The sequence below is a fragment of the Leclercia sp. UBA7405 genome, from assembly GCF_037152215.1.
In the GTDB taxonomy this organism is placed as follows: domain Bacteria; phylum Pseudomonadota; class Gammaproteobacteria; order Enterobacterales; family Enterobacteriaceae; genus Enterobacter; species Enterobacter pneumoniae.
The window spans coordinates 286,020-342,582 of the sequence record NZ_JBBCMR010000003.1; the positions used below are offsets into that span (position 1 = coordinate 286,020).

At 56.9% G+C, this 56,563-nt stretch carries 57 protein-coding genes and 1 riboswitch (2 of these 58 only partly in view); of the genes, 32 read left to right on the top strand and 25 right to left on the bottom strand.

Annotated features, from left to right (window positions below):
- A protein-coding gene (exbD, locus tag WFN75_RS16630) for a TonB system transport protein ExbD (protein WP_040074017.1) crosses the window boundary here: on the bottom strand, positions 1-143 show its 5' end (the start). It extends 283 nt beyond the left edge of the window; the window shows 143 of its 426 coding nt (coding positions 1-143); it begins with the start codon at positions 141-143; its stop codon lies beyond the left edge, outside the window.
- A 4-nt stretch (positions 144-147) separates the two neighbouring features.
- A complete protein-coding gene (gene exbB, locus WFN75_RS16635) occupies positions 148-879 on the bottom strand; it encodes a tol-pal system-associated acyl-CoA thioesterase (RefSeq protein ID WP_040074016.1) in 732 nt (243 codons plus the stop codon).
- A 249-nt stretch (positions 880-1,128) separates the two neighbouring features.
- Here exbB and metC point away from each other — a divergent pair, with 249 nt between their 5' ends.
- The gene (gene metC / locus WFN75_RS16640; RefSeq protein ID WP_336996527.1) at positions 1,129-2,316 is read left to right on the top strand and encodes a cystathionine beta-lyase; all 1,188 of its coding nucleotides are present in this window, start codon (positions 1,129-1,131) and stop codon (positions 2,314-2,316) included.
- 141 nt (positions 2,317-2,457) lie between these two features.
- Positions 2,458-3,117, top strand: a complete 660-nt coding sequence (gene yghB / locus WFN75_RS16645; protein ID WP_286808803.1) for a DedA family general envelope maintenance protein YghB — start codon at positions 2,458-2,460, stop codon at positions 3,115-3,117.
- Between the two features lie 27 nt (positions 3,118-3,144).
- Here yghB and WFN75_RS16650 read toward each other — a convergent pair whose 3' ends face one another.
- On the bottom strand, positions 3,145-4,044 hold the full coding sequence (locus WFN75_RS16650; protein ID WP_336996528.1) for an AraC family transcriptional regulator: 900 nt from the start codon (positions 4,042-4,044) through the stop codon (positions 3,145-3,147).
- A gap of 194 nt (positions 4,045-4,238) precedes the next feature.
- Here WFN75_RS16650 and yqhD point away from each other — a divergent pair, with 194 nt between their 5' ends.
- From yqhD to WFN75_RS16665, 3 genes are all read left to right on the top strand, one after another.
- The gene (gene yqhD, locus WFN75_RS16655) at positions 4,239-5,402 is read left to right on the top strand and encodes an alcohol dehydrogenase (protein WP_212476601.1); all 1,164 of its coding nucleotides are present in this window, start codon (positions 4,239-4,241) and stop codon (positions 5,400-5,402) included.
- 107 nt (positions 5,403-5,509) lie between these two features.
- Positions 5,510-6,337, top strand: a complete 828-nt coding sequence (gene dkgA, locus WFN75_RS16660) for a 2,5-didehydrogluconate reductase DkgA (protein WP_040074011.1) — start codon at positions 5,510-5,512, stop codon at positions 6,335-6,337.
- 110 nt (positions 6,338-6,447) lie between these two features.
- The gene (locus WFN75_RS16665) at positions 6,448-6,921 is read left to right on the top strand and encodes a DUF3828 domain-containing protein (RefSeq protein WP_207292408.1); all 474 of its coding nucleotides are present in this window, start codon (positions 6,448-6,450) and stop codon (positions 6,919-6,921) included.
- Between the two features lie 7 nt (positions 6,922-6,928).
- On the opposite strand, the gene WFN75_RS16670 is transcribed toward WFN75_RS16665, so the two are convergent.
- From WFN75_RS16670 to WFN75_RS16690, 5 genes are all read right to left on the bottom strand, one after another.
- Positions 6,929-9,106 carry a YgiQ family radical SAM protein gene (locus WFN75_RS16670; protein WP_040074009.1) on the bottom strand — a complete coding sequence of 726 codons (2,178 nt, stop codon included), beginning with the start codon at positions 9,104-9,106 and terminating at the stop codon, positions 6,929-6,931.
- Between the two features lie 341 nt (positions 9,107-9,447).
- Positions 9,448-10,860 (bottom strand): cell division protein FtsP, encoded by a 1,413-nt coding sequence (gene ftsP, locus WFN75_RS16675; RefSeq protein ID WP_046885858.1) that lies wholly within the window; start codon positions 10,858-10,860, stop codon positions 9,448-9,450.
- Between the two features lie 57 nt (positions 10,861-10,917).
- Complete coding sequence (gene plsC / locus WFN75_RS16680) at positions 10,918-11,655, bottom strand: 1-acylglycerol-3-phosphate O-acyltransferase (RefSeq protein WP_040074007.1); 738 nt, start codon at positions 11,653-11,655, stop codon at positions 10,918-10,920.
- A gap of 169 nt (positions 11,656-11,824) precedes the next feature.
- Positions 11,825-14,083, bottom strand: a complete 2,259-nt coding sequence (gene parC / locus WFN75_RS16685) for a DNA topoisomerase IV subunit A (RefSeq protein WP_336996529.1) — start codon at positions 14,081-14,083, stop codon at positions 11,825-11,827.
- A 119-nt stretch (positions 14,084-14,202) separates the two neighbouring features.
- Positions 14,203-14,610 carry a YgiW/YdeI family stress tolerance OB fold protein gene (locus tag WFN75_RS16690; protein ID WP_040074005.1) on the bottom strand — a complete coding sequence of 136 codons (408 nt, stop codon included), beginning with the start codon at positions 14,608-14,610 and terminating at the stop codon, positions 14,203-14,205.
- 138 nt (positions 14,611-14,748) lie between these two features.
- On the opposite strand from WFN75_RS16690, the gene qseB reads away from it, so the two are divergent.
- The 6 genes from qseB (at position 14,749) to WFN75_RS16720 (ending at position 18,893) form a co-directional block, all read left to right on the top strand.
- Positions 14,749-15,408, top strand: a complete 660-nt coding sequence (qseB, locus tag WFN75_RS16695) for a quorum sensing response regulator transcription factor QseB (RefSeq protein ID WP_336996530.1) — start codon at positions 14,749-14,751, stop codon at positions 15,406-15,408.
- A complete protein-coding gene (gene qseC / locus WFN75_RS16700; protein ID WP_336996531.1) occupies positions 15,405-16,754 on the top strand; it encodes a quorum sensing histidine kinase QseC in 1,350 nt (449 codons plus the stop codon). Before qseB ends, qseC begins: the two co-directional genes overlap by 4 nt.
- 105 nt (positions 16,755-16,859) lie before the next feature.
- Positions 16,860-17,441 (top strand): NAD(P)H-dependent oxidoreductase, encoded by a 582-nt coding sequence (locus WFN75_RS16705; protein ID WP_040074002.1) that lies wholly within the window; start codon positions 16,860-16,862, stop codon positions 17,439-17,441.
- Between the two features lie 29 nt (positions 17,442-17,470).
- Positions 17,471-17,785 (top strand): putative quinol monooxygenase, encoded by a 315-nt coding sequence (locus WFN75_RS16710; RefSeq protein WP_040074001.1) that lies wholly within the window; start codon positions 17,471-17,473, stop codon positions 17,783-17,785.
- 100 nt (positions 17,786-17,885) lie between these two features.
- Positions 17,886-18,326: a peptidoglycan-binding protein LysM gene (gene lysM / locus WFN75_RS16715; protein WP_040074000.1), complete on the top strand. Its 441-nt coding sequence runs from the start codon at positions 17,886-17,888 to the stop codon at positions 18,324-18,326.
- 39 nt (positions 18,327-18,365) lie between these two features.
- Entirely contained in the window at positions 18,366-18,893 is a 528-nt protein-coding gene (locus WFN75_RS16720; RefSeq protein WP_207292412.1) for a hypothetical protein, read from the top strand.
- A 12-nt stretch (positions 18,894-18,905) separates the two neighbouring features.
- On the opposite strand, the gene WFN75_RS16725 is transcribed toward WFN75_RS16720, so the two are convergent.
- Genes WFN75_RS16725 through WFN75_RS16735 form a run of 3 tightly spaced genes read right to left on the bottom strand, consistent with a single transcriptional unit; the run spans position 18,906 to position 23,223 of the window.
- Positions 18,906-20,093 (bottom strand): glycoside hydrolase family 88 protein, encoded by a 1,188-nt coding sequence (locus WFN75_RS16725; protein WP_212476614.1) that lies wholly within the window; start codon positions 20,091-20,093, stop codon positions 18,906-18,908.
- Positions 20,094-20,120: 27 nt separating this feature from the next.
- Complete coding sequence (locus WFN75_RS16730; protein ID WP_040073997.1) at positions 20,121-21,374, bottom strand: oligosaccharide MFS transporter; 1,254 nt, start codon at positions 21,372-21,374, stop codon at positions 20,121-20,123.
- A gap of 31 nt (positions 21,375-21,405) precedes the next feature.
- Positions 21,406-23,223: a DUF2264 domain-containing protein gene (locus WFN75_RS16735; protein ID WP_336996532.1), complete on the bottom strand. Its 1,818-nt coding sequence runs from the start codon at positions 23,221-23,223 to the stop codon at positions 21,406-21,408.
- A gap of 166 nt (positions 23,224-23,389) precedes the next feature.
- Here WFN75_RS16735 and WFN75_RS16740 point away from each other — a divergent pair, with 166 nt between their 5' ends.
- A complete protein-coding gene (locus WFN75_RS16740) occupies positions 23,390-24,229 on the top strand; it encodes an AraC family transcriptional regulator (RefSeq protein ID WP_212476617.1) in 840 nt (279 codons plus the stop codon).
- A 41-nt stretch (positions 24,230-24,270) separates the two neighbouring features.
- On the opposite strand, the gene parE is transcribed toward WFN75_RS16740, so the two are convergent.
- The 5 genes from parE to nudF are packed head-to-tail and all read right to left on the bottom strand — an operon-like array spanning position 24,271 to position 28,681.
- Entirely contained in the window at positions 24,271-26,163 is a 1,893-nt protein-coding gene (gene parE, locus WFN75_RS16745) for a DNA topoisomerase IV subunit B (RefSeq protein WP_040073994.1), read from the bottom strand.
- A 28-nt stretch (positions 26,164-26,191) separates the two neighbouring features.
- Positions 26,192-26,773 carry an esterase YqiA gene (gene yqiA, locus WFN75_RS16750; RefSeq protein ID WP_040073993.1) on the bottom strand — a complete coding sequence of 194 codons (582 nt, stop codon included), beginning with the start codon at positions 26,771-26,773 and terminating at the stop codon, positions 26,192-26,194.
- Complete coding sequence (cpdA, locus tag WFN75_RS16755; protein ID WP_040073992.1) at positions 26,773-27,600, bottom strand: 3',5'-cyclic-AMP phosphodiesterase; 828 nt, start codon at positions 27,598-27,600, stop codon at positions 26,773-26,775. Before cpdA ends, yqiA begins: the two co-directional genes overlap by 1 nt.
- 28 nt (positions 27,601-27,628) lie before the next feature.
- Positions 27,629-28,051: a DUF1249 family protein gene (locus WFN75_RS16760; RefSeq protein ID WP_040073991.1), complete on the bottom strand. Its 423-nt coding sequence runs from the start codon at positions 28,049-28,051 to the stop codon at positions 27,629-27,631.
- Entirely contained in the window at positions 28,052-28,681 is a 630-nt protein-coding gene (nudF, locus tag WFN75_RS16765) for an ADP-ribose diphosphatase (RefSeq protein ID WP_046885849.1), read from the bottom strand.
- 202 nt (positions 28,682-28,883) lie between these two features.
- Between nudF and tolC the strand changes: the two genes are divergently transcribed.
- From tolC to WFN75_RS16780, 3 genes are all read left to right on the top strand, one after another.
- A complete protein-coding gene (gene tolC, locus WFN75_RS16770; RefSeq protein WP_040073989.1) occupies positions 28,884-30,323 on the top strand; it encodes an outer membrane channel protein TolC in 1,440 nt (479 codons plus the stop codon).
- A gap of 238 nt (positions 30,324-30,561) precedes the next feature.
- Positions 30,562-31,233 (top strand): DUF1190 family protein, encoded by a 672-nt coding sequence (locus WFN75_RS16775; RefSeq protein WP_040073988.1) that lies wholly within the window; start codon positions 30,562-30,564, stop codon positions 31,231-31,233.
- Positions 31,234-31,235: 2 nt separating this feature from the next.
- Positions 31,236-32,396, top strand: coding sequence for a glutathionylspermidine synthase family protein (locus tag WFN75_RS16780; RefSeq protein WP_336996533.1), 1,161 nt, complete (start codon positions 31,236-31,238; stop codon positions 32,394-32,396).
- Between the two features lie 34 nt (positions 32,397-32,430).
- Here the strand turns inward: WFN75_RS16780 and ygiD are convergent, their stop codons facing one another.
- Complete coding sequence (ygiD, locus tag WFN75_RS16785) at positions 32,431-33,219, bottom strand: 4,5-DOPA dioxygenase extradiol (protein ID WP_046885848.1); 789 nt, start codon at positions 33,217-33,219, stop codon at positions 32,431-32,433.
- Positions 33,220-33,415: 196 nt separating this feature from the next.
- Between ygiD and zupT the strand changes: the two genes are divergently transcribed.
- Positions 33,416-34,189 carry a zinc transporter ZupT gene (gene zupT / locus WFN75_RS16790; RefSeq protein WP_046885847.1) on the top strand — a complete coding sequence of 258 codons (774 nt, stop codon included), beginning with the start codon at positions 33,416-33,418 and terminating at the stop codon, positions 34,187-34,189.
- 36 nt (positions 34,190-34,225) lie between these two features.
- On the opposite strand, the gene ribB is transcribed toward zupT, so the two are convergent.
- On the bottom strand, positions 34,226-34,879 hold the full coding sequence (gene ribB, locus WFN75_RS16795; RefSeq protein WP_046885846.1) for a 3,4-dihydroxy-2-butanone-4-phosphate synthase: 654 nt from the start codon (positions 34,877-34,879) through the stop codon (positions 34,226-34,228).
- 104 nt (positions 34,880-34,983) lie between these two features.
- A riboswitch (FMN riboswitch) is annotated at positions 34,984-35,134 on the bottom strand.
- 121 nt (positions 35,135-35,255) lie between these two features.
- Here ribB and ubiK point away from each other — a divergent pair.
- Complete coding sequence (gene ubiK, locus WFN75_RS16800; RefSeq protein WP_040073983.1) at positions 35,256-35,552, top strand: ubiquinone biosynthesis accessory factor UbiK; 297 nt, start codon at positions 35,256-35,258, stop codon at positions 35,550-35,552.
- A 26-nt stretch (positions 35,553-35,578) separates the two neighbouring features.
- Here the strand turns inward: ubiK and hldE are convergent, their stop codons facing one another.
- Genes hldE through WFN75_RS16815 form a run of 3 tightly spaced genes read right to left on the bottom strand, consistent with a single transcriptional unit; the run spans position 35,579 to position 41,228 of the window.
- Positions 35,579-37,009 carry a bifunctional D-glycero-beta-D-manno-heptose-7-phosphate kinase/D-glycero-beta-D-manno-heptose 1-phosphate adenylyltransferase HldE gene (gene hldE, locus WFN75_RS16805; protein WP_046885845.1) on the bottom strand — a complete coding sequence of 477 codons (1,431 nt, stop codon included), beginning with the start codon at positions 37,007-37,009 and terminating at the stop codon, positions 35,579-35,581.
- A 40-nt stretch (positions 37,010-37,049) separates the two neighbouring features.
- On the bottom strand, positions 37,050-39,908 hold the full coding sequence (glnE, locus tag WFN75_RS16810) for a bifunctional [glutamate--ammonia ligase]-adenylyl-L-tyrosine phosphorylase/[glutamate--ammonia-ligase] adenylyltransferase (protein ID WP_154298864.1): 2,859 nt from the start codon (positions 39,906-39,908) through the stop codon (positions 37,050-37,052).
- 18 nt (positions 39,909-39,926) lie between these two features.
- Positions 39,927-41,228 (bottom strand): CYTH domain-containing protein, encoded by a 1,302-nt coding sequence (locus tag WFN75_RS16815; protein ID WP_336996534.1) that lies wholly within the window; start codon positions 41,226-41,228, stop codon positions 39,927-39,929.
- A 238-nt stretch (positions 41,229-41,466) separates the two neighbouring features.
- Between WFN75_RS16815 and WFN75_RS16820 the strand changes: the two genes are divergently transcribed.
- Both WFN75_RS16820 and WFN75_RS16825 read left to right on the top strand, forming a co-directional pair.
- Positions 41,467-42,087: a TIGR04211 family SH3 domain-containing protein gene (locus WFN75_RS16820; protein ID WP_046885842.1), complete on the top strand. Its 621-nt coding sequence runs from the start codon at positions 41,467-41,469 to the stop codon at positions 42,085-42,087.
- Positions 42,088-42,148: 61 nt separating this feature from the next.
- A complete protein-coding gene (locus WFN75_RS16825) occupies positions 42,149-43,390 on the top strand; it encodes a multifunctional CCA addition/repair protein (protein WP_046885841.1) in 1,242 nt (413 codons plus the stop codon).
- 13 nt (positions 43,391-43,403) lie between these two features.
- Here the strand turns inward: WFN75_RS16825 and bacA are convergent, their stop codons facing one another.
- Together bacA and folB are read right to left on the bottom strand one after the other, a co-directional pair.
- Positions 43,404-44,225, bottom strand: coding sequence for an undecaprenyl-diphosphate phosphatase (gene bacA / locus WFN75_RS16830; RefSeq protein ID WP_046885840.1), 822 nt, complete (start codon positions 44,223-44,225; stop codon positions 43,404-43,406).
- 107 nt (positions 44,226-44,332) lie between these two features.
- Positions 44,333-44,701 (bottom strand): bifunctional dihydroneopterin aldolase/7,8-dihydroneopterin epimerase, encoded by a 369-nt coding sequence (gene folB / locus WFN75_RS16835; protein ID WP_040073976.1) that lies wholly within the window; start codon positions 44,699-44,701, stop codon positions 44,333-44,335.
- A gap of 107 nt (positions 44,702-44,808) precedes the next feature.
- Here folB and plsY point away from each other — a divergent pair, with 107 nt between their 5' ends.
- Positions 44,809-45,423: a glycerol-3-phosphate 1-O-acyltransferase PlsY gene (gene plsY / locus WFN75_RS16840; RefSeq protein ID WP_040073975.1), complete on the top strand. Its 615-nt coding sequence runs from the start codon at positions 44,809-44,811 to the stop codon at positions 45,421-45,423.
- 154 nt (positions 45,424-45,577) lie between these two features.
- Positions 45,578-47,044 (top strand): MFS transporter, encoded by a 1,467-nt coding sequence (locus tag WFN75_RS16845; RefSeq protein WP_336996535.1) that lies wholly within the window; start codon positions 45,578-45,580, stop codon positions 47,042-47,044.
- Between the two features lie 43 nt (positions 47,045-47,087).
- Here WFN75_RS16845 and WFN75_RS16850 read toward each other — a convergent pair whose 3' ends face one another.
- Positions 47,088-47,510 (bottom strand): MarR family winged helix-turn-helix transcriptional regulator, encoded by a 423-nt coding sequence (locus WFN75_RS16850; protein WP_046885838.1) that lies wholly within the window; start codon positions 47,508-47,510, stop codon positions 47,088-47,090.
- Between the two features lie 150 nt (positions 47,511-47,660).
- Between WFN75_RS16850 and WFN75_RS16855 the strand changes: the two genes are divergently transcribed.
- The 9 genes from WFN75_RS16855 to ureG all read left to right on the top strand — a co-directional run bounded on the left by WFN75_RS16855 (position 47,661) and on the right by ureG (position 54,304).
- Positions 47,661-48,674, top strand: coding sequence for an alpha/beta hydrolase (locus tag WFN75_RS16855; RefSeq protein WP_233800556.1), 1,014 nt, complete (start codon positions 47,661-47,663; stop codon positions 48,672-48,674).
- A 144-nt stretch (positions 48,675-48,818) separates the two neighbouring features.
- Positions 48,819-49,646, top strand: coding sequence for an urease accessory protein UreD (locus WFN75_RS16860; RefSeq protein WP_336996536.1), 828 nt, complete (start codon positions 48,819-48,821; stop codon positions 49,644-49,646).
- A 10-nt stretch (positions 49,647-49,656) separates the two neighbouring features.
- Positions 49,657-49,959, top strand: coding sequence for an urease subunit gamma (locus tag WFN75_RS16865; RefSeq protein WP_040073970.1), 303 nt, complete (start codon positions 49,657-49,659; stop codon positions 49,957-49,959).
- Positions 49,960-49,969: 10 nt separating this feature from the next.
- Positions 49,970-50,284: an urease subunit beta gene (locus tag WFN75_RS16870; RefSeq protein ID WP_046885835.1), complete on the top strand. Its 315-nt coding sequence runs from the start codon at positions 49,970-49,972 to the stop codon at positions 50,282-50,284.
- A complete protein-coding gene (gene ureC, locus WFN75_RS16875) occupies positions 50,277-51,980 on the top strand; it encodes an urease subunit alpha (RefSeq protein WP_336996537.1) in 1,704 nt (567 codons plus the stop codon). Before WFN75_RS16870 ends, ureC begins: the two co-directional genes overlap by 8 nt.
- Positions 51,981-51,989: 9 nt before the next feature.
- Entirely contained in the window at positions 51,990-52,454 is a 465-nt protein-coding gene (ureE, locus tag WFN75_RS16880) for an urease accessory protein UreE (RefSeq protein ID WP_040073967.1), read from the top strand.
- Positions 52,455-52,463: 9 nt separating this feature from the next.
- Complete coding sequence (locus WFN75_RS16885; protein ID WP_336996538.1) at positions 52,464-53,003, top strand: HupE/UreJ family protein; 540 nt, start codon at positions 52,464-52,466, stop codon at positions 53,001-53,003.
- Positions 53,003-53,677: an urease accessory protein UreF gene (locus tag WFN75_RS16890; protein WP_046885832.1), complete on the top strand. Its 675-nt coding sequence runs from the start codon at positions 53,003-53,005 to the stop codon at positions 53,675-53,677. Before WFN75_RS16885 ends, WFN75_RS16890 begins: the two co-directional genes overlap by 1 nt.
- A gap of 9 nt (positions 53,678-53,686) precedes the next feature.
- Complete coding sequence (ureG, locus tag WFN75_RS16895; RefSeq protein WP_040073964.1) at positions 53,687-54,304, top strand: urease accessory protein UreG; 618 nt, start codon at positions 53,687-53,689, stop codon at positions 54,302-54,304.
- A 50-nt stretch (positions 54,305-54,354) separates the two neighbouring features.
- On the opposite strand, the gene tsaD is transcribed toward ureG, so the two are convergent.
- Entirely contained in the window at positions 54,355-55,368 is a 1,014-nt protein-coding gene (gene tsaD, locus WFN75_RS16900) for a tRNA (adenosine(37)-N6)-threonylcarbamoyltransferase complex transferase subunit TsaD (RefSeq protein ID WP_040073963.1), read from the bottom strand.
- Positions 55,369-55,605: 237 nt separating this feature from the next.
- Between tsaD and rpsU the strand changes: the two genes are divergently transcribed.
- A complete protein-coding gene (rpsU, locus tag WFN75_RS16905) occupies positions 55,606-55,821 on the top strand; it encodes a 30S ribosomal protein S21 (protein ID WP_001144069.1) in 216 nt (71 codons plus the stop codon).
- Positions 55,822-55,937: 116 nt separating this feature from the next.
- Positions 55,938-56,563: the start of a DNA primase gene (dnaG, locus tag WFN75_RS16910; protein ID WP_046885829.1), read on the top strand. Its footprint extends 1,120 nt past the window's final position; the window shows 626 of its 1,746 coding nt (coding positions 1-626); its start codon is at positions 55,938-55,940; its stop codon lies off the right edge, out of view.

Below are 56,563 nucleotides of genomic sequence, written 5' to 3' on the forward strand. Positions count from 1 at the left end.
TTCACCTTCACGTCTACCGTCGCCAGCGGCGCAGCAACCATGAAGATAATCAGCAGAACCAGCATAACGTCGATGAACGGCGTTACGTTGATTTCATGCATTTCACCGTTATCGTCCAGATTTTCATTAAGACGCATTGCCATACAATCAACCTACACGCAGTTTCGACGAGGAATGCACCGGCTTAACATTGCTGGCGTTGAGGTCCAGGTCACGGCTTTGCAGCAGCAGAACCTGTGCGGCGACATCGCCCAGCGTGGCTTTGTAGCTGCCAATCATGCGGGCAAAGACGTTATAGATAACCACGGCCGGGATTGCCGCAACCAGACCAATAGCCGTAGCCAGCAGCGCTTCTGCGATACCCGGTGCTACCACCGCCAGGTTAGTGGTCTGGGTTTGAGCGATACCGATAAAGCTGTTCATGATGCCCCAGACGGTACCGAACAGACCTACGAAAGGCGAAATCGCCCCGATGGTCGCCAGATAGCCGTTACCGCGACCCATATGACGGCCCACGGCAGCAACGCGACGTTCCAGGCGGAAACCTGTACGCTCTTTAATACCTTCGTTATCTTCACTGCCTGCAGAGAGTTCCAGCTCGTTCTGAGCTTCATTAACCAGAAGGCTGGTCAGGCTTTTCGCGTGGAAGGCGGAGGTCATGTCGCTGGCCTGATCCAGAGAGCGGGCTTCAGCCAGCTGCTGCTGTTCGCGCTTAAGGCGACGCTTCTGGCTGATGAGCTCCACGCTCTTGCTGAAGAAGATGGCCCAGGTGACAACGGACGCCAGAATCAGGCCGATCATCACAATCTTAACCACGATGTCAGCATGATGGTACATGCCCCAGACGGAGAGGTCCGTCTGCATCAAATTATTACCCACTCTGTATCTCCAGGACGCAAATCACAAATTCTGAGCATAATAATATCAAAATATCTCCGAATTGATAGTAGTTCTCATTAGTATTTGCATACTGCATGAATTTGCCCGTTTTTTCCTTGCGCTTACGCAGGGAAAACTTTCATCGCCCTATTTTAAAAAATTATCTGTTTATTCTTCCAGCAAGAAGGCACACACTTTTACTTTCATGATAGTCTGGACGTCCAGACGTATAAAACAGGTTGCGCGAACATGACAGAGAAGCATCTTGATACCGCCCTCGTTCAGGCGGGACGCAGTAAAAAATATACCCTCGGCTCCGTTAACAGCGTCATTCAGCGCGCCTCCTCTTTAGTTTTCGATACCGTCGAGGCCAAAAAACAGGCCACCCGTAACCGTGCCAACGGTGAGTTGTTTTATGGACGCCGCGGCACCCTGACCCACTTCTCATTGCAGGAAGCCATGTGCGAACTGGAAGGCGGCGCAGGTTGTGCCCTCTTCCCCTGCGGCGCGGCGGCCGTGGCCAACACGATACTGGCGTTTGTCGAACAGGGTGATCACATCCTGATGACCAATACCGCCTACGAGCCGAGTCAGGACTTCTGTACCAAAATTCTGAGCAAGCTGGGAGTGACTACCGACTGGTTTGATCCCTCCATCGGGGCGGGGATTGCGGAACGTATTCAACCGAATACGTGTATCGTATTCCTGGAATCGCCGGGATCCATCACCATGGAAGTACATGATGTTCCCGCCATCGTGAAGGCGGTGCGCAGTAAAGCGCCTGATGCCATTATCATGATTGATAACACCTGGGCGGCGGGAGTGCTGTTTAAGGCCCTGGACTTCGGTATCGATATCTCTATCCAGGCCGCCACGAAATACCTGATTGGACATTCCGACGGCATGATTGGCACGGCAGTCGCCAATGAACGCTGCTGGGCACAGTTGCGCGAAAATGCCTATCTGATGGGGCAGATGGTCGATGCCGATACCGCCTATATGACCAGCCGCGGCCTGCGTACGCTTGCGGTGCGCCTGCGTCAGCACCATGAAAGTAGCCTGCTGGTGGCCCAGTGGCTGGCGCGACATCCGCAGGTTGAGCGGGTCAACCATCCGGCGCTGCCGGGCAGCGTGGGCCATGAGTTTTGGCAACGTGACTTTACGGGCAGTAGCGGCCTCTTCTCCTTTATATTGAAAAAACGGCTGACTGACGACGAACTGGCTACCTACCTGGATAACTTTACGCTGTTCAGCATGGCCTACTCCTGGGGCGGCTTTGAATCATTGATCCTGCCAAACCAGCCAGAGCAGATCCAGGCACTGCGGCCCGGCGGCGATGTCGACTTTACCGGCACCCTGATCCGTCTGCACATTGGGCTGGAAAGCGTGGACGATTTAATTGCCGATTTAGCAGCAGGATTCGAGCGCATCGTGTAGAGTGCGGGCTGTAAACGACTCCTGGACCTCTTTTTGCACACCACCAGCAGAAATGTCTGTATTTGTTGCGCCCGGGATCAACCCCCGCGCGCGAAAATGGGAGTACAATAGACCGATACATGCTGTTCCACAGGAAAGTCCATGGCTGTCATCCAGGAAATTATTGCCGCGCTCTGGCAACACGATTTTGCAGCGCTGGCAGACCCGCATATCGTCGGGATTGTCTATTTTGTTATGTTCGCAACGCTGTTTCTCGAAAATGGATTGCTGCCAGCCTCGTTTTTACCCGGTGACAGCCTGCTGCTTCTGGCAGGCGCGCTAATTGGCAAAGGCGTTATGGACTTCGCCCCCACGATGGTGATTTTGACCTCCGCCGCCAGCCTCGGCTGTTGGCTGAGCTATCTGCAAGGTCGCTGGCTGGGCAATACACGGATTGTGAAGAGTTGGCTGGCGCAGTTGCCACATAAATATCACCAGCGCGCCACCTGCATGTTTGATCGACATGGCCTGCTGGCCTTGCTGGCCGGGCGTTTTCTGGCCTTTGTCCGCACCCTGTTGCCGACGATGGCGGGGATCTCAGGCCTGTCGAATCGCCGTTTCCAGTTCTTTAACTGGTTAAGTGCCCTGCTGTGGGTTGGGGTCGTTACCACCTTTGGTTATGCCCTGAGCATGATTCCGTTCGTGAAACGACACGAAGACCAGGTGATGACCTTCCTGATGATTCTGCCTCTGTTTCTTCTGGTAGCAGGCTTAATCGGCACCCTGGTCGTGGTGATCCGCAAAAAATACTGCCGCGCCTGATGTCGCCCTCTCCAACAGGAGAGGGTGTTACATCCCCTGCATCATACGAATTCTGGCCGCATCTTCCCCCGGCGTGACACCAAAATAGCGCTTAAACTCACGGCTGAATTGCGACGCACTCTCATACCCTACGCGCATCGCCGCCGCGCTGGCTTTCATGCCATCGTGGATCATCATCATCCGCGCCTTATGCAGACGATAGGTTTTTAAATATTGCAGCGGCGAGGTGCTGGTCACCGATTTAAAGTTATGGTGAAACGCCGAAACGCTCATGTTTGCCTCGGCGGCCAGTTGGTCAACGCTCAGGTTTTCGGTGTATTGACTCTCAATTCGTTTTAGCACCCGGCTGATCAGACTAAAGTGCGTCTGACGGCTGACCAGCGCCAGTAACGCGCCGCCGCCCGGCCCCAGCAGCACGTGATACAGAATTTCACGAATGATCTGCTTGCCCAGGATGCGGGCATCCAGCGGGCGCTCCATCACATCCAGCAGACGTTCAATGGCACAGAGGATCTCATCGGTGAGGGTCGCGGAATTAATGCCGCTCGCCGCCATCATCGGACGGAAAAGCGCATCTTCGCCGATATCCATCAACAGCTCCTGCAGCTGCAAAATATCCACGTTCAGGCGGATCCCCGCCAGCGGTATCGCCTCTGTCGCGAAGGTTTCACATTCGAAGGGTAAAGGTACGGTGAGCAGCAGGTACTCGTTGGTGTCGTAACGAAAAACGCGTTCGTTGATATAGCCAATTTTATGCCCGGAAAAGAGAAAAACGATGCCTGGCTGATACATCACCGGCGTACGCGTACCGGGTTGCGTCCCGTAAAGCAGACGAACATCGGGCAACAGATGGTTAAGATTATTTTCATTAACTTTCAGTCTGTTAATCTGCACCGTTAATAGCTGACAGGTCTCCTGACGGTTCATTTTCGCGGGCTCCAGAGGGCAATTTTGATGCTGGCATTGTGCGCATATTTTCGCATTTTCTCCAGTGCGATGTAGAAATGGGCAAGACATCGGCAGGAATGTGCATTGAGAGACGCGCCCCCCCTCTTCACAATGGACACCATCAGGCAGCACTCTGCGCCGCCACGTTTTCCACCCACTTAAGGGAACGAGCAATGAACAATTTTAATCTCCATACCCCAACCCGCATCCTGTTTGGTAAAGGTGCCATCGCTGATCTGCGTGACCAGATCCCGGCCGACGCCCGCGTTCTGATTACCTACGGCGGCGGCAGCGTGAAAAAAACCGGCGTTCTGGATCAGGTTTACAGCGCGCTGCAAGGGCTGGATGTGCGTGAATTTGGCGGTATTGAACCGAACCCGTCCTACGAAACCCTGATGAATGCGGTCAAGATCGCCCGCGATGAACAAATTACCTTCCTGCTGGCGGTAGGCGGGGGCTCCGTACTGGATGGCACCAAATTTATCGCCGCCGCGGCCCACTATGCTGACGGCATCGACCCGTGGGAGATCCTGCAAACCGGCGGAAGCAACATTACCAGCGCCATCCCGATGGGCTCCGTGCTGACGCTGCCGGCAACCGGCTCTGAATCTAACAAAGGGGCGGTTATCTCCCGTAAAAGTACCGGTGACAAGCAGGCCTTTATGAACGAACACGTTCAGCCGGTCTTCGCGGTGCTGGATCCGGTTTATACCTATACGCTGCCGCCGCGCCAGGTCGCCAACGGCGTTGTGGACGCCTTTGTTCACACCGTAGAGCAGTACGTGACGTATCCGGTAAATGGCAAAATTCAGGATCGTTTCGCGGAAGGCATTCTGCTGACACTGATTGAAGAAGGTCCGAAAGCGCTGGCAGAACCCGAAAACTACGATGTGCGTGCCAACGTCATGTGGGCCGCGACCCAGGCGCTGAACGGCCTGATTGGCGCGGGTGTCCCCCAGGACTGGGCAACCCATATGCTGGGGCATGAACTGACCGCAATGCACGGGCTGGATCACGCCCAGACTCTGGCAGTCGTGCTGCCTGCCCTGTGGAATGAGAAGCGCGAGACCAAACGTGCCAAACTGCTGCAATACGCAGAACGCGTCTGGAACATCACCCGCGGCACCGAAGATGAGCGCATTGATGCAGCCATCCTCGCCACCCGTAACTTCTTCGAGCAGATGGGCGCTCCGACCCGCCTGTCCGATTATGGCCTCGACGGCAGCTCTATCCCTGCCCTGCTGGCAAAACTTGAAGAGCACGGCATGACGCAGCTGGGCGAGCAGAAAGATATTACCCTGGAGGTGAGCCGTCGTATCTACGAGGCCGCACGCTAAGCGTTTTTACGTGCCTGCCTTTCGTTTTTCGGCATTTCGACCAGACTTAATGCACACCACGCCGCCGGGGGCACGCTCCCGGTAGCTGAGCAAATGGAGGAGGAAAGATGGCAAACCCAACCTTAATCAAGCTTCAGGACGGGAACGTAATGCCCCAGCTGGGGCTCGGCGTATGGAAAGCCGGTAACGATGAAGTCGTGTCCGCCATTCATAAAGCACTGGAAGTGGGCTACCGATCAATTGATACCGCTGCTGCCTACAAAAACGAAGAGGGTGTCGGCACCGCGCTCGCCAGCGCTGGCTTGCCGCGCGAAGAGCTTTTTATCACCACCAAGCTCTGGAACGATGACCAGAAACGCCCGCGCGAAGCGTTAGAGGAGAGCCTGGAGAAGCTGCAACTCGATTTCGTCGACCTCTATCTGATGCACTGGCCGGTCCCGGCGATTGACCACTACGTAGAGGCCTGGAAAGGGCTTATCGAACTGCAAAAATCGGGTCTGGCAAAGAGCATTGGTGTCTGTAATTTCCAGGTCCATCACCTGCAACGTCTGATTGATGAAACGGGCGTCGCCCCGGTGATTAACCAGATTGAGCTCCACCCGCTAATGCAGCAGCGTCAGCTTCATGCCTGGAATGCGACTCACAAAATCCAGACCGAATCCTGGAGCCCACTGGCGCAGGGCGGCGAAGGGGTGTTTGATCAGAAGATCATTCGCGATCTGGCCGAGAAGTATGGCAAAACCCCGGCGCAGATTGTCATTCGCTGGCACCTCGACTGCGGTCTGGTGGTGATCCCGAAATCGGTCACCCCTTCGCGTATTGTCGAGAACTTCAATGTCTGGGACTTCCGCCTCGATAAAGATGAGCTGGGCGAGATAGCGAAGCTGGAACAGGGCAAGCGACTAGGCCCGGATCCCGATCAGTTTGGTGGTTAAATTCCGAAAAGCCCCCGGTTATACCGGGGGTTGTTATTTTCGGCCTGACTGAAGATCTGGAGTGCATTTAATATCGGGACGTTTTCCCTACACTGAAAAAGGATTTTTCAATGAAAAAACGTCTCGCGATCTCTCTCGCTCTGCTGCCTTTTTTTACCTGGGCGCAGCCTGCTCAATCCCCACAGGATTTTATTACCCTGCTGTATAACGACGATGGGGTGAATCTGGAGCAGCTCTACTCTCCGGCCATGAGAAATATCCTGCATGAAAACATCCGTGTCACGCCACACGATAAGGTGCCCTACCTGAACTTCAATCCGCTGTGCGGCTGTCAGGACGGGGAAGTGAAGCTGCAGAAGGTTTCCGGCGTTAGCCCGGACAAGCGCGGGAGACATGAGACTGTCCTGCAGGTGTTTTATACGCTATCCGACGAGAGGGAACGGACGCTGATCCTGAAGCTTGTCCCGGACGGGATGTCATGGAAGATCGATGATTTCGTCTACCCGGAGATGGGCAGCCTGAAGATGAAACTGCAGGAAGTGTCGGCCAGCCTGGTGAAACAGGCCAGCCGAAAATCGTCCTGAGGGTCGATTAAGATGAGGCTTTACGCTTCGCCGGCTTCTTAACCCCTGCGCTGCCATGAGAACGCTGATGCGCAATCGGCGTGTGTTTGGTCAGCGCCGGACGCGTATGGCGATTCTGACGACGTGCTTCGCGCATCTCGTCGAGCGTTGGCGCGGGTACCAGGCAGTCGCGGCGAGAACCGATCAAGTGCTTTTTACCCATCTCCTCCAGCGCCTGACGGATCAGCGGCCAGTTAGCCGGATCGTGATAACGCAACAGCGCTTTATGCAGACGGCGCTGTTTGTCCCCTCTCGGCACCACCACCTCTTCACTTTTATAACCAATCTTACTCAGCGGGTTCTTGCCGGTGTAATACATGGTGGTCGAATTCGCGAGCGGCGACGGGTAGAAGTTCTGCACCTGATCCAGACGGAAGCGACGCTGTTTCAGCCACAGGGCCAGATTCACCATGTCTTCATCTCGCGTGCCGGGGTGCGCGGAAATGAAGTACGGGATCAGATACTGCTCTTTGCCCGCCTGCTTTGAGTAGGTGTCAAACAGCTCTTTGAAGCGATCGTAGCTGCCCATCCCCGGCTTCATCATCTTCGACAGCGGGCCTTCTTCCGTGTGCTCCGGGGCAATCTTCAGATAACCACCGACGTGGTGCGTCGCCAGCTCTTTGATATAACGCGGATCTTCCACGGCAATGTCGTAACGCACGCCGGAGGCGATCAGGATCTTCTTGATGCCTTTCAGATCGCGGGCACGGCGATAGAGGTTGATCGTCGGCTCGTGGTTGGTGTCCATATGCTCACAAATGCTCGGATAGACACAGGATAAACGACGACAGGTCTGCTCCGCGCGCGGCGATTTACAACGCAGCATGTACATGTTGGCGGTTGGGCCGCCGAGATCGGAGATCACGCCGGTAAAGCCCGGCACGGTGTCGCGAATGGCTTCGATTTCGTTAACGATCGACTCTTCAGAACGGCTCTGAATAATGCGCCCTTCGTGCTCGGTAATGGAGCAGAAGGAGCAGCCGCCAAAACAGCCACGCATAATATTGACCGAAAAACGGATCATCTCATAGGCCGGTATGCGGGCGTTACCGTATGAGGGGTGCGGCACACGCTTGTACGGTAGCGCAAAGACGCTGTCCATCTCTTCGGTAGAGAGCGGGATTGCCGGCGGGTTAACCCAGATATAACGTTCCCCGTGCTTTTGCATCAGTGCACGCGCGCACCCCGGGTTGGTTTCGTGGTGCAGAATACGGGAGGCATGGGCGTACAGCACTTTGTCGCTTTTGACCTTCTCGAAGGACGGGAGCAGAACGTAGGTCTTTTCCCAGGGCTTCGGACGCGGCGGCTGAACCACAACGGCTTTCGCTTCGGCTTTTTTGGGTTCAACAGGTTTGTTATCTGCACAGGGCAGATCGTCGCCGTACGGGTGTGGGATCGGATCGATTTTGCCCGGCATATCGATGATACGGGAATCGACTCCGCTCCAGCCTGGCAGCGCCTCTTTGACCATGATCGCCGTGTTACGTACATCGCGGATGTTCCCTACCGGTTCGCCCTGGGCGAGACGGTGAGCGACTTCCACCAGCGGACGCTCACCGTTACCGAAGATCAGCATGTCGGCTTTTGAATCCACCAGCACCGAGCGGCGCACGGTATCAGACCAGTAATCGTAATGCGCGGTACGGCGCAGGCTCGCTTCAATTCCGCCGAGGATGACCGGCACCTCTTTCCACGCTTCTTTGCATCGTTGGGTATAGACGAGCGTGGCGCGATCGGGACGTTTACCTGCCACGTTGTCGGCAGTATAGGCGTCGTCATGACGCAGTTTACGATCGGCGGTGTAGCGGTTAATCATGGAGTCCATGTTGCCCGCGGTCACGCCGAAAAAGAGGTTGGGTTTGCCCAGACGCATAAAGTCGTCTTTGCTGTTCCAGTCCGGCTGGGAGATGATCCCCACGCGGAAGCCCTGCGCTTCCAGCATACGGCCGCAGATGGCCATTCCGAAGCTCGGGTGATCGACGTAGGCGTCACCGGTCACCAGTATAATGTCGCAACTGTCCCAGCCCAGTTGATCCATCTCTTCACGAGACATTGGCAGAAAGGGTGCCGGTCCAAAACAGGCTGCCCAGTATTGCGGCCAGGAGAAGAGGTCTCGATCCGGCTGGATCAAGGAGATTGCGCTCATAGTGCTTCCGAAGAAAAAATAGACAAAAGGGCCGGGATTATACGCTGGAACAGTGGGGGAATTGAAGGGGGAATATGCGGGCTTTTTCCCCTCACCCTAGCCCTCTCCCCAGGGGAGAGGGGACGGTCATATGCGGTTTTGGCCCGGGTGCCAGGTCTTTTTCCCCTCACCCTAACCCTCTCCCCAGGGGAGAGGGGACGGTCATGTGCGGTTTTGGCCCGGGTGCCATGGGTTTTGCCCCTCACCCTAGCCCTCTCCCCAGGGAAGAGGGAACGGTCATGTGCGGTTTTGGCCCTTTTTCTCCCTCTCCCTCCGGGAGAGGGCCGGGGTGAGGGTAAAACTTACGGCGCCGGGTTCACCAGCATCTGTCCCACCGAACCGCGATCCGCCATCTCCAGCGTCTGGCTGTGGAACAGGAACGGGAAGTGCGGCCAGGAAGGTTGACCATAATAGACCAGCAGCTCAACCTGCCCGTCGATCCAGACCGTATCTTTCCAGCCCCTGTCTTCCGGGAAAGGCATCGCGCCATTCACATTGCGGATCAGGAAGCTTACCCCTTCGATATGGAACGACTGCGGCATGTCCGCGCGCACCGTCCAGCGCTCCCAGGTGCCCTGCTGAGCGGTGATATCGATGCGGTTAATGTCCCACAGCGTCCCGTTAATACCCGGGTCGTCGCCCAGGCTGATATCCCGGCTGCGCACCGGCGACCCGGAGAGGATCTCTTCCGACAGCAGACGCATCGGCAGGCTGTCGGTCACCAGCGGTAACAGGCCAGTCGGGCGCAGGGTTAAAACCAGCGTCGACACCAGAATACTGGAGGGCTCAAAGAAGCCGCGAATACGATCGACAATACCCGCAGCTTCACCGCAGGTAATCGACACTTCGTCGCCGTTGGTCATATCCACGAGAATTTCGCGGCGTTCACCCGGCGCCAGGGCCAGCTGTTTAACGGATACCGGTGCCGGTAAAAAGCCCTGATCGCTCGCGATAACGTGTAAGGCCCGACCGTCGCTCATTTGCAGTTGATAGCGTCGGGAGTTTGAGGCGTTCAGCAAGCGTAGACGCACCCAGCCGCGGGATACCTCAACGTATGGGCTCTGGGCACCGTTAACCAGCAGGGTGTCACCCACAAAGCCTCCGCTGCCCGGCTCGCTGTATTCAGGCGTGCCGAAATTATCCAGCCGTTTATCCTGGATAATAATCGGGAAATCATCCACGCCGTAGTGGTTCGGAATAGGCAGCGATTTGCTGACCTCGTCCTCAATCAACCACATTCCCGCCAGGCCGTTGTAAACCTGCTGGGCAGTGCGGTTAGGGGTATTCGCATGATACCAGAGCGTCGCCGCACGCTGGCGCACTGGCAGCACCGGCGCCCAGTCGGCGCTCGGGGACATCATGCGCGGCGCGCCACCCAGCAGCGGGCCTGGCACCTGCAAACCGCTGATGGTCATGGCGACGTTTTCGGCCAGACGGTTGCTGTAGATCAGCTTCACGTCATCGCCGCTCCAGACACGCACCGTCGGCCCGAGATAGCGGCCATTAATACCCCAGACGGGCGCACGTGTGCCCTGGCTAAAGGACCAGTGGCTCCGTTGCAGCGTCAGAAAAAGGGGCTGACCACGACGGGATTCGAGTAACGGCGGGATGGGCAGCGGCTGTTGCTGCCCGGCGGCGTTTGCCCTCAGTGGAACCGCACCTGCACACAAGGCGATTCCGGATGCCTGAATAAACTGACGGCGACTGAGTGACATATTGGCTCCATGTAATACAAACGAACAAGGCGGGAAGTCGTTTCCCTTTCATCCGGCTTAAACCTTGCCGGCAGCTTCTCTTTCAGCAACTTCTTTATTGAGTGCCTCATACTTATTCAGCATGAGCTCACGGCAGTGGGTTGCCAGTTCACGCACCTGATCTTTGCCATACTTGCTGACGTCGACAGGCGGCAGCATTTCGACAATCACCAGCCCATTATTCAGGCGGTTAAGATTAATCTTATTCGAAGTATTGGAAACGCACACAGGAATAATTGGTACACCTGCCGCAATAGCGGCGTGAAATGCGCCCGTTTTAAACGGCAGCAGGCCGCGACCACGGCTGCGAGTACCTTCCGGGAACATCCAGATTGAAATCTTGCGCTTTTTGAAGTGATTGACCACTTCAGCAATGGTGCTGTGCGCTTTGGCGCGGTTATTACGGTCGATCAGCAGATTGCCGGTCAGCCAGTAAAGCTGGCCGAAGAACGGGATCCACAGCAGGCTTTTTTTCCCGACGGTCACCGTCGGCGGCTGCACAATCTTGGCGGCGGTGACCATATCGTAATTGTTCTGATGGTTGGCGATATAGATAGCGTTGCCATACTGCTCTGCCCCCTCGGGTTTGCGCAGCTCCACTTTCAGGCCGAACAGCGGCGATAAACGGCCAAACATATGGCCAAACGTCGCGACATGTTTTGGATTACGCGGGCTGAACAAGCACCAGATAGAGCCAAAAATACAGACCAGAATGCAGTAGATGACGGTAAGAATGATTCGAATAATTAATAGCATAGCGACCTCAAAAGCCCTGACAGCGGATAATGGTATGTCAATTTCAGTCAGGACCTGGATTACGAACGGATCCGCAAACCCGTATTGTTAATCGCAACGCACGAATTAACAACGGCTTTACAGGAAATTTTAGCGAGATCCCCCTCCAGAACGGAGGGGGAAAATGGCGTTATTCTTCGCTATCGCCTGCGCGCGACGCCTTAGGCGCGTCAACCTCAATGCGGTCGATACGCTGCAGGCCGCGCATCAGCGAACCGCGACGTCCACGCTCGCCCATCACCTTCTGCAGCTCTTCCGGACGCAGCTTGATTTTACGCTTGCCGACGTGAATGGTCAGCGTGCTCTGCGGCGGCAAAATCATCAGATGCGCCAGGCCATCTTCGCCTTTGGCAGCTTCAGCGGAAGGGATGTTGATGATCTTGTTGCCCTTGCCTTTCGACAGCTCTGGCAGGTCGCTGACCGGGAACATCAGCATACGGCCGGCCTGGCTGATCGCCAGCAGCATGTCGCTTTCGTTCTCAACGATCAGCGGCGGCATCACATGGGCGTTGTCCGGCAGGCTGATCAGCGCTTTACCGGCACGGTTGCGTGAGATCAGGTCATTAAAGGTACAGATAAAGCCGTAGCCCGCGTCAGAAGCCATCAGCAGTTTCTGCTCTTCGGCCTCCATCAGCATATGCTCAACGGTTGCCCCCGGCGGCAGCGTCAGCTTACCGGTGAGAGGCTCACCCTGTCCGCGTGCCGATGGCAGCGTAATCGGGTCAATGGCATAGCTGCGACCGGTGGTGTCGATAAAGGCGACCGGCTGGTTGCTCTTCCCTTTCACCGCCGCTTTGTAGCTATCGCCCGCTTTATAGCTCAGGCCCGGCGCGTCGATATCGTGACCTTTGGCGCTACGCACCCAGCCGCTCTGGGAAAGCACAATGGTCACCGGCTCGGACGGCAGCATGTCGTGCTCGTTCATCGCCTTCGCCTCTTCGCGCTCATGGAGCGGAGAGCGACGATCGTCGCCAAAGGCATCGGCATCGGCCTGCAACTCTTTCTTCAGCAGGGTGTTCATCTTGCGCTCGGAGGCCAGGATCGCCTGCAGCTGATCGCGCTCTTTTTCCAGTTCGTTCTGCTCACCGCGGATCTTCATCTCTTCCAGTTTGGCGAGATGGCGCAGTTTCAGTTCCAGGATCGCTTCGGCCTGGGTTTCACTGATGCCAAAGCGCGACATCAGCGCTGGCTTCGGCTCATCCTCGGTACGGATGATCTCAATGACTTCATCGATATTGAGGAACGCCACCAGCAAACCTTCGAGGATATGCAGGCGTCGAAGGACTTTTTCCAGACGGTGATTCAGACGGCGACGCACCGTATCGCGGCGGAACGCCAGCCATTCGGTGAGGATCTCCAGCAGGTTTTTCACCGCCGGGCGCCCGTCCAGGCCGATCATGTTCAGGTTAATGCGGTAGCTTTTTTCCAGATCGGTGGTGGCGAAGAGGTGGTTCATCACCTGTTCCATGTCCACGCGGTTAGAGCGCGGCACAATCACCAGACGAGTTGGGTTCTCGTGGTCCGACTCATCGCGCAGGTCGTCAACCATCGGCAGCTTTTTATTGCGCATCTGGGCGGCGATCTGCTCCAGCACTTTCGCGCCAGAGACCTGATGCGGCAGCGCGGTGATCACCACGGCGCCGTCCTCTTTGCTCCATACCGCACGCATACGGACAGAGCCACGGCCGCTCTGGTAGATTTTGCGGATCTCCGCGCGGGAGGTAATGATCTCGGCTTCGGTCGGGTAGTCTGGCCCTTGCACGATATCCAGCAGATCGTCCAGCGAGGTTTTAGGCTGTTCAATCAGGGTAATGGCGGCTTTCGCCACCTCGCGCAGGTTGTGCGGCGGAATGTCCGTCGCCATGCCCACGGCGATACCGGTGGTGCCGTTCAGCAGGATATTTGGCAGACGCGCAGGCAGCATTTTGGGCTCCTGCATCGTACCGTCGAAGTTAGGTACCCAGTCAACGGTACCCTGGCCGAGCTCGCCCAGCAGCACTTCCGCATATTTCGACAGGCGCGATTCGGTATAACGCATCGCCGCAAAGGATTTCGGGTCGTCCGGCGCACCCCAGTTCCCCTGGCCATCGACCAGCGGATAGCGGTAAGAGAACGGCTGGGCCATCAGTACCATCGCCTCATAGCAGGCGCTGTCGCCGTGCGGATGGTATTTACCCAGCACGTCACCAACGGTACGGGCGGATTTTTTGAACTTGGCGCTGGCGCTCAGCCCCAGCTCGGACATCGCATAGACGATGCGACGCTGAACCGGCTTCAGGCCATCGCCAATAAAGGGTAACGCCCTGTCCATGATGACGTACATGGAGTAGTTCAGGTAGGCGTTTTCGGTAAATTCATGTAGCGCGAGGCGCTCTGCCATATCGCTCATTAATTGTGATTCCTCAACTCAGAAACCTGTTGGCTTCAGGCAATATTGCCGCAGATACTACCCTATCTGGCGTGTTGAGTCACAAAGAAAAAGGACCGGCTAAGCGGTCCTTTTTAGGGTTATTTGTTCAGTTTGATGACCTGCTTCACGTCAATTTCAAACTCGTTCCACTCTTTATCGACTTTACCCTGAATTTCCACTTTATCCTGCGGGGTCACCGTCACGCCGTTCCAGCGTTTGTGGTCGATCTCGACGTCTACCGTGCCGCTCTCATCGCGGAAGGTGTAACGGTCGTCAGAGAGGCGCTGAGTGATATTTCCGCGCAGCTTCACCCAGCTGTCGTCTTTCAGATCTTTCACTTTTGCCGCCGTGGTCAGATTGGCGTCGTTATCGACAAAACCGCCCTTCTGGGTCTCGGTTTGCGTCTGAGCCGGTGCGGCTGTCGGGCCGTTAAAGCCCCCCTGGGCAGCAAAGACCGGGGCCGTGGTCATCATCATGATGGCAGCAATTGCAGCATATTTTTTCATCTTAACTCTCCCTTTAATGTCGTTTCGCAATCCATTAAACAGGGTAAACCTTAACAACTTCTTAAGGGGAAAATTTATTTATTTTTACTGTACAGCAGGCTGAAGCAGAGGGTTTACTGACGGCATCAAGGAGGGAATATGCGCATTTTACTGGTAGAAGATGGCAAGCTTATCGGGGATGGCATCAAAGCGGGCCTCACCAAAATGGGCTTTAGCGTCGACTGGTTCACCGACGGCCACACCGGGCAGGCGGCGCTTCTCAGCGCCCCTTACGACGCGGTGGTTTTAGACCTGACTCTGCCAGGGATGGATGGGCTGGCGATCCTGCGCGCCTGGCGCGACCAGAGGCGCAGCGAGCCGGTGCTGATCCTCACCGCCCGCGATGCGCTTGAACAGCGCGTGGAGGGGTTACGTCTGGGGGCCGATGATTATCTTTGTAAGCCCTTTGCCCTTATCGAAGTCGCGGCCCGTCTGGAGGCGCTGGTGCGCCGCAGCCATGGTCAGAGCCAGAGCCTGCTTCAGCACGGCAAGGTGGCGCTGGATCCGGCCAGGCTGGTTGCGACGCTGGAGGGCGCTCCGCTGGTGCTGAAGCCGAAAGAGTTTGCCCTGCTGGAGCTTCTGCTGCGCAATGCCGGGCGCGTGTTACCACGTAAACAGATCGAAGAGAAGCTCTACACCTGGGACGACGACGTGTCGAGCAATGCCATTAAAGTACATATTCACCATTTACGCCGCAAGCTCGGTAGCGAGTTTATCCGCACCGTGCATGGCATCGGTTATACCCTGGGTGACGCATGAAACTGACCCAACGCCTGAGCCTGAAGCTGCGGCTCACCTTTCTCTTTCTGATACTGGCCCTGGCGGCCTGGCTGGCAGCAAGCGTGGTGGCCTGGCAGCAGACCACTGACAAGCTTGATAAGCTGTTCGATACCCAGCAGATGTTATTTGCTAAACGCCTGTTGACGATGGATCTCGATGAGCTAAACGCCTCTGCACGCCTGCGCGACGTGCCGGAAAAAGCCCGGCATGGTCATCTGGATGACGACGCCCTGGCGTTCGCCATCTTTACCCCTGAGGGGAAGCGGGTACTACACGATGGGGAAAACGGGCAGGAGATCCCGTATCGCTGGCGGCGGGATGGCTTTACCAACGGACACCTCGAAGATGACAACGATGCGTGGCGCTTTCTGTGGCTGACCTCCCCGGATGGAAAATACCGTATCGTGGTGGGTCAGGAGTGGGAGTATCGCGAGGAGATGGCGATGGAGGTGGTGACTTCTCAGCTCACGCCGTGGCTGGTGGCCCTGCCCGTGATGCTGCTATTGCTTATCCTTCTGTTAAGCCGCGAGCTGAAGCCGCTGAAAAAGCTGGCGCAGACACTGCGTACACGTTCACCCGATGCCACCGACAAGCTGCCGACGGAGGGGGTCCCCACGGAAGTACGGCCTCTTCTCGACGCGCTGAATCAACTGTTTGCCCGCACCCAGGCGATGATGAGCCGCGAGCGTCGCTTTACCTCAGATGCCGCCCATGAGCTACGCAGTCCGCTGGCCGCCCTGAAGGTACAAACCGACGTGGCGCAGCTCTCTCTTGATGACCCGCAGGCCCAGGAAAAAGCGCTGGCGCAGCTGCATGCCGGTATCGACCGCGCCTCCCGGCTGGTCGATCAACTCCTCACGCTGTCGCGCCTGGATTCGCTGGATAACCTGGACGGAGTAGAACCCCTCTTACTGGCTGATTTACTCCAGTCGGCGGTGATGGAGAGCTATCATCCGGCGCAGCAGGCGGGCATTGATCTACGTCTGCATATCAATGCACCAGAGGTGAAACGCACGGGGCAACAACTGCTCCTCAGCCTGCTGGTGCGTAATCTGCTGGATAACGCCATACGTTACAGCCCGCGCGGTAGCGTCGTGGACGTGACGCTGGATAGCCGCAGCTTCATCGTGCGTGACAACGGCCCCGGTATCTCACCCGACGCGCTGGCGCGGATCGGTGAACGCTTTTATCGTCCGCCGGGACAGGATGCCACCGGCAGCGGACTGGGCTTATCGATTGTGAAACGCATCGCCACCCTGCACGGAATGCACGTCTCGCTGAGAAATGCAGCCGACGCTGGCGTTGAAGTCCAGGTTAGCTGGTAAGCGATTATTGCGTATAACGCAAAAGACTATGCACATTTTGCTTATTTTTCCGCTCCGTCCTCGCGCGTAGAATACTCGGCATACTCTCACCACCGAGGACAAATAATGAGCAACGTACTGATTATCAATGGCGCGAAAGAGTTCGCGCACTCAAAAGGCCAACTGAACGACACCCTGACCGAGGTCGCGGATGGTTTTCTGCGCGACGCCGGGCATGATGTTAAAGTCGTCCGCGCAGACGGCGACTATGATGTGAAAACGGAAGTGCAGAACTTTCTCTGGGCCGATGTCGTTATCTGGCAGATGCCGGGCTGGTGGATGGGCGCGCCATGGACTGTGAAAAAGTATATGGATGACGTCTTCACCGAAGGTCATGGCTCCCTGTATGCCAGCGATGGCCGTACCCGTTCAGATGCGTCTAAAAAATATGGATCAGGCGGCCTGATTCAGGGCAAAAAGTATATGCTTTCCCTGACCTGGAATGCCCCGCTGGATGCCTTCACCGACCCGGATCAGTTCTTTGAAGGAGTAGGCGTAGACGGTGCCTATCTGCCTTTCCACAAAGCCAACCAGTTCCTCGGAATGGAAAGCCTGCCAACCTTTATCGTTAACGATGTCATTAAAATGCCTGACGTGCCGCGTTATATCGCAGAATATCGCAAGCATCTGGCGGAAATTTTTGCTTAACTGGAAGCCTGTTATCAGGAGAAAATATCATGCTTACCATTATTGCTGAAATCCGCACCCGCCCTGGTCAACACCACCGCCAGGCGGTGTTGGATCAGTTTGCAAAAATTATCCCCACCGTTTTGCAAGAAGAGGGCTGCCACGGCTATGCGCCGATGGTGGATGCTGCTACCAGCGCCAGCTTCCAGGCCACCGCGCCAGACTCCATTATCATGGTAGAACAGTGGGAAACCGTGGCCCATCTTGAAGCCCACCTGCAGACGCCGCACATGAAAGCCTGGAGCGATGCCGTTAAAGGTGATGTGCTGGAAACGCACATTCGCATCCTCGAGCCTGCGGCTTGATGTCATCCTAATCAGTCTTCGCCCTCATCGGTGAAGACTGATTAACTTTCCCTTTGCCTGCTATGCTTATTCTGTCTTCATATCTAACAGGAGGGGTAGTATGGGCATTTTTAACTTCGTTAAAGAAGCAGGTGAAAAACTCTGGGACAATTTGACGGACCATAAAAACCAGGGCGAAAAAGTCACCGAACATCTCAAAAAACTCAACATACCTGGCGCCGAGAAGGTTCAGGTCAACGTCACCGACGGTAAAGCCAGCGTGACCGGTGATGGCCTCACCCAGGAGCAGAAAGAGAAGATTCAGGTTGCGGTAGGTAACATTGCGGGCGTTAGCGAAGTGGAAAACAACATCACCGCTTCCGATACCAAAGATGAAGCCACCTACTACACGGTAAAATCGGGCGATACCCTGAGCGCCATCTCCAAAACCGTGTACGGCGATGCCAATCAGTACAACAAAATCTTCGAGGCTAACCGCCCGATGCTCTCCAGCCCCGACAAAATCTACCCGGGTCAGACGCTGCGTATTCCTAAAGCATAACGTCTGAGGCTATCGGTTCACGTCGCACAGAGGAACAGGATGAAAATTGCGTGTCTGGGTTGGGGTTCGTTAATCTGGAAAAGCGGCGCGTTACCTGTCGCCGGAGAGTGGCAAACCGACGGGCCTTCCCTGCCCGTCGAGTTTTGCCGGGTGAGCGATGGCGGCGAACTGGCGACCGCCATCTGCATGAATGCGCCTGCTGTACCGGTACTCTGGGCATGGCTGGATACAGACCAGTTGAGTCTCGCCTGCCAGGCTTTGCGCGCACGTGAAGGGATACCGGAGGAGCGCTGCGATGGCATTGGTTCGCTGCTGATAGCGGGTCGCCATGTGGGCGAGCTATCGACCTGGGCCGCACAGCGAGACATCGAGGCGGTTATCTGGACCGGACTACCGCCCCGCAGCGCGTCGCTGGAAGGCCGGGTGCCAACCGCGGACGAGGCTATCGCTTATCTGGATAGCCTCAGCGGCGAGACCCGCAGCCATGCAAAGGATTACATGCGCCGCGTGCCGTCTCAGATCGATACGCCCTATCGGCGCGTCATTAAAGAGGTACTGGGGTGGTAACACCCCAGCCTGTTACCAGTACAGCTTCCAGCTCTGCGTAAAGCGCACCAGCGCCTCTACATAGAAGTAATCCCCCCAGCTTGCACACTCATCCACCCCTTTATTGCTTGCCAGGTGATAGACAGAGTGCTTCAGCAGGCCCGTCCCCTTCTCCTCTTTGCCCATCAGGTAGTGCTTCGTCAGTGACGACATGATCCCTTTTGCCCAGGCCAGATAACGCTCCCGGTCCGGATCGGTGGCTGGCAGATGTTTCACCAGCTCCAGCAGGCCGCATACCGCGATAGCCGCCGAGGAGGAGTCACGTAGCGCGTCGGTCCCGACCAGCGCCAGATCCCAGTGGCAGACGTAGTCTTCCGGAAGCCGATTAAGAAAATAGTTTGCCAGCCGTTTTGACAGGTCAATCATCGTCGCGTCGCCGGTATAGATATAGCTCAGCAGGAAGCCGTAAATCCCCCATGCCTGGCCGCGCGACCAGCACGAATCGTCGGCGTAACCCTGCTGAGTATTGCCATAACGCGCCGCGCCGGTGTTAACGTCCATATAGTAGGTATGGAAGGTCGAGGCATCTTCACGGATCAACCAGGTCGCCGCCTGCATGACGTGGGCTTTAGCGGCATCGGCAAAGCGCGGATCGCCGGTCTGTTCCGTCGCCCAGTAGAGGAGCGGCAGGTTCATATTGCAGTCGATGATCATCCGTCCGGCCTGATCCGGATCGGTCAGATCGCCCCACGCCTGTATGATCTTCGCCTTGTCATGGAAACGCTCCAGCAGCGCCTCTGCCGCCAGCAGCGAGAAGCCACGCGCTTCGCGGTTTCCCGTCAACCGCCAGGCCGCGACGCAGGAGAGCGTATAGAGAAAACCGAGATCGTGGGTATTGGTATCATTGCGCCCGGCGATACGCAGACCAAACGAACGGACGTGTTTCTCGGCCATGGCGCGGTATTTCTCTTCACCGCTCATCTCCCACGCCAGCCAAAGCTGCCCGGTCCAGAAGCTGGTGGTCCACTCCACGTTGTCGGTCAGCGGGTAATAGCCCTCCTGGCAGGTTTCTGCCGGAAACTGCTCGCCAAAGGTTTCTAAATGACGGCCAATCAGTTCCAGAACATGGCTGCGGGCTGAGCGTAATTCATCGCTGAATGCCCTCTCGTCTACAGGCTCGGCAATCCCGGTCAGGCGCTCAAGGGCAATCTGATTTAACATATTTGGTTCCTTCTTTGACGGCGTAAATTAGCGAGTTGAATGCTGTTCTGCGACGTTAAGCGGCTGCGCACTGCGCCATTTGCTTTGGCAGGCGGATAACGTAAAGGCAGAAATCAGCGTAAAGGTCAGCGCCGTGGCACCCATGATGATGTAGGTCTGTTCGAAGCCAATGCGGTCGTACATATAGCCAGCCGGCGAAGAGACCACCACATTCCCGACGTACAACATCGCCTGATACCCCAACAAATACATGGTGGCATTGACGCGTTTATCGAAATGCTCGGCGATATATTTAAAGACCGACACCAGCAGCAGACAGATTTCCAGGCCATAGAGCGGCTTGAGAACAGAAATTAATAGATGTGAGTCGCAGATGCCGGAAATAATCAGGCGTGCCCCGACCACCAGCCCGACAATTAATAATCCCCGTTTTGCGCCAATAAAGTTCACAAACAGCGGGATCACCATATACATGACAAATTCCATCCCTGACTGTACGGTGCCCAGATAACCAAATACCGCGTTGCCCTGGTGAATATCATCGAAGAAGGTGACGAAATAACGCGAGAACTGCTGCTCGGCGATAAACATCATCCAGGCTACGCCCGCCACGTAAAGACAGAAGGCCCAGAACTTGCGGTTGCGCAGCAGCGCATAGACATCCGCCGGGGCAATTTTCTCTTTGGTCAGCACGTCGCCAGCATGAACGGAGTTAGTGTTCACTTTCAGTTTAAGCAGGACAATCAGCATGATCACAGAGGCCACGCTGCCCATAATAAAGTTATATGCCGGAGAGAGGTTAAACAGCAGGCCCGAGAATGACGAGGCCACCGCCCAGCCGAGCGATCCCCACATGCGGATCTGGCCAAACTCCATGCCGTTCAGGCGGCTAAAGCGGTCGGAATAGGATTCACACGCCGCCACGCCCGCATACCAGGCAAAGCTTAAATAGAGTGCCCCGATAATAATCCCCAACAGGGTGTTGGACATTAACAGCGGCTGATAAACGTAAATAAAGAACGGGGCCATCAGCGCAGACATCGCCACCACAAAATAGAGCAGATATTTGCTCATGCCGATCTTATCGAGAATATAGCCATAGATAGGTTTCAAAATGACGGAGAAGATGCCGTTCACCGCAAATACCGTGCCGATGACCGAACCGCTCAAATTCGCCTTTTGTCCGAGCCAGATAGCCAGCAAGCCAATACTTGCGGACCAGGTAAAGAAATAGAGAAAAATAAAACTACTGATTTTGTAATATTCAATTCTGTTATTCATACCATCCTCGCCGACATTCAGGTGCAGGGCTTTATAAAATGAACGACAGCTGACGTTCGCTTCCGGGCTGGCTGATTACGGCCTGCCGGTTATTGATTTCCAGCCGCGGGGGTTCCCCGTGGTTGACAGGCGCTCCGCTGGCAAACACGGCGCAGCAGAGCCAGCTCTCACCGTGAGCAATCTCGCCGGTAAGGAGCGGGATAGCGGCACATTCCGGGAACATGACGCTGCTGTTTGGCGGAGTGACAATACTTTCCGCACGGCGATGGATGACCGGTGAGAGATCGACGATCCGGCTCATGCCGTTATCTGCCACCAGGCTCACCCCGCGCTCGTCGGCCTGCGGCTCGGTTTTGCGTACCGCAAAGCCCCCTTCCGCCGTTTGCAATGTCCGTGCGCTGTTAATGCGATGCAGACGAAGGTGCCATTCGCCAAACGGGATCAGCCAGGTATCGACATGCACGTCATGCCACGGCGACCAGCGTGAAAAGATGAAGTTCTCATCAACGCGGACCTCCTCGCAGTCGCGGCGGCCGCGGTAGTAGTTATCGCCGTCGGCCAGCAGCAGCATGGAGTCGCTGGCCGCATGCTTAAGACCATAGCGCCCACGCTCGATGGTGAAGCCAAAGCGGCTGGAGTAGGCAAATTTGGTGTATTTCGCCTCGGTATTAACGTAATTATTCAGCTCCAGCTGCCCGGCGGTGAGCAGGGTGACATGCTGCGACTGTCGCGCGTGAATGAGGATCTGCTGGGCCTTCGGGAGCACGCGCTTTTCAGCCAGCGGCGGCAGCGGTTGCTCTTCCGCCTGCCAGAACGGGTGCGCTTCAGGCAATGCCAGAATCAGCATCGTTTTCAGCGCCCAGTAAGGCGAGCCGGGGGAATTGTAGTCTTCGCACATCGCCAGGTTGGGGTAAGCAAACCCGAGCGTCAGGATCCCGTCGCGATCGGTAATCGGCTGCTGTTGCCACCAGCGCAGATGGCGCAGGATGATCCCCTTTACGATGCCGGGGGTGAACACCTCCAGCCCGGAGAATGCCACTGCGCTCCAGAAGGCGACCATCGCGAAGCGGTAGGTCAGGCTGCGGCCGAACGGAATCGACGCGCCATCGGCGGCAGACATAAAGATGAAATCGTCCGCGAAGAGGCGGGAACGCTCGCGCAGCACGGCGGCCCGCTCCTCATCACCGCTGAGTGTGGCGTAGATAAGACCGTAAAAGTGGAACGCCATTGAGATGTAATAATCTTTCGGACGGCCAGCACCGTCGGAGTACCAGCCGTCGCCGAGGTAGTAGGCATCCATCATCGCAAAACGGCGATCGATGGCGGACTGATCGTACGGTAGCCCGGCGCGTTTAAAACCGAGCTGAACCATAACGGCGAAATAGTTCCAGTTGCTGTCGGGCATCTCCGCGTCGGTGATCTGGTTTAACCAGGCGTGCAGGTTCATGACCTCGCGCTCGCTAAACAGGTCGGTGAGCTTCTCCTGCAATAACGTAAGCCCCAGACCGTAGGCCGCCATCTCTACCAGCCGCTGATCGTAAGGGGCGGTTTCTCCCCAGTAGTCCGGGTGCGTCGGATCGGTGCCGATGCGGATAGCGTTGATATATTTGTCGCTAAAGGGGGTGGTGTCCCCTCCTGCCATCAATGGAAACAGCCCCCACAGCACGCGGGAAAGCCCCTCCATTTCGGCAATGTCTGTTGCGTAGTGCGCGCTGGTCTCCCCCAGCGAAAAGCGCGAACGCCCGGCCGGAAACTGTTTATCCAGCGCGCTCAGCATCCCATTCAGGGCCGTGACCAGATCCTGACGGGAAGACAACGGATTTGATTTTTCTTGCTCTACCGCCCACATACGCTTGCCCTCGTAATCAACTGCGGCAAAGCATAGTGAATCCGTCGGGCGCAGAAATGTTAGCCCGGTCACAGGAGTGAGAGATGAATGAACTCCCCGTTGAGAAAATTTAAAAAGGTGGTTTATAACGACGTAGAGAGGGGTAAAAATTGAGTTTTATTGCACTATGCGCGAAACGCCACAATCTGAATTTCTTGAGCTTATTACCTTAAACGATACCCTGGTGTCGTTCAGTCGACTCTTTGCCAACACCGTGCGCTACCACCACTGGCACCAGTGTCTGGAGATCCTCTACGTTGAAGAGGGGTTTGGCGTGGCGATTGTTGATAACCGACATTACACCATGCGCCCCGGGCGGCTCTTTTTCTTTCCCCCCTTTACGCTGCACAAGGTGATGGTGGATGAGCAGGCCGAGGCCAGCTATCGCCGCACCATTATTCATCTCGATCACCACGCGGTACTAAAGGCACTGCGGGATTTCCCTCAGACCCGGCAGCGCCTGCAGCAACTCTCACGCCGTGGCGGACCGGCGTGGGTCGTGGATATGGCCCACTGCCATAGCCATCTCGATCATCTGTTTAGCTGTTACCAGCCCCCGCTTAATGCAGAGCGTATCGCCAGCCTGCTGATTAGCCTCTTCGCTATGCTGCCTCAGGAGATAGACGGCGAGCGCGGCAGCAGCCACGGGATTGCCAGCCAGGTGATGTTCTGGCTGGATGAGCACTATCGTGAGAAATTCAGGCTGGATACGCTGGCGCAGGCGCTGGGAAAGTCTCGCAGCTATGTGTCACGAAAATTTCACGCCGAAACGGGGGAGAAAATTCACGACTATCTGAACACCCTGCGGCTGCGTAAGGCGTGCGAATATCTGCTGCACAGCGAAGAGAGCGTGCGCGATATCGCCGCGCAGGTGGGGTTTTCAGACGTGACCTGGTTTATCAGCGCCTTTCGCAAGGGGATTGGGGAGACGCCGCTGCAGTATCGTAAAAACCACGCCAGCGACTAATCTTCAGGCACAAAAAAGCCCTGCATCGCAGGGCTTGTTTATCAGGCTTCGATATCGGCCATGTCGCCTTTCTCCTGCAGCCAGTTACGTCGGTCTTCCGAACGTTTCTTGGCCAGCAGCATATCCATCACGGCGTTGGTTTGCTGTTCGTCTTCATCGCTGATGGTCAGCTGTACCAGACGACGCGTGTTGGGATCCAGGGTCGTTTCACGCAGCTGCATCGGGTTCATCTCGCCCAGCCCTTTAAAGCGCTGCACGTTGGGTTTGCCCTTCTTACGCTTCAATTGCTCCAGCACGCCCGCTTTCTCTTCTTCCGTCAGCGCGTAGTAAACCTCTTTGCCGAGGTCGATACGGTAGAGCGGCGGCAGCGCCACGTGAACGTGGCCGTTTTTCACCAGCGTACGGAAGTGCTTCACGAACAGCGCGCAGAGCAGCGTGGCGATGTGCAGACCGTCGGAGTCCGCATCCGCAAGGATACAGATCTTGCCGTAGCGCAGCTGGCTCAGATCCTCGCTGTCCGGATCGATCCCGATCGCGACAGAGATATCGTGCACTTCCTGCGAGGCCAGCACTTCGTCTGAAGAGACCTCCCAGGTGTTGAGGATCTTACCCTTCAGGGGCATGATCGCCTGATATTCACGATCGCGGGCCTGCTTGGCCGATCCGCCCGCCGAGTCCCCTTCTACCAGGAACAGCTCGGTGCGGTTGAGATCCTGCGCGGTGCAGTCCGCCAGCTTGCCCGGCAGCGCGGGGCCGCTGGTGAGCTTTTTACGCACCACTTTCTTCGCCGCACGCAGACGACGCTGGGCGCTGGAGATGGCCATTTCGGCCAACATTTCTGCCGCCTGCACGTTCTGGTTCAGCCACAGGGTAAAGGCATCTTTGACCACCCCGGAGACAAAGGCCGCGCACTGGCGTGAAGAGAGACGCTCTTTGGTCTGTCCGGCAAACTGTGGATCCTGCATCTTCACGGAGAGCACGTAGGCACAGCGATCCCAGATATCTTCCGCCGACAGCTTTACGCCGCGCGGCAGAATATTGCGGTATTCGCAGAATTCGCGCATCGCATCCAGCAGGCCCTGACGCAGGCCGTTGACGTGGGTGCCGCCAAGCATGGTCGGGATCAGGTTGACGTAGCTTTCGGTCAGCAGCTCGCCGCCTTCCGGCAGCCACAGCAATGCCCAATCCACCGCCTCGGTGTCGCCGGCAAAATTACCGACGAAGGGTTTTTCCGGCAGGGTGGGCAGGCCGTTTACCGCTTCGCACAGATAGTCGTTCAGACCATCGGCATAGCACCAGCTCTGCTCGGTGTTATTAACGTGATCTTTAAAGGTGATCTCTACGCCCGGGCAGAGCACCGCTTTCGCTTTCAGCAGGTGCGTCAGACGGGAAACGGAAAAACGTGGGCTGTCGAAGAAGCTCTCGTCAGGCCAGAAGTGGACGCTGGTGCCGGTGTTGCGTTTGCCGCACGTGCCGACAACCTGCAGATCCTGCACCTTTTCACCGTTCTCAAACGCGATGTTATAGATCTGGCCGTCGCGACGGACGTTCACTTCCACACGCTTTGACAGGGCGTTAACGACGGAGATCCCCACGCCGTGCAGACCGCCCGAGAACTGATAGTTCTTGTTAGAGAACTTACCGCCCGCATGCAGACGACAGAGAATCAGCTCAACGGCAGGTACGCCCTCTTCCGGGTGAATATCCACCGGCATACCGCGCCCGTCGTCGATGACCTCCAGCGACTGATCGGCGTGCAGGATGACGTCGACGCGTTTGGCATGGCCTGCCAGCGCTTCGTCCACACTGTTATCAATAACTTCCTGGCCCAGATGGTTTGGGCGCGTCGTATCGGTGTACATCCCCGGGCGGCGGCGAACCGGCTCTAGCCCGGTGAGTACCTCAATGGCATCAGCGTTATAGGTTTGCGTCATGATTTAAACTAGCAATTCGCATTGATTGTCAGTGGCTGTGCAGTCCAAGAAAATCGACAATCTGGGTGAAATGATTCTCAAAGCCCGTGAAAGCATGATTTCCGCCCTCTTCTACAGTCTGGCGGCAAGAGGCGTAATACGCCACTGCCTGGCGGTAATCCAGCACTTCATCGCCCGTTTGTTGCAGCAGCCAGATAAGATCCGGCGCTTCAAGCGGGTCTACCTGCATAACTTTGAGATCGTAAATATGGCGTGACTCTAGCACATATTGCTGCCCGGTGTAGGGGTTCTCGTTTTGCCCGAGAAAGTCCCGTAACAGCTCGAATGGCCGAACTGCCGGATTCACCACCACCGCAGGCAACATGAAGCATTGCGACAGCCAGGTGGCGTAGTATCCGCCCAGAGAAGAGCCCACGACGCCCAGCGGTTCACCGCCGTGCGCCAGCACGATAGATTCCAGCAGTTCTGCGGCATCGGCCGGGTATGGCGGCAGCTGCGGCACGATTATCTCAACCTGTGGATGATGAACATTTAGCCACTGGCGAAACTGTGTTGCCTTCGCAGAGCGCGGCGAACTGTTGAAACCGTGGAGATAAAGAAGTGCTGACATCAGTATCCTTCTGAAGCCGTATCCGGACGGAACGCGGTTCCTTGCAGGCGGCAAACTTCCGTCGTTAAGCTGCCATCAGCATGCAGTTCCAGCCAGCGCCAGCCCGGCGCAATGGTATCAAGCGTAAAGTTGGCACAGTGGGGTTTGAACTGCACGCAGGTGGATGGCGTAGCCAGCAGGCGACGACCGTTCCAGTCGAGATCCTGCTCCTGGTGGATATGACCGCAGAGCAAATTTTTTACGCGGGGGAATTTCACCAGCACCTGATCCAATGCGGCAGAGTTGCGCAGACTGTGCTGATCAAGCCAGCTACATCCCGCAGGTAACGGATGATGGTGCAATAACAGCAGGGTATGGCGCTCGGGCTCAGCGTTGAGCTTATCTTCCAGCCACTCGAGCTGGAATTCACTCAGCTCGCCGTGCGGTACGCCGAACACCTGGCTATCGAGCAGCAAAATTTGCCAGTGGTCGCCAACGAAGACGCGCTTGGCAGGCGAGATGCCTGCATCCTGAAGCGCGCTGTACATTGCAGGCTGGAAATCGTGGTTGCCAGGCAACCAGACGCAGGGCACGCTGAAGCTCGCGATACCCTCAGCGAAGCGCTGGTAGGCCGCAGCGGTTTGATCCTGCGCCAGATCACCCGTGGCGACAATCAGATCGTATTCGCGCTTTTCAGCATGAATCGCATCCAGGACAGCCTGATAGCTCTCCCAGGTATTCACCCCCAACAGGGTTTCATGCTTTTCGGCAAACAGGTGAGTATCAGTAATTTGTAGTACCCTGACTGGCGCCCCACCAGCAACAGTCAGGTTTAACAGGCTTTCCAAATGGTGTCCTTAGGTAGGTTTCACGACGCTAACAAACCGGAATCGCCATCGCTCCATGTGCTAAACAGTATCGTAGCCAGTCGGCCAGAAACTGATTAATTTGATGCTTTTCGTCACGTTGATGCAACTTTTTATTTGGGTAATCATACCGCGCTTTGAAGCGGAAGATCTGCTGACTTGAACACACTTCCGCGACCATCGCATCGTGGTAAAGGCGCACCGTCATCGACGGTAAGCTCCAGTAGCTGACGGATGGGGCCGTCTGCTCAATTTCGACCAGCGTAGTGTAGCGGGTAGATTCCACAATCGTTAACCGATACTGCGCGTTGCTCACCTGATAGCTCACTGTCTCGCCAGCCGCGTCGTTTCGCGGCAGCAGGCGTCGGAGTTGCGCGAAGTTGGTCTCGCACAAACGCATCATTTCAGGGAAGTCAGGTGTATAACGCTTCATTCATTTCCACTCATTTCGTAAGTCTTGATAGTGCAGCTGGAGCCATTGCAAAGCGATGACAGAAGCTGCGTTGTCGATTTTCCCCTCTTCTACCCAAAGGTAAGCCTGCTCCCGGCTCACCACATGAACACGAATGTCTTCGTTTTCATCAGCCAGACCATGTATACCCTGCGCGGTCGTGGCGTCCACTTCGCCTACCAAAACAGATAAACGCTCGCTGGTGCCACCCGGGCTCGCGAGATAGTTCAACACCGGTTTGGTGCGGCCTACTACCAGCCCGGCCTCTTCCATGGCTTCGCGACGGGCGACATCTTCCGCTGTTTCGCCCTCTTCAATCATTCCGGCCACCATCTCCAGTAACCACGGGCTTTCGCTGGTATCAAATGCGGCAATACGAATCTGCTCTACCAGTACCACTTCGTCGCGCACTGGGTCAAAGGGTAGCAATACTGCGGCGTGCCCGCGCTCAAAAATTTCGCGTTTCACTTCGCCACTCATTTCGCCGTTAAACAAGCGGTGGCGAAAACGGTAAAGATCGAGCGAAAAAAATCCGCGATAGAGCGTTTCTCGTGCAATAATTTCTACATCATTTTTGCTGAAAGTCACTGGCATCTTTTCCGGTATAGGCATGAGAGTGTCCTGTAAAAGTGGTGATGTTATTTCGATTTTCAAATCTTCTAAAATGCGGTTTCTCAGACAGTATGGTAAATTGCTGCGAGTTACTGCCGGATGGCACGGAACGCCAACCTTTTGTACTGGCGAAGTCTGCTAGAATCGGTAAATTATTTTTAATTAGATCAGCGCTAACAAAGCTTCACAACAAGGAAAGCAAATGAAGAAATTGCTCCCCATTCTCATCGGCCTGAGCCTGACGGGTTTCAGCGCGATGAGTCAGGCAGAGGACCTGTTACAGGTTTATAAGCAGGCACGACTGAGCAACCCGGAACTGCGTAAATCCGCTGCCGACCGTGATGCTGCCTTTGAGAAGATTAATGAAGCACGCAGCCCACTTCTGCCACAACTCGGTTTAGGGGCTGACTATTCCTACACTAACGGCTATCGCGATGCTAACGGTCAGGACTCAAACGTGACCAGCGGTTCCCTGCAGTTAACCCAGACTCTGTTTGATATGTCTAAATGGCGTGCTCTGACCCTGCAGGAAAAATCTGCCGGTATTCAGGATGTCACTTTCCAGACCGATCAACAAACCCTGATTCTCAACACCGCGACGGCTTACTTCAAGGTGCTGAGCGCTATCGATACCCTCTCTTATATCGAAGCCCAGAAACAGGCTATCTACCGTCAACTGGATCAGACCACCCAGCGTTTTAACGTTGGCCTCGTGGCGATCACCGACGTACAGAACGCCCGTTCACAGTACGACAGCGTGCTGGCGAACGAAGTGACCGCGCGTAACGACCTTGATAACGCCGTTGAAGAGCTGCGTCAGGTCACCGGTAATTACTACCCGCAACTGGCTTCGCTGAACGTCGACAGCTTCAAAACCGATAAGCCGCAGGCGGTGAATGCCCTGCTGAAAGAAGCTGAAAACCGTAACCTGAGCCTGCTGCAGGCACGTCTGAGCCAGGACCTGGCCCGTGAACAGATTCGTCAGGCGCAGGATGGCCACTTGCCAACCCTGGATCTGAATGCCTCCTCCAGCATCTCTAACTCACGTTACAGCGGCTCCAACTCCATCAATAATAACGCTGACGTAGGTCAGAACAAAGTTGGCCTGAGCTTCTCCCTGCCGCTGTATCAGGGCGGAATGGTGAACTCGCAGGTTAAACAGGCGCAGTACAACTTTGTTGGCGCGAGCGAGCAGCTTGAAAGCGCACACCGCAGCGTTGTGCAGACTGTACGTTCCTCCTTTAACAACGTGAACGCCTCCATCAGCAGCATCAACGCCTATAAACAGGCCGTTGTCTCTGCCCAGAGCTCTCTGGATGCGATGGAAGCCGGTTACTCAGTGGGTACCCGTACCATTGTTGATGTGCTGGATGCGACCACCACGCTCTATAACGCCAAGCAGCAGCTGTCTAATGCGCGTTATAACTACCTGATTAACCAGCTGAACATCAAATCTGCCCTGGGAACCCTGAATGAACAGGACCTGCAGATTCTGAACAGCTCCCTGGGTAAACCTATCTCTACCACGCCAGAATCCGTGGCGCCGGAAAATCCAGGTCAGGATGCGTCCGCTGATGGTTATGCCGCCAACAGTGCCGCTCCAGCCGCACGCCCGGCCTCTACCGGAATGCTGCGCAACTGATGCGCTAACCCGGCCTGATTTTTCAGGCCGGGTCTGTTTTCACACCAACCGATAAATACAACCCGACCCCTTCGAATTGCAGACAGCCGAGGCACAGGCAGTTTGAACTCTGTCCGGTATAAACGTAAGCCAACGTAAAGATCCCCTCGATTCCCGCACTACGCTTCATTTTCGACCACTCATCCTCTATTCTGAGCGTTATATACCACGTAATACCACTGGGTCCTGGAAGACAAAAATGAAACGGACAAAATCCATCAATCACGCGTCGTTCCGCAAAAATTGGGGCGCACGCCATCTTACTCCTGTCGCACTGGCCGTGACGGCCGTCTTTATGCTGGCGGGCTGTGAACAAAACGACGAAACGGTTTCGCTCTATCAGAACGCTGATGACTGTGCGACCGCCACCGGCAACAAAGCGGAATGTACCACCGCTTACAACAGTGCCCTGAAAGAGGCTGAACGTACTGCGCCGAAATACGCCAGCCGTGAAGACTGCGTAGCCGAATTCGGTGAAGGTCAGTGTCAGCAGGCACCAACGCCGGCACAGGCTGGCACCGCGCCAGAAAACCAGGCGCAGGCGCAATCCAGCGGCAGTTTCTGGATGCCGCTGATGGCGGGCTATATGATGGGCCGCCTGATGAGCGGTGGCGCAGGCTACCAGCAGCAGCCGCTGTTTAGCTCTAAAAACCCGAACAGCCCTGCCTACGGCAAATATACCGACGCCAGCGGTAAGGGATACGGCGCCGCGCAGCCGGGCCGTACTATGACGGTACCGAAAACCGCGATGGCGCCAAAACCGGCGACCACCAGCACCGTGACCCGCGGCGGCTTTGGGGAATCTGTTGCGAAACAGACCTCCATGCAGCGTAGTGCCACGGGCACCTCAACCCGCTCCATGGGCGGCTGATAATGGAACGAGTCAGTATTGTCGAGCGCCCGGACTGGCGCGAAAAAGCCACTGAATATGGTTTTAACTTCCACACCATGTACGGCGAGCCGTACTGGTGTGAAGAGGCCTATTACAAGCTCACTCTTGAGCAGGTTGAAAAGCTGGAAGAGGTGACTGCCGAACTGCATCAGATGTGTTTGAAAGTCGTCGATAAGGTCATTGCCAGCGATGCGCTAATGACCAAATTCCGCATTCCTAAACACACCTGGGGTTTCGTTCGCCAGTCCTGGGAAACGCATCAACCGTCGCTCTATTCCCGCCTCGATCTGGCGTGGGATGGCGTTGGCGAACCTAAGCTGCTTGAGAATAACGCCGATACGCCGACTTCCTTGTACGAAGCGGCATTCTTCCAGTGGATTTGGCTGGAAGATCAGCTCCAGGCGGGCAAGCTGCCGGAAGGTAGCGATCAGTTCAACAGCCTGCAGGAAAAGCTGATTGCGCGCTTTGCCGAGCTGCGTGAGCAGCACGGTTTCAACCTGCTGCATCTGGCCTGCTGCCGCGATACGGTAGAAGATCGGGGTACCGTGCAGTATCTGCAGGACTGCGCTGCAGAAGCAGAGGTCGCCACCGAATTTCTGTATATGGAAGACATTGGTCTGGGTGAGAAAGGTCAGTTTACTGACCTGCAGGACCAGGTCATCAGCAATCTGTTCAAGCTCTATCCGTGGGAGTTCATGCTGCGCGAGATGTTTTCCACCAAGCTGGAAGATGCCGGCGTGCGCTGGCTGGAGCCAGCATGGAAGAGCATCATCTCGAACAAAGCGCTGTTGCCGATGCTGTGGGAGATGTTCCCGGATCACCCTAACCTGCTGCCTGCTTATTTCGCCGAAGATGACTATCCGCCAATGGATAAGTATGTCGTGAAACCAATCTTCTCCCGCGAAGGTGCCAACGTATCGATTATCGAAAACGGTAAAACGCTGGAAGCCGTTGAAGGTCCGTACGGTGAAGAGGGAATGATCGTCCAGCAGTTTTATCAACTGCCAAAGTTTGGCGACAGCTATGTCCTGATTGGCAGCTGGCTTATCAACGATGAGCCAGCCGGGATTGGTGTTCGTGAAGACCGGGCGCTGATTACCCAGGATCTGTCACGCTTCTATCCGCACATCTTTGTAGAGTAAACCTTGCCCGGTGGCCTGCGCTACCGGGCATGTTTTAACCCACCTGTACCGACAACATGCTCAGGCTTCCCATCTCAATTCCGTCGACCGGGATCGTTATCGGCTCTTCGCCATCCCAGGCCCCCAGCACATACAGCAGAGGCAAGAAATGTTCAGCCGTGGGATTCGACAGCGAGCCGCCTTCGTGTTCCAGGTAATTCGCCAGCGGATGCTCTCCGGCGGGCCCCTGCCAGTGAAGATTCGCTTTTACAAAATCGTTGAACGATGTCGCCCAGGGATAGGGCGTATTTTCGCCATGCCAGCGCGCGGTACGCAGGTTGTGCACCACATTACCGCTGGCCACCAGCATAATGCCCTCGTCACGCAATGTTGCCAGCTTGCGCCCCATCTCCAGATGCCAGGCCGCCGGTTTGGTGCTGTCGATGCTAAGCTGCACCATGGGGATATCTGCATCCGGATACATCTTAATAAGCACGCCCCAGGAGCCATGGTCAAAGCCCCAGGCCTCTTTATCCAGCGCCACCGGGACGGGCGCCAGCCTTTCAACCAGCGCCTGCGCCAGCTCGGGCGAACCCGGCGCCGGGTAGTGCGTGTCATACAATGCCTGCGGAAAACCGCCAAAATCGTGGATCGTTTTCGGCGCTTCCATCGCGGTCACGCCAGTACCGCGGGTGAACCAGTGGGCGGACACCACCACGATAGCCTTCGGACGCGGTAAGGTCTCGCCCAGATGACGCCATGCGCGGGTATAGACGTTATCCTCCAGCACGTTCATCGGGCTACCGTGCCCCAAAAACAGCGCTGGCATACGAGAAGCAGTCATGGTGATATCCTTACATAAGATGTCGATTTAATAGCATCACATTACGCGCTATCGCGCTAAGATGAACCCGGATAAGCATGATGATGATCTTCAGGAAATTTGAATGTAAGGGAATGGTAAAGGCGTAGCGGCCCTCTCGCTTTGCCCGCTTTTAGCCCTTAATATTAATGAGAATCGTTATCAAAAGGAGAGAGACATGTCAGTACCCTTGCTTCTGACCATACTTGCAGGCGCCGCCACGTTTATTGGTGCGATTCTCGGCGTGCTGGGCCAGAAACCGTCTAACCGCGTGCTGGCCTTCTCCCTCGGCTTTGCCGCGGGTATTATGCTGCTGATATCACTCATGGAGATGCTGCCCGCCGCGCTGGGCACCGAGGGCATGTCGCCGGTGCTGGGCTATGGCATGTTTGTCTTCGGCCTGCTGGGTTACTTTGCGCTGGACCGGATGCTGCCCCATGCGCATCCGCAGGATCTGATGCAAAAGGGGGCGAAACCGCTGCCGGGCAATATCAAACGTACCGCCGTGCTGCTGACGCTGGGCATCAGCCTGCATAACTTCCCGGAAGGGGTCGCCACCTACGTTACCGCCAGCAATAACCTTGAGCTGGGCTTTGGTATCGCGCTGGCCGTGGCATTGCACAATATTCCTGAAGGTCTGGCGGTGGCCGGGCCGGTCTATGCCGCCACGGGCTCTAAACGTAAAGCGGTATTCTGGGCCGGGATCTCCGGTATGGCAGAGATTCTTGGCGGCGTGCTGGCATGGCTGATTCTGGGAAGCCTGATTTCACCGGTGGTGATGGCGGCCATCATGGCTGCGGTCGCGGGAATTATGGTGGCGTTGTCCGTGGATGAGCTCATGCCGCTGGCAAAAGAGATCGATCCTAACAATAACCCGAGCTATGGCGTGCTCTGCGGCATGTCGGTGATGGGGCTAAGTCTGGTCCTGCTACAAACCGCAGGGATAGGATAAAAAAAACGCCGGGTTAACCCGGCGTTTTTCATTCAATTAGCTGGCTTTGCGCTCATGCGCCTGACGATAGGCCACCAGATCTTCGATGGTGACAACGGCCATGTTGTGCTTCACGGCAAAGTCGATGCACTCTGGCGCGCGCGCCATGCTGCCGTCGTCGTTGGTCAGTTCACAGAGCACGCCGGCTGGCTTGAAGCCTGCCAGAGTCACCAGATCGATGGTTGCTTCTGTGTGACCACCGCGGGTCAGAACGCCGCCCGGCTGCGCGCGCAGCGGGAAGACGTGGCCCGGACGGTTCAGATCGGAAGGTTTTGCGCCGTCGGCAATGGCGGCACGAACGGTCGTAATACGGTCGGCAGCAGACACGCCCGTTGTCACGCCGTGGGCTGCTTCGATGGTTACCGTAAAGCCGGTGCCGAAGGCGCTGGTGTTGTTTTCTACCATCATTGGCAGATCCAGCTGCTTACGGCGCTCTTCGTTAAGACACAGGCAGACGATCCCACTGCCGTGGCGAATGGTCAGCGCCATCTGCTCAACGGTCATGGTTTCGGCGGCGAAAATCATATCACCTTCGTTTTCACGATCTTCATCGTCAAGCACCATCACACCGCGACCTTCACGAAGGGCGGTAAGAGCCTGTTCGATACGTTCGACAGGGGTACCAAAAGAGGAAAGTAGCGTCTGATTCATGGTAAATAAACCTCATTAAAATTATGGTTACCAGAATCAGGGCAGTCTTAGGAGCGCCGCAAAGCGGCAAAAAAATAACGTGAGCGGGCCTCGCCCGACTTGATCGTTACTCTCTCCCATCCGGACTTTAACCGTCGGCCCCGGAATTACACCGGATCTGCTGACCTTCAGGCTCACACCTGAAGCGCTCGCGGGCTTTCAACGTAAGGTTGATTTACCGCCGGTGGGGAATTTCGCCCCGCCCTGAGAATAAGCGAGATAACTATAACGCTAATGATTATGTTCGGCAACGCATTAGCTTCATACAAATCTGGTTTATGGATCCGCGTTACGCGCTACAATGGTCATTAACACCTTTTCATCAAGGGAAACGACAATGATTGACCCGAAAAAAATTGAACAGATTGCCCGTCAGGTCCATGAATCCATGCCGAAAGGCATTCGTGATTTTGGTGACGATGTAGAGAAGAAGATCCGTCAGATCCTGCAATCGCAGCTGATGCGTCTGGATCTGGTGAGCCGCGAAGAGTTTGACGTCCAGACTCAGGTGCTGTTGCGTACCCGCGAAAAAATCGCCCTGCTTGAGCAACGTCTGACAGAGCTGGAAAACCGCAACACCCCTGCGGAAGTGAAACCGGCCCCGGCTATTCCACCGGTCGACGATCAGGTATAAAAAAACGGGCCATCAGGCCCGTTTTTTTATTCACTATCTTTCTGTATCTTTTTGATGATGTTCGTCGTTGAACAGCCATCTTCAAAGTTCAGCACCATCACTTCACCGCCGTTAGCCCATACCTCTTCGCTACCGGCGATCTGCTCTGGCTTATAATCACCGCCTTTTACCAGCAGATCGGGCAGGATACCGGCAATCAGGCGCTGCGGCGTGTCCTCTTCAAACGACACCACCCAGTCCACCGCCTCCAGCGCACCCAGTACAATCATGCGCTGTTCCAGCGGATTGACCGGACGGGTCTCGCCCTTCAGGCGTTTTGTCGAGGCATCGCTGTTGACCGCCACAATCAGGCGATCGCCCAGCTTGCGCGCGTTGGCGAGATAGGAGACGTGGCCGGCATGCAGAATGTCGAACACGCCATTGGTCATCACCACCTTTTCGCCCCGCTTACGGGCTGCGGCAACGGCGTCTTTAAGCTCGTCTTCGGTCATTACGCCGAAGCCCGTCTCTGCGCGGCCACGCACGGCGTTTTCCAGCTCAACCGGCGAGACGGTAGAGGTGCCCAGTTTGCCCACCACCACGCCTGCCGCGGCGTTGGCAAAGTAACACGCCTCTTCCAGGGTATTCCCCGCCGCAAGCGTCGCCGCCAGCACGCCAATCACCGTATCGCCCGCACCGGTCACGTCATAGACTTCCTGGGCCTGCGTTGGCATATGCAGCGGCGCTTTGCCGGGCTGCAGCAGGCTCATCCCCTGTTCGGAACGGGTCACCAGCAGCGCAGAAAGTTCGAAATCGGCGATGATCTTCATGCCGCGCTCTACCAGCTCAGCTTCGTTTTTGCACTTGCCCGCCACCGCCTCAAACTCAGAGAGGTTAGGCGTCAGCAGCGTGGCACCACGATAGCGTTCGAAGTCTGTCCCTTTCGGGTCGATCAGCACAGGCACATTGGCTTTACGCGCCAGCTGAATCATCTGCTGTACGCTCGCCAGCGCCCCTTTGGCGTAGTCAGAGAGCACCAGCGCGCCAATGTTGCCCAGCGCCTGGTTGATGCGCTCGTGCAGCGGTTGCGGATCTACTCCCTCAAACCCCTCTTCAAAGTCGAGACGGATCAACTGCTGGTTACGCGATAGCACGCGCAGCTTGGTAATAGTGGGATGGGTAGGCACAGAAACGAAATCACATTTGACGTTCACGTCGGCCAGCGTTTTGCTCAGGGCACGCGCCGCATCATCAATACCTGTCAGCCCCACCAGACGCGAATGCGCGCCGAGGGAGGCAATGTTCATCGCCACGTTTGCCGCGCCGCCAGGACGCTCCTCAATGGTATCAACTTTTACCACCGGTACCGGCGCTTCCGGGGAGATGCGGCTGGTGGGTCCGTACCAGTAGCGATCCAGCATCACATCGCCCACAACCATCACGCCAGCCCGTTCAAACTTTGGCAGTGTTACTTTCATTCCTGACTCCAGAAAGATTCACAATTTGCGCGCGATAATATCACACTTGTTTTGTTACGCACGGTTCCACCAGCCACTTCTGCCAGCTGGCCCGCACAAGCTCTCGCTCTGCCGCGAAGCACTCTGGCGCCACATGGCCAGGCTGCTCTTGCAATGCCAGATGGTGCAACTCATCACGTAGCGTGGTGTAAGCCCGGGTTAACGCCAGCGACTCCGCTTCATCCATGATGTCGTTTTGCGCCAGCAGTTCCAGAATGCGCACGTTATCCGACCAGCGGGTCAGCTTCGGTTTCAGGTGCGCGTGACGCAGTACCAGATATTGCGTAATAAACTCAATATCGGTGATCCCGCCCTCATCGGCCTTGATATCGAAGCGATCCCGGTGCTTATTGCCAAGATGCGAACGCATCTTGTCGCGCATTTCACGCACTTCAGTTTGTAGGGTCTCGCCCTCGCGCGGGGTGGTAAGCACATCCCGACGAATGGTGTCGAATTGCGCGGTTAACTGCGGATCGCCATACACCACCCGGGCGCGCACCAGCGCCTGATGCTCCCACGTCCAGGCTTCGTTTTGCTGATAGTCGGCAAAGGATTCGGTCGAGGTGACCAACATGCCCGCCGCACCAGAGGGACGCAGTCGCGCATCCACCTCATAGAGGATCCCTGATGAGGTGCGGGTGCTAAAGAGGTGCATGATGCGCTGAGCCAGCCGCAAATAGAACTGCCGCCCGTCGATTTCCCGCTCGCCGTCGGTCATCACGTCCACCGGGCAGTCGTGCAGGAAGATCAGATCCAGATCGGAGCTGTATCCCAGCTCCCAGCCGCCCAGCTTGCCGTACCCCACTACCGCAAAACCGCGGCCTTCCCGATCGGCCAGGTGCTTCGGCTGCCCGTAGCGCGCCACCATTTGCACCCATGCCTGCTGTACCACCGCATCAATAATCGCTTCCGCCAGCCAGGTTAAATGGTCACTCACTTTCATGACCGGCAGCGTTTCAGCGATATCGGCAGCCGAGACGCGCAACATCTGCGCCTGCTTGAACTGGCGCAGCGCCTCAAGCTGCTGCTCTTCGTCCTCTTCCGGTACGCGCAGCAGATATTGGCGCAGCTCGTCGCGATAGGCATCCGTCGCCGTCGGCTGATAAAGGGTATTGGGATCAAGCAGCTCATCCAGCAACAACGGATAACGCGCCAGCTTATTGGCCACCATGGGCGAGGCGGCACAGAGGGTGATCAGGTGCTTAAGCGCGCCGGGGAATTCGCTCAGCAGCTCCAGATAAGTGGTACGGGTGATAATGCCCGTTAGCAGCGGCGTCAAACGCGAAAGGGGGATCGGGGCATCCGCGCGGGGGCAGACTTCACTCAGCAGATGCGGCATAAGATGATCCAGCACCTGGCGCCCGCGGGGGCCGATGGCGCGCCTGTTCATCTCCAGGCGGAAATCGGCAATCAGCGCCACGACCCGGTGACGATCTTCATCGCTCAGGTGCGCCAGTACCGGGGTGGTGTCGTCCTCTTCCAGCGCATCCTGCCACAGCTCGCGCCAGTGCTCAGAGAGTTCATCCTCTTGTGATTCGCTTTCGTCATCGCCAATCAGTTCATTAAAGATATGCCGCACCGCGGCCATGTGCCGATCGAGCTGGTCGGTAAGGCTTTGCCAGTCGTCCATCCGCATGCCCCAGGCGAGGCGTGCGCGATTGAGATCGTCGCCCGGCAGAGTCTGCGTCTGCTCGTCGTTGATACTTTGCAGCAGATTCTCAAGCCGACGCAAAAAGAGGTAGGCCTCACGCAGCGTCTGCGCATCCCCTTCCGGCAGCAGATTCAACTGCGCAATCGCCGCCAGGGTGGGCAGCAGAGAGCGGGATTGCAGCGACGGCTCGCGCCCACCGCGAATCAACTGGAAGACCTGAACAATAAATTCGATTTCCCGGATACCGCCCGCGCCGAGCTTGATGTTATCCCGCAGTCCACGACGCCGCACTTCCCGGGCAATCATCCCTTTCATATTTCGCAGCGACTGAATTACGCTGAAGTCGATATAACGACGGAAGACAAACGGGCGCAGCATGGCGCGTAACTCACCGGCGTAGACATCGTCGTTATCGCCCATGATCCGCGCTTTTACCATCGCGTAGCGTTCCCAGTCGCGCCCCTGCTCCTGGTAATAATCTTCCAGCGCGGCATAGCTCAGCACCAGCGGGCCGCTGTCGCCAAAGGGGCGCAAACGCATATCCACCCGATAGACAAAGCCGTCCTGAGTCGGCTGATCCAGCGCTTTGATAAGCCGCTGACCCAGACGCGTGAAAAATTGAGCATTATCCAGCTCGCGGCGCCCTCCACGGGTCGCCCCTTTCTCCGGCCAGGCAAAGATCAGATCAATATCCGAAGAGAAGTTCAGCTCGCCGCCGCCCAGCTTCCCCATCCCCAGAATCATCAAGGGCTGCGGGATGCCTTCGTCATTACAGGGGGTTCCCCACTCTTTGCAGCACGCCTCGTACAGCCAGTCGCGGGCGGCGACGATTAAGGTCTCCGCCAGGGCACTCAGCTGCTGTAACGTGCTCTCTTCGCTCACCAGTGACAGCGCCTGCGCCCAGGCGATGCGCACCATCACCTGACGGCGGAACTGACGCAGCACGCGCATCAGCGCAGCCTCGTCGGTCACCTCTGCCAGCGCAGCGTGCAGCCAGGCGGCATACTCCCGCCACTCTTCCGCCTGGGGTGGCGAGGTTTCAAGTTCCACCAGCCAGTCGGGATGCGCAGAAATACTCTCCTGCACAAAATCGCTAAAGGTCAGCACCTGCTGCGCCTGCTCGCTCAGGGAGGAGGCGGGTAACGACGCCGGCAGACGTTCACACACCGTCTGCCACTGCTGCTGTAACTGGGAGGAAAGCGGCATGATTGGGGTTCCTTGCCTGCGTTAACGTTTTCCGCTGTGCAGCCAGAATGGCTCCTGCGAAATGGACTCATTACGGAAATGTTCAATCTCAATACGCTGACGGGTCTTAATGGCATGCTGCAACCCCTGCCAGTTCTCCAGCCAGGCATGGGCGACGGGGCCATCATAGGCGCCAGCCAGCAGCAATATGCTGTCGATATCACGCGCCAGTCGGATCAGCTGATCGCCATACTGGTCGCCAAGCGGCTGGGCGAACGCCGCTTTCAGTTCCGCCGCGTGACGGGAAAGGTGAATATCAGCAAAGCGTTTAAATGAGTCGTCAATTTTGGCCTGCGCTTTGGCATCCAGGAAATTGCGCCAGCCATGGGTCACCAGAAACTCGGTCAACGCCAGTTTAGCCGTGGCGTTTTGCGCGCTGTACGCGGCCGTCTGGGCAGAGACCTCGGTTGCCATCAGGGTCTCGGTCTGGGTAAGCAGATCGCGTAAACGAGCACTGGCTTTACGCGGAACGATACCGCCAAAAAGCGCCAGGGTATGGCGCACCAGGCTTATTGCCGCCAGCACGTCTGCTTTGGCGTCTTTCACGCCGCGTTCCCACAGCTCTTCATGGTACTGCCACTGGCTGAGGGCCAGTTCCAGTGCCGCTTCAAAGCCCTTCTCCACGGAGGATTTGGCCGGAACCTTCAAAATTGGCGTCGGTTTGCGGGTGCGTGGGGCATTACCTGCCGCCAGGTGATAACCGCGCGCGGCTTTGCTCAGGCTTCCCTGACGCAGACCCGGCTGGCTTACCAGCTTGCGCGCCAGTTTCAGCACATCTTCGGCATCGCCTTCCAGCAGCTCCAGCTCCAGCTCGCAAAGGGGTTCCTGCAGTTCACCGGCCTTCACTTCCCCGAGGTCGAGGGCAATCTCAATGCGGCTGTTGCCTTCATTCACAAGCCACTTCTCGCGCATGAAATTGGTGCTGAACAGGGGGCTCACCTCGGCGGCAAGCGTGGCGGGTAATCCCCCTTCCGGCCAGACCTCAGCCGGGAAGCGATCCAGCGCCAGTTCAGGCTTTTCAATGTCGATGTTGTATTCAGGACGTTGATGCAAACCGCCCACCACGCGACCGGCGATTTTCATCGTCATCTCATAGCGCCCGCTGGCACCACGGATGCGCAGGCCCATATCGTGGCGGCGCAGCCAGTTATCCGGCGTTTCGTAATAGATGTTAAGTAACTCCACCGGCTGATGATGTTCAGCGGTCAACTGGTGAAGGCGGGTACGCAGCGCATCAACGCTGTCATTTTCGACGATAAATTTTAATTCGATTTCCTGAGCCATGGCCTCGATCTTCTGGTTGCGTCACAGCGGGGTAAATTACAGCGAACTTACTCATCACTTTTTTGTCAGTAGATAGTATTTTGCGCCAGATTGCCACGCAATGAGCAATTTGACGGGCGTAAAGGTTAGACGCAGTGCGTTACGGTACACAGATGATTCTGAATGCTGACGAATCTTTTGCGTGGAAGCATCGTAACCTCTACTATCGTTCCACTTTTTATGTAAATAACGACTAATGATGCTTAAATTACGCCTGATTGGACTCACTTTCCTCGCTTTCAGCGCCGCCACTGCGGTGCACGCGGAAGAGAAACGCTACGTTTCTGATGAACTCAACACCTGGGTACGCAGCGGCCCGGGCGACCATTATCGTCTCGTGGGCACCGTCAATGCCGGCGAGGAAGTCTCTCTGTTACAGACCAATGCGGATACCAACTACGGCCAGGTGCGCGACAGCAGCGGCCGTACGGCGTGGATCCCGTTGAAAGAGCTTAGCACTAACCCCAGCCTGCGTACCCGTGTACCGGATCTGGAAAATCAGGTTAAGACCCTGACCGATAAGCTAAATAATATCGACACCACCTGGAACCAGCGCACCGCCGAGATGCAGCAGAAGGTCTCGCAGAGCGATAGCGTGATTAACGGCCTGAAAGAAGAGAACCAGAAGCTCAAGAACGAGCTGATCGTCGCGCAGAAGAAGGTCAACGCCGCGAACCTGCAGCTTGACGACAAACAGCGCACCATCATCATGCAGTGGTTTATGTATGGCGGCGGCGTGCTGGGCGTAGGCCTGCTTTTGGGTCTGGTGCTGCCTCACCTGATACCGAGCCGTAAGCGTAAAGATCGCTGGATGAACTAAATCGTCTTCTCTGCCACACTAACGTATTATTTTGTGAAAAATGGATGCGGGAGTGTAAGGCGTGAAGATTTATCTGGTCGGTGGTGCGGTTCGCGATGCGTTGTTAGGTCTGCCGGTCAAAGATAAAGACTGGGTGGTGGTGGGCGCCACCCCCCAGCAGATGCTTGACGCGGGCTACCAGCAGGTAGGCCGCGATTTTCCCGTATTCCTTCATCCCCACTCTCACGAAGAGTATGCCCTGGCGCGTACGGAGCGAAAATCTGGCTCCGGCTATACCGGGTTTACCTGCTATGCCGCACCGGACGTCACCCTGGAGCAAGATCTGCTTCGCCGCGATCTCACTATCAATGCCCTCGCGCGTAATGACGACGGCACCATCGTGGATGTTTACGGCGGCCAGGAGGATTTGAAAAACCGCCTGCTGCGCCATGTCTCCCCTGCGTTTTCAGAAGACCCGCTGCGCGTTCTGCGCGTCGCGCGCTTTGCCGCACGCTACGCCCACCTCAGCTTCCGCATTGCCGACGAGACCATGGCCTTAATGACGGCCATGACCGCCGCAGGCGAGCTGGAACATTTGACGGCGGAGCGCGTCTGGAAAGAGACGGAAAATGCGCTCTCTACCCGCAACCCGCAGGTCTTTTTCCAGGTGCTGCGCGATTGCGGCGCCCTGAAGGTGCTCTTCCCGGAAATTGACGCCCTCTTTGGGGTGCCTGCACCAGCGAAGTGGCACCCGGAAATCGATACCGGCATCCATACCCTGATGACCCTGAGCATGGCGGCGATGCTGAGCCCGACGGTGGATGTGCGCTTTGCCACGCTCTGTCACGACCTGGGAAAAGGACTCACGCCAAAAGCGTTGTGGCCACGGCATCACGGTCATGGCCCGGCGGGCGTGAAGCTGGTCGCCGGGCTCTGCCAGCGTCTGCGCGTACCGAACGAACTGCGCGATTTAGCGAAGCTGGTCGCCGAATTCCATGACCTGATCCACACCTTCCCGATCCTGAAACCGGCCACCATCGTGAAGCTTTTCGACAGCATCGACGCCTGGCGCAAGCCCGTACGCGTGGAGCAGATCGCCCTCACCAGCGAAGCGGACGTACGTGGACGCACCGGGTTTGAGGCCAACGACTACCCACAGGGCCGGTTACTCCGTGAAGCCTGGGATGTGGCGAAAGCGGTGCCGACCAAAGCGGTCGTGGAGGCAGGATTTAAGGGCGCAGAAATTCGCGAAGAGTTAACGAAAAGGCGTATTCAGGCAGTGTCAGAATGGAAGGAAAAGCGTTGCCCTCAGCCAAAAGAGTGAGGGCAACCGGTCATCAGAAGAAGACCACGTACACCGCTGCCGCGACGATAAAGCGGTAGATGGCGAACGGAATAAAGGAGATGCGCTTGATGAGCTGGAGGAAGGTTTTGATCGCCACCAGCGCCACGAGGAACGCCGTCACGAAGCCGACGGCAAACATCGGGATGTCGCCCACCGTCAGGAAGTGGAAGCTCTTATAGAGATCCAGCGCGGTGGCACCCATCATCATCGGCACCGCCAGCAGGAACGAGAACTCCGATGCCGCATAGCGGCTCACGCCCATCAGCATACCGCCGGAAATGGTCGCCCCGGAGCGGGAGAAGCCCGGCCACAATGCCAGACACTGGAAGCAGCCAATCATAAACGCCTGACGGTAAGTCATATCATCCAGACCCGGCGCGCGCGGCTCTTTTGGCTTCAGCAGTTCTGCCGCAATCAGCAGCACGCCACCCACCACCAGCGCGTACATCACGTTAATGGGGTTGAAGAGCGATTTGATGGTGTCGTGGAAAATCAGGCCCAGCACTACGGCGGGCGCCATACCAAGCAGAATATGAATCAATGTAAGACGACCTTTGCCCTCGCCTTCATGCTGCGGTGGGCGGCCAAAGTGAATGCCAATCAGGCCGAACAGACGGCGCCAGAACATCACCACCACGGCGAGAATGGAACCCAACTGAATAACCACTTCGAAGGTTTTTGCCGTTTCGCCCTCAAAGCCCAGTAGGTGACCCACGATAATCATGTGTCCGGTACTGGAAACCGGCAAAAACTCCGTCAATCCTTCGACCACACCCAGTATTGCCGCTATCAACAGCGAGTGCATATCGCTCATCAAATAAACCCCTAAAAATTATAGTAAAAACGGCCTACCCTACGGGCAGCCGCGAAAGCTACAGCTTTAAGACCGGTTTAACCGGAAATGGTTTAGTAATTATGAAGTTAATTATCGCCTTTAAGATTTTGGCTACGCTCGATCACCACGCCAACGTTGGCAGCACGCGCCACGGCGCCCGGTTTGCTGAGTTTGATGCGCACCCAGGGGGAGTTAAAGCGGCTTAACAACAGGCTCGCCACCTCTTCCGCCACGCGCTCGACCAGCGCAAAACGTTGCCCTTCAACATGGTTTACCACCGCCTCGCTGATATCGGCATAACTTAAGCAGTCATTCACGTCATCGCTTTTCGCTGCGGCACGGTTATCCCAGCCCATTTCGATATCGAACACCAGCTTCTGTTCGATGGTCTGTTCCCAGTCGTAAACACCAATAGTGGTGATTACCGAAAGTTGCTCTATAAATACAATATCCATCACGACCTGCCTGCTTTTTGACTTAACCAGATACCACTCCCGGCGAATTATGCGTATTATCCACAGATGCTGAGTACAAAACGACATTTTCAAAACGGAACAGCGTTATGAGTGCAATCGCGCCTGGAATGATCCTCCTCGCCTACCTTTGCGGCTCAATTTCCAGCGCCATTCTGGTCTGCCGTCTTGCCGGGCTTCCCGATCCACGTGAGAGTGGCTCCGGAAATCCGGGGGCGACCAATGTACTACGAATTGGCGGCAAAGGAGCAGCCGTAGCGGTGTTGATTTTCGACGTCCTGAAAGGCATGTTGCCCGTATGGGGCGCATACGCATTGGGCGTGACGCCGTTCTGGCTGGGACTGATTGCTATTGCCGCCTGTCTGGGCCATATCTGGCCTGTCTTCTTCGGTTTTAAAGGCGGCAAAGGCGTGGCCACCGCCTTCGGGGCGATTGCCCCTATCGGCTGGGATCTCACCGGCGTCATGGCGGGCACCTGGCTGCTGAGCGTATTGCTGAGCGGTTACTCTTCACTGGGTGCGATTGTCAGCGCACTGATTGCGCCCTTCTACGTCTGGTGGTTTAAACCCCAGTTTACCTTCCCGGTTTCGATGCTCTCCTGCCTTATCCTGCTGCGCCATCACGATAATATTCAGCGCTTGTGGCGTCGTCAGGAGACTAAAATCTGGACCAAATTCAAACGAAAAAAGAGAGAGCCTGAGTAATTTCTCTCTCCTCTTTTTGCCCGGCGACGCGCTGCGTAAACGGGCCTGGCGGGTCACGCTCTCTTCAGGTTATGTCTTATAACCAAATGTGATATTTATCACTTTCTGCCTGTGGTAACTCTATGAGACACACCACAACGACACAAAAAGAAAAATGGCAGACATTTCAGACACAACTCCGCTTTCAACGGCAGGACATGCCCCGGATGGTGACATCAGGTGGGTTCGTAGCGCGGCAGACGTTTCACGTCTGGTCAATGCGGGATCACAAGGCAGAGCTAACGCCCGTATCGTGGTCGGCATCGCACTGGGTGGCATTTTCCTCGATGCGTACGATCTGGGTGCGCTGGCGTTTGGCATCAAAGATATCACCCGCGAATTCAGTCTCACTCCGGCCGGTACCGGGATGGTGGCATCGGCCATTACCTTTGGCGCCATTGTCGGGGCACTCCTCGGGGGTTATCTCACTGATAAGATCGGGCGCTACCGCGTCTTTATGGCCGACATGGTCTTCTTTGTGGTCGCAGCCATCGCCTGCGCTCTCGCCCCCAATGAATACGTGCTGGCAGGGGCCCGCTTTGTGATGGGCCTGGGGGTGGGGATCGATCTCCCCGTCGCGATGGCGTTTCTCAGCGAGTTCGCCAGGCTTAAAGGTCCGGGCAACAAAGCGTCCAGCGTGGCGATGTGGTGCCCTACCTGGTACGCCGCAATCAGTATTTCGTATCTGCTGGTGCTCTTCTTCTATGCCGTACTGCCCGAAAGCCATAGCGACTGGCTCTGGCGCTTAATCCTCGGCTTTGGCGCGGTGCCTGCGCTGATAATTATTGCGATTCGTAGCCGCTATATGAGCGAATCCCCGGTCTGGGCGGCGAACCAGGGCAAGCTGAAAGAGGCCGCGTCTATCCTGCGGCAGTCGTATAACATTAACGCCCATGTGCCACAGGAGGTGCTTAACCAGCCGGCCCCGGTGGTGAACAAGGCCAAATGGTCAAACTACCTGAACCTGTTCCGCGGTCGCTATTTACGGCGTACCACCCTGGCGACGCTGCTCTCCGTGGTCTCCTCTTTTGCCTACAACGCCGTCGCCTTCGGTCTGCCGGTGATCATCTCCAGCTTCTTTGTGCAGTCGATGCTAACAACGATTCTGATCTCGCTGGCGCTCAACCTGCTGTTTGCCTTTGTGGGCGGGCTGCTGGCGGTACGTTATGTGCCGCGCTTCGGCGCATGGCGGATGTCGCTGGCGGGCTACGCTTGCCAGCTTGCCGCCTTGCTCGGACTGGCGTTGATTGGTCGACCGGATGGTGCCGCTGAAGGGGTGACAGCCGTGGCGATGCTGGCGCTGTTCCTGTTCGGCCAGGGGTTTGGCCCCGGCGCGCATACCATGACCTTTGCCTCGCTGAGCTATCCGACCTCACTGCGCGGCGTAGGTGTTGGGCTCAATCAGACTCTGATGCGCAGCAGTTCGACGTTATCCCTGTTTATGTTCCCGCTGCTGGTGGCCTCGCTGGATACCGCCGTCTTCTGGGTGATTGCCCTGGCGCCATTTATTGGTCTGGCGTCGCTGCTGGCGATCCGCTGGGAGCCCTCCGGGTACGATGTGGACGCCGAAGATTACCGCTAAGGGTAAGGCACTGGCGGGGGCGCAACGTCCCCGCCATCACGGGCTATAAATCCTCCAGCAGATTTCTGGCGAGCTGTCTCAACGTCGCCAACTCCTCATCGTTCATACGCATGCTACAGCGCATCTGGTCCGGCAAGCCCATAATTTGCGCTTTCAGCGCATCCGCTTTTTCGGTTAGCACGACGTTTTTCATTCGTTCATCTCCCACCACCGCAACGCGTTTCAAAAAGCCTTTCGCTTCAAGCTTTTGTACCAGCGGGGTCAGGGTACCCGAATCAAACAACGTCTTTTCACTGAGGTCACGCAGCGGAATATTATCCTGCTCAAAGAGGGCCATCAGCACCACGAACTGCGGATAGGTGAGATCCAGTTCATTGAGTAAGGGCCGGTACTGGCGGATCAGGGCGTTGGTTACCGAGTACAACGAAAAACAGAGCAAGCCATCTAACGTTTTGTTTTCTTTCATTTTTAACTCCCATCACACAAATCTTTCTAAAAAAAGTATAAATAATGTTTGACTAAAAGTATCTTGCGCGCAAGTATTGCAGCACAAACTAAATAGCGTACTACTTAATTAGTGACAAACAACCTTAACGACACATACAGAGGCTTCACCATGAAAACATTATCCGCAATCCTGGTTTCTTCCGTCTTCGCATCCGCTGTGGCCTCCGCGCAGCCTGTTAATACTCCGGCCCCCACTGCTGGTGTGCAGGCGTTTCTGAACGTCCTGAATAGCGGTAACGGTAAGCCGATGGAGCAAATGACCCCGCAGGAAGCACGCCAGGTACTGATTGGCGCCCAGCAGGGGGCAAAACTGCCACCGGCGCAGGTTTCGCAGAAAACCATCCAGGCCAACGGGCAGGCGATCAAACTGACCATCGTTAAGCCTGAAGGTGCGACCGGCACGCTGCCGGTGTTTATGTTCTTCCATGGCGGCGGCTGGGTACTGGGTGATTACCCAACCCACGAACGTTTGATCCGCGATCTGGTGCGGGCATCCGGTGCGGCTGCGGTCTATGTGGATTACACCCCGTCACCGGAGGCGCACTTCCCGGTGGCCATCAATCAGGCCTATGAAGCGACAAAATGGGTAGCAGAGCACGGTCAGGAAATTGGTGTGGATGGCAGCCGTCTGGGTCTGGTCGGTAATAGCGTGGGTGGCAACATGGTGGCCTCCGTGGCGCTGCAGGCAAAACAGTTTAAAGGGCCGAAAATCCGCTATAACGTAATGCTGTGGCCGGTTACCGATGCAAACTTCGATACCGCCTCTTATAACCAGTTTGAGAACGGCTATTTCCTGTCAAAAAACATGATGAAATGGTTCTGGGATAACTACACCACGAACGCGGCTGACCGTAATTCGATTCTCGCTTCGCCGCTGCGTGCCAGCACTGAACAGCTGAAAGGCTTCCCGCAAACCCTGATTCAGACCGCGGAGCTGGATGTGCTGCGCGACGAGGGTGAAGCGTTTGGCCGTAAACTCGATGCCGCAGGCGTGCCGGTCACCGTTACCCGCTACAACGGTATGATCCATGACTATGGCCTGCTGAATCCGCTGAGCGAAGAGCCAACGGTGAAAGTTGCCTTGCAGCAGGCGGGCGCAGCGCTGCATGAACATCTGAAATAAGCCATAACACGCGTTTGAGAGCACGGCCCCGGCCGTGCTTTTTCTTTTTCATCCCCCCGCTATCCATAAGCGACTCATATGACAGGGTTCATTTGCGCCAGGGCATACTGACCTGGAACCCGACGACGAGCAGATGGACGAACCATGTTAGCAACCCAGGTGGCTGATAATACGTATAAAGGCTGGCGCGCCTCGCTGGCTTTAGCGTTTCGTCATACGCCGGAAAAAACCCTCCTCTACTCTGCCCGTCACGTCGGTCCCCTTACCGTTCAGCGCCCCTTTTATCCGGAAGACAACCCCTGCCATCTCTACCTGCTGCACCCGCCTGGCGGGATTGTCGGAGGCGATGAACTGGATATTTCTATTCGACTGGACGCCAATAGCCATGCGCTGATCACCATGCCGGGCGCCAGTAAGTTCTACCGCAGCAGCGGGCCGCAGGCGCGGCTGGCTCAGCACTTCTGGCTGGACGAAAACGCCACGCTTGAGTGGCTACCCCAGGATACGATTTTCTTCCCCGGCGCCAACGCCGCGCTGCGCTCGGTATTCCATCTGCACGCCACCAGCACGCTGCTGGCGTGGGAGCTTTACTGCCTGGGCCGCCCGGTCATTGATGAAACCTTTAGCCACGGCACGCTCGAGAGTCGACTGGAAGTGTGGCGCGATGGCGAACCGCTGTTAATTGAACGCCAGCACCTGGCCGACGGCGACCTCTCGCCGGTGGCGGGCCATCCGTGGCTCGGCACGCTGCTTTTCTATCCGGCAAATGAGAGCCACCTGGAGGAAACGCGAAGCCTGCTGGCAGAGCTGAACCATTTTGCCGGCGCCACCCTCACGGATGGTCTGCTGTCGGTGCGTTTTCTCTCGCACGATAACCTGATTTGCCAGCGGGTGATGCGCGATATCTGGCAGCATCTGCGCCCGCACTTAACCGCTAAAGCGCCCTATTCACCCCGGATCTGGCAGACCTGAGAGAGCCCGTATGGAACTGACCCCCAGAGAAAAAGACAAACTGTTGTTATTCACCGCCGCGCTTGTGGCAGAGCGCCGTCTCGCCCGCGGCGTCAAACTCAACTATCCGGAATCGGTCGCGCTGATTAGCGCTTTTATTATGGAAGGCGCGCGCGACGGGCAGACCGTGGCGGAGCTGATGGAGGCCGGACGTCATGTCCTCACCCGCTCGCAGGTGATGGAAGGGGTACCGGAGATGATCCCGGATATTCAGGTGGAGGCGACCTTCCCGGACGGCTCCAAGCTGGTCACCGTTCACAACCCCATCGTCTAAGGAGCGCGCAATGATCCCAGGCGAGTATCAGATCAAACCAGGGCAGATCGCCCTCAACGTGGCCCGCGAGACCCAACGCGTGGTGGTCGAAAACCATGGCGATCGCCCCATTCAGGTGGGATCGCACTACCACTTTTACGAGGTCAACCCGGCGTTAAAATTCGATCGTGAGGCCACGAGAGGCTACCGCCTGGATATCCCGGCCGGCACCGCCGTGCGCTTCGAACCCGGCCAGAAGCGCGAAGTGACGCTGGTCCAGGTGGCGGGTGCGCAGCGTATTTTTGGCTTTCGCGGCGAGGTGATGGGTGAGGTGAAGCATGGCTGAGATTTCGCGTCAGGCCTACGCCGACATGTTTGGCCCCACCACCGGCGACAAGGTACGGCTGGCGGACACCGGGCTGTGGATCGAGGTGGAAAAAGATCTCACCGTGTACGGCGAAGAGGTGAAATTTGGCGGCGGGAAAGTGATCCGCGACGGCATGGGCCAGGGGCAGATGACCGCGCAAGATTGTGTGGATCTGGTTCTGACCAACGCGCTGATCGTCGATCACTGGGGGATCGTGAAAGCCGATATCGGCGTCAAAGATGGCCGGATCTTCGCCGTGGGCAAAGCCGGTAACCCGGATATTCAACCCGGCGTGACTATCCCCATCGGCGCCGCGACGGAGGTAATCGCCGCCGAAGGGAAGATCGTGACCGCCGGCGGGATCGACACCCACATTCACTGGATCTGCCCGCAGCAGGCGGAAGAGGCGCTGGTCTCCGGCGTCACCACCATGATCGGCGGCGGCACCGGCCCGGCAGCGGGCACAAACGCCACCACCTGTACACCGGGCCCCTGGTATATCGCCCGCATGCTGCAGGCGGCCGATACATTGCCGGTCAATATTGGCCTGCTGGGCAAAGGTAACGGCTCTAACCCCGACGCGCTGCGCGAGCAGATTGCAGCGGGTGCCATCGGGCTGAAGATCCACGAAGACTGGGGGGCGACGCCGGCGGTCATCAACTGTTCGCTGGAGGTGGCCGAAGAGATGGATATACAGGTGGCGCTGCACAGCGACACGCTGAATGAATCCGGCTTCGTGGAAGATACCCTGGCGGCGATTGGCGGGCGTACCATTCACACCTTCCACACCGAAGGGGCGGGCGGCGGTCACGCGCCGGATATCATTACCGCCTGCGCGCATCCGAATATTCTCCCCTCCTCCACCAACCCGACGCTGCCCTATACGGTAAATACCATCGATGAGCATCTCGACATGCTGATGGTGTGCCACCACCTTGACCCGGATATCGCCGAGGACGTGGCTTTTGCCGAATCGCGCATCCGCCGGGAGACCATCGCCGCCGAAGATGTGCTGCATGATATCGGTGCCTTCTCGCTCACCTCGTCCGACTCGCAGGCGATGGGCCGCGTGGGCGAAGTAATTATCCGCACCTGGCAGGTCGCCCACCGGATGAAAGTACAGCGCGGCGCGCTGCCGGAAGAGAGCGGTGATAACGATAACTTCCGCGTGAAGCGCTACGTCGCCAAATACACCATTAATCCGGCGCTGACCCACGGTATCGCCCACGAAGTCGGCTCCATCGAAGCGGGCAAACTGGCGGATCTGGTGGTCTGGTCTCCGGCATTCTTTGGCGTAAAACCCGCGACCATTGTGAAAGGCGGGATGATCGCCTGCGCCCCGATGGGCGATATCAACGCCTCTATCCCTACGCCGCAACCCGTGCACTACCGCCCGATGTTCGGCGCGCTGGGGGCCGCCCGTCACGCCACCCGCCTGACCTTTATTTCGCAGGCGGCAGAGGCGCAGGACATTGCCCGGCAGCTGAACCTGCAAAGCGCCACCGCCGTGGTGCGGGGCTGTCGCAGCGTGAAGAAGACCGACATGATCCACAACGGCCTGCAACCCAACATCACCGTCGATGCGCAAACTTACGAGGTGCGCGTGGACGGTGAGCTGATAACCAGCGAACCGGCAGAGATCCTGCCGATGGCGCAACGCTATTTCCTGTTCTGAGGAGCCAAGATGATCACCTTAACCCAACGCCTTGATCACGCCCATCGCGTCACCACCAGCGTGACGCTGCCGATTGATATCCGCGTCAAAAGCCGCGCCCGCGTCACGTTGAACGATGGTCGCGAAGCGGGGCTCATGTTGCCGCGCGGCCTGCTGCTTCGCGGCGGCGACATGCTGGCAACGGAAGACGGCAGCGAAATTATTGAAGTGATTGCCGCCCCGGAGTCCGTTTCGGTGGTGCGTTGCGCCGATCCTTTCCTGCTTGCCCGCGCCTGCTATCACCTGGGCAACCGCCACGTGCCGCTGCAAATCATGCCCGGCGAGCTGCGCTATCACCACGATCATGTCCTCGACGACATGGTGCGGCTGCTCGGCCTTGAGGTGACGTTTGCCACGCTGCCGTTTGAACCGGAAGCCGGGGCGTATGCCAGCGATGCTCACAGCCATAGCCACTCTCACGCTCATTCACATTAAGGATCTGTCATGCGTACGTACCTTCCTCTGTTATTGCTGGTCTTTTCCCTTCCCGCCCTCGCCCATCCGGGGCACGGCGCAGATAGCTTTCAGGCGGGCTTTTTCCATCCGCTGACCGGTCTCGATCACCTGCTGATGCTGACCGGCGCTGGCGTCCTCTCTGCCCTGAGCGGCCGTAAGCTGCTGATGCCGCTCGCCACCCTCGGCATGATGCTTACCGGCGCCATTGCGGGCAGCCTGTTCGGCGGCTTTAGCGGGATGGAGACGCTGATCGTCGCCTCGCTGGCGGTATGCGGCGTGATGATGTTTAAAACAGAGAACCGACTGCTGCTGGCGGTGCCTGCACTGGCTATGTTCCACGGCTGGGCGCACGGTGTAGAGATGGCGGGCCACAGCTTCTGGCTCTTTACCTCTGGCTTTATGCTCGCAAGCGCGGCGGTGCTGTGCGTGAGCTTCGGCGCAGGCCTGCTGCTGCGCCGTCATGACGGGATCCGTAAAACCCTGGGCGGCGGACTTATCGCCTCTGCGCTGCTGGCGCTGATGAGCTGATGGAGAACGCCCGCCAGCGGCTGCGGCTGATGCAGCTCTCCAGCAGTAGTCTGCCGGTGGGATCGTTTACCTGGTCCCAGGGGCTGGAGTGGGCGGCCGAAGCGGGCTGGGTGACGACCGTCGACGCATTCCGCCGCTGGCAGATACAGCAGATGGAGCAGAGCTTTTTCTGCACCGATTTACCGCTGTTTATCCGCCTCTGCCACGCCTGCGAGCGGCACGATATCGCTCAGGCAAAACGGTGGACGGCGTACCTGCTGGCCTGCCGCGAAACGCGTGAACTGCGCGAAGAGGAGCGCAATCGCGGCGCCGCCTTCACCCGGCTTATTAAGAGTTGGGAGCCGGACTGCCCGCCAGACTGGCAACCGCTGTTTATGCAAAGCCAGCTTTGCGGCATGGCATGGCTGGGCGTTCGCTGGGCGATCCCTCCTCGCGAGCTGGCCCTGAGCCTGGGTTACAGCTGGATTGAGAGCGCGGTGATGGCGGGCGTCAAGCTGGTGCCATTCGGGCAACAGGCGGCGCAACAGCTGATTATCGAACTGAGCGATCGCTTCGCGGCGGGATTTGAACAGGCTTTACTGCGCCATGATGATGAACTGGGTGCCGCGACGCCCCTGTCGGCCATCGCCTCGGCGCGTCATGAAACACAATATTCACGGTTATTCCGTTCCTGAGGATTGTCTATGTCTGATTACAAACATCCCCTGCGCGTGGGCGTGGGTGGCCCGGTGGGGTCGGGTAAAACCGCACTGCTCGAAGCGCTGTGTAAAGCCATGCGCGACACGTATCACCTGGCGGTGGTCACTAACGATATCTACACCAAAGAAGATCAGCGCATCCTGACCGAAGCTGGCGCCCTGGAGCCTGAGCGCATCGTGGGCGTAGAGACCGGCGGCTGTCCGCATACCGCCATCCGTGAAGATGCCTCGATGAACCTGGCGGCGGTAGAAGCGTTGAGCGAGAAGTTCGGCAACCTGGACGTGATCTTCGTCGAAAGCGGCGGCGATAACCTGAGCGCCACCTTCAGCCCGGAGCTGGCCGATCTGACCCTTTACGTCATCGACGTGGCCGAAGGGGAAAAAATCCCCCGTAAAGGCGGGCCGGGGATCACCAAATCCGATTTTCTGGTCATCAATAAAACCGATCTGGCGCCCTATGTCGGGGCCTCACTGGAGGTGATGGAGCGCGATACCAACCGCATGCGCGGCGAGCGTCCGTGGACCTTTACCAACCTGAAAGCTGGCGACGGCCTGGCAACGATTATTGCGTTTCTGGAAGAGAAAGGGATGTTGCGGGTGTAGTAACGCGGGATGGGGATATTTCCCTCTCCCCGCGGGGAGAGGGAGAGGCGTTACGCCGCAGGCAGCTCTGCCAGCGGCCAGCGTGGACGCACAGAGACGGCTAAATCTGCCGTCGCGCCCGCTTTCAGACGCACCAGGCCGGCGTAAGCGATCATCGCCCCGTTATCGGTACAAAACTCGGGGCGAGCGTAGAACACTTCGCCACGGCGTTTTTGCATCATCTCTGCCAGCTTCGCGCGCAGCGTGCGGTTGGCGCTCACGCCCCCCGCCATCACCAGACGTTTAAAACCGGTCTGATCCAGAGCGCGTTTACACTTGATCATCAAGGTATCCACCACCGCATCTTCAAACGCACGGGCAATGTCCGCCCGGGTTTGATCGTCGTTGCCGTTGTTACGAATGGTGTTGGCAGCAAAGGTCTTCAGACCGGAGAAGCTGAAATCCAGACCCGGACGGTCGGTCATCGGACGGGGGAAGACAAAGCGCCCTTCCGTTCCCTGCGAGGCGAGTTTAGAGAGCATCGGCCCCCCCGGATAGTCGAGCCCCAGCAGCTTGGCGGTTTTATCGAAGGCTTCACCGGCCGCATCGTCAATGGATTCGCCCAGCAGGGCATACTCACCAATGCCCGTCACGCTAATCAGCTGGGTATGCCCGCCGGAGACCAGCAGCGCCACGAAGGGGAATTCCGGCGGGTTATCTTCCAGCATCGGCGCCAGCAGATGGCCTTCCATATGGTGAACAGGAATGGCAGGCACGTCCCAGGCGAACGCCAGCGCGCGCCCAACGGTGGCACCGACCAGCAGCGCACCCACCAGGCCAGGCCCTGCGGTGTAACCGACGGCGTCGATCTCTTTCGCCGTTAAGCCGGCCTCTTTCAGCGCCGCCTGGATCAGGGGCACCGTTTTGCGCACATGATCGCGGGAGGCCAGTTCAGGTACCACACCGCCGTAGTCAGCGTGTAATTTCACCTGACTATACAGTTGGTTGGCAAGCAGCCCTTTTTCGTCGTCGTAAATGGCGATGCCGGTTTCATCGCAGGATGTTTCAATACCGAGTACACGCATGACTTGTTTTACCTCGTTTCAATACCGCGCAGTGTAGGGCCAATGCGGGTTGATGTAAAACTTTCCTCACCCCTGGCGTTGAGTTCGTGTATACTCCCCACCCTTATAAAAGTCCCATTTCAAAATCGCATCGGTGCTTTACAAAGCAGCAGCAATTGCAGTAAAATTCCGCACCATTTTGAAATAAGCTGGCGTTGATGCCAGCGGCAAACCGAATTTATTAAAGGTGAGAGTTACATGCCGGTAATTAAAGTACGTGAAAACGAGCCGTTCGACGTAGCACTGCGTCGCTTCAAGCGTTCATGCGAGAAAGCAGGTGTTCTGGCTGAAGTTCGTCGTCGTGAGTTCTATGAAAAACCAACGACCGAACGTAAGCGCGCTAAAGCTTCTGCTGTGAAACGTCACGCGAAGAAACTGGCTCGCGAAAACGCACGCCGTACTCGTCTGTACTAATCTGTTGAGGGCAACGGCCCTCAATTGACAGACAGAGTAATAGTCGTAAGGCCGTGCTTCCGTAAGGAATGCGCGGCTTGTTTTCGTTTATGAGTAGCTAAAAATTCACGGGGCATATGGCTGGACGAATCCCACGCGTTTTCATCAATGACCTGCTGGCAAGAACCGACATCGTCGATCTCATCGACGCGCGGGTAAAGCTCAAAAAGCAGGGCAAGAACTACCATGCGTGCTGTCCGTTCCATAACGAAAAAACCCCCTCTTTCACCGTAAACGGTGAGAAACAGTTTTACCACTGCTTCGGTTGCGGCGCACACGGCAATGCCGTCGACTTTTTGATGAACTACGACAAGCTCGAGTTTGTTGAAACCGTCGAAGAGCTGGCCGCCATGCACAACCTTGAAGTGCCTTATGAAGCAGGCTCTGGCCCAAGCCAGATAGAGCGCCATCAACGGCAAAGTCTCTATCAACTGCTGGAAGGTCTGAATTCGTTTTACCAACAGTCTCTGAAGCAACCTGCCGCTGAGCCTGCGCGTCAGTATCTGAACAAGCGCGGTCTGAGCGACGATGTCATTGCGCGTTTCGCTATTGGTTTCGCCCCGCCCGGCTGGGATAACGTGTTAAAGCGTTTTGGCGGCAATAGCGAAGATCGTAAATCGCTTATCGATGCGGGCATGCTGGTCACGAATGACCAGGGACGCAGCTACGACCGCTTCCGCGAGCGGGTGATGTTCCCCATTCG

Bases quoted from the DNA above. Each gene is read 5' to 3' on its own strand.
- WFN75_RS16710 (WP_040074001.1), top strand. From the start codon at position 17,471: ATGCTTACCATTATTGCTGAAATCCGCACCCGCCCTGGTCAACACCAC.
- WFN75_RS16775 (WP_040073988.1), top strand. From the start codon at position 30,562: ATGAAACGGACAAAATCCATCAATCACGCGTCGTTCCGCAAAAATTGG.
- WFN75_RS16820 (WP_046885842.1), top strand. From the start codon at position 41,467: ATGCTTAAATTACGCCTGATTGGACTCACTTTCCTCGCTTTCAGCGCC.
- rpsU (WP_001144069.1), top strand. From the start codon at position 55,606: ATGCCGGTAATTAAAGTACGTGAAAACGAGCCGTTCGACGTAGCACTG.
- WFN75_RS16705 (WP_040074002.1), top strand. From the start codon at position 16,860: ATGAGCAACGTACTGATTATCAATGGCGCGAAAGAGTTCGCGCACTCA.
- lysM (WP_040074000.1), top strand. From the start codon at position 17,886: ATGGGCATTTTTAACTTCGTTAAAGAAGCAGGTGAAAAACTCTGGGAC.
- tsaD (WP_040073963.1), bottom strand. From the start codon at position 55,368: ATGCGTGTACTCGGTATTGAAACATCCTGCGATGAAACCGGCATCGCC.
- ftsP (WP_046885858.1), bottom strand. From the start codon at position 10,860: ATGTCACTCAGTCGCCGTCAGTTTATTCAGGCATCCGGAATCGCCTTG.
- WFN75_RS16665 (WP_207292408.1), top strand. From the start codon at position 6,448: ATGAAAAAACGTCTCGCGATCTCTCTCGCTCTGCTGCCTTTTTTTACC.
- WFN75_RS16670 (WP_040074009.1), bottom strand. From the start codon at position 9,106: ATGAGCGCAATCTCCTTGATCCAGCCGGATCGAGACCTCTTCTCCTGG.
- ureG (WP_040073964.1), top strand. From the start codon at position 53,687: ATGTCTGATTACAAACATCCCCTGCGCGTGGGCGTGGGTGGCCCGGTG.
- WFN75_RS16885 (WP_336996538.1), top strand. From the start codon at position 52,464: ATGCGTACGTACCTTCCTCTGTTATTGCTGGTCTTTTCCCTTCCCGCC.
- ureC (WP_336996537.1), top strand. From the start codon at position 50,277: ATGGCTGAGATTTCGCGTCAGGCCTACGCCGACATGTTTGGCCCCACC.
- WFN75_RS16855 (WP_233800556.1), top strand. From the start codon at position 47,661: ATGAAAACATTATCCGCAATCCTGGTTTCTTCCGTCTTCGCATCCGCT.
- WFN75_RS16870 (WP_046885835.1), top strand. From the start codon at position 49,970: ATGATCCCAGGCGAGTATCAGATCAAACCAGGGCAGATCGCCCTCAAC.
- WFN75_RS16860 (WP_336996536.1), top strand. From the start codon at position 48,819: ATGTTAGCAACCCAGGTGGCTGATAATACGTATAAAGGCTGGCGCGCC.
- WFN75_RS16740 (WP_212476617.1), top strand. From the start codon at position 23,390: ATGCGCGAAACGCCACAATCTGAATTTCTTGAGCTTATTACCTTAAAC.
- yqiA (WP_040073993.1), bottom strand. From the start codon at position 26,773: ATGTCAGCACTTCTTTATCTCCACGGTTTCAACAGTTCGCCGCGCTCT.
- WFN75_RS16735 (WP_336996532.1), bottom strand. From the start codon at position 23,223: ATGTGGGCGGTAGAGCAAGAAAAATCAAATCCGTTGTCTTCCCGTCAG.
- ureE (WP_040073967.1), top strand. From the start codon at position 51,990: ATGATCACCTTAACCCAACGCCTTGATCACGCCCATCGCGTCACCACC.
- WFN75_RS16650 (WP_336996528.1), bottom strand. From the start codon at position 4,044: ATGAACCGTCAGGAGACCTGTCAGCTATTAACGGTGCAGATTAACAGA.
- WFN75_RS16760 (WP_040073991.1), bottom strand. From the start codon at position 28,051: ATGAAGCGTTATACACCTGACTTCCCTGAAATGATGCGTTTGTGCGAG.
- WFN75_RS16865 (WP_040073970.1), top strand. From the start codon at position 49,657: ATGGAACTGACCCCCAGAGAAAAAGACAAACTGTTGTTATTCACCGCC.
- dkgA (WP_040074011.1), top strand. From the start codon at position 5,510: ATGGCAAACCCAACCTTAATCAAGCTTCAGGACGGGAACGTAATGCCC.
- WFN75_RS16690 (WP_040074005.1), bottom strand. From the start codon at position 14,610: ATGAAAAAATATGCTGCAATTGCTGCCATCATGATGATGACCACGGCC.
- bacA (WP_046885840.1), bottom strand. From the start codon at position 44,225: ATGAGCGATATGCACTCGCTGTTGATAGCGGCAATACTGGGTGTGGTC.
- WFN75_RS16845 (WP_336996535.1), top strand. From the start codon at position 45,578: ATGGCAGACATTTCAGACACAACTCCGCTTTCAACGGCAGGACATGCC.
- nudF (WP_046885849.1), bottom strand. From the start codon at position 28,681: ATGCCTATACCGGAAAAGATGCCAGTGACTTTCAGCAAAAATGATGTA.
- zupT (WP_046885847.1), top strand. From the start codon at position 33,416: ATGTCAGTACCCTTGCTTCTGACCATACTTGCAGGCGCCGCCACGTTT.
- tolC (WP_040073989.1), top strand. From the start codon at position 28,884: ATGAAGAAATTGCTCCCCATTCTCATCGGCCTGAGCCTGACGGGTTTC.
- WFN75_RS16815 (WP_336996534.1), bottom strand. From the start codon at position 41,228: ATGGCTCAGGAAATCGAATTAAAATTTATCGTCGAAAATGACAGCGTT.
- parC (WP_336996529.1), bottom strand. From the start codon at position 14,083: ATGAGCGATATGGCAGAGCGCCTCGCGCTACATGAATTTACCGAAAAC.
- plsC (WP_040074007.1), bottom strand. From the start codon at position 11,655: ATGCTATTAATTATTCGAATCATTCTTACCGTCATCTACTGCATTCTG.
- ribB (WP_046885846.1), bottom strand. From the start codon at position 34,879: ATGAATCAGACGCTACTTTCCTCTTTTGGTACCCCTGTCGAACGTATC.
- hldE (WP_046885845.1), bottom strand. From the start codon at position 37,009: ATGAAAGTAACACTGCCAAAGTTTGAACGGGCTGGCGTGATGGTTGTG.
- folB (WP_040073976.1), bottom strand. From the start codon at position 44,701: ATGGATATTGTATTTATAGAGCAACTTTCGGTAATCACCACTATTGGT.
- WFN75_RS16780 (WP_336996533.1), top strand. From the start codon at position 31,236: ATGGAACGAGTCAGTATTGTCGAGCGCCCGGACTGGCGCGAAAAAGCC.
- WFN75_RS16730 (WP_040073997.1), bottom strand. From the start codon at position 21,374: ATGAATAACAGAATTGAATATTACAAAATCAGTAGTTTTATTTTTCTC.
- qseC (WP_336996531.1), top strand. From the start codon at position 15,405: ATGAAACTGACCCAACGCCTGAGCCTGAAGCTGCGGCTCACCTTTCTC.
- plsY (WP_040073975.1), top strand. From the start codon at position 44,809: ATGAGTGCAATCGCGCCTGGAATGATCCTCCTCGCCTACCTTTGCGGC.
- yqhD (WP_212476601.1), top strand. From the start codon at position 4,239: ATGAACAATTTTAATCTCCATACCCCAACCCGCATCCTGTTTGGTAAA.
- ubiK (WP_040073983.1), top strand. From the start codon at position 35,256: ATGATTGACCCGAAAAAAATTGAACAGATTGCCCGTCAGGTCCATGAA.
- WFN75_RS16725 (WP_212476614.1), bottom strand. From the start codon at position 20,093: ATGTTAAATCAGATTGCCCTTGAGCGCCTGACCGGGATTGCCGAGCCT.
- yghB (WP_286808803.1), top strand. From the start codon at position 2,458: ATGGCTGTCATCCAGGAAATTATTGCCGCGCTCTGGCAACACGATTTT.
- WFN75_RS16720 (WP_207292412.1), top strand. From the start codon at position 18,366: ATGAAAATTGCGTGTCTGGGTTGGGGTTCGTTAATCTGGAAAAGCGGC.
- qseB (WP_336996530.1), top strand. From the start codon at position 14,749: ATGCGCATTTTACTGGTAGAAGATGGCAAGCTTATCGGGGATGGCATC.
- ygiD (WP_046885848.1), bottom strand. From the start codon at position 33,219: ATGACTGCTTCTCGTATGCCAGCGCTGTTTTTGGGGCACGGTAGCCCG.
- WFN75_RS16850 (WP_046885838.1), bottom strand. From the start codon at position 47,510: ATGAAAGAAAACAAAACGTTAGATGGCTTGCTCTGTTTTTCGTTGTAC.
- parE (WP_040073994.1), bottom strand. From the start codon at position 26,163: ATGACGCAAACCTATAACGCTGATGCCATTGAGGTACTCACCGGGCTA.
- metC (WP_336996527.1), top strand. From the start codon at position 1,129: ATGACAGAGAAGCATCTTGATACCGCCCTCGTTCAGGCGGGACGCAGT.
- WFN75_RS16890 (WP_046885832.1), top strand. From the start codon at position 53,003: ATGGAGAACGCCCGCCAGCGGCTGCGGCTGATGCAGCTCTCCAGCAGT.